The sequence below is a fragment of the Elioraea sp. genome (assembly GCF_022842375.1).
Lineage (GTDB): Bacteria > Pseudomonadota > Alphaproteobacteria > Acetobacterales > Acetobacteraceae > Elioraea_A.
The window spans coordinates 113,589-164,188 of record NZ_JALHPR010000008.1 but is presented as its reverse complement, the minus strand read 5'-3'; the positions used below and the strand labels follow the sequence as shown (position 1 = coordinate 164,188).

The 50,600-nt window shown below is 67.2% G+C and carries 49 protein-coding genes and 3 pseudogenes (1 of these 52 only partly in view); 14 read left to right on the top strand and 38 right to left on the bottom strand.

The features are described 5' to 3' along the window. Positions 1-465: 465 nt before the first annotated feature. From Q0C38_RS09830 to Q0C38_RS09775, 12 genes are all read right to left on the bottom strand, one after another. Positions 466-1,359 (bottom strand): F0F1 ATP synthase subunit gamma, encoded by an 894-nt coding sequence (locus Q0C38_RS09830; RefSeq protein ID WP_291296907.1) that lies wholly within the window; start codon positions 1,357-1,359, stop codon positions 466-468. Then, a complete protein-coding gene (locus Q0C38_RS09825; RefSeq protein WP_291296906.1) occupies positions 1,359-2,858 on the bottom strand; it encodes a F0F1 ATP synthase subunit alpha in 1,500 nt (499 codons plus the stop codon). Before Q0C38_RS09825 ends, Q0C38_RS09830 begins: the two co-directional genes overlap by 1 nt. Continuing rightward, the gene (locus tag Q0C38_RS09820) at positions 2,858-3,634 is read right to left on the bottom strand and encodes a F0F1 ATP synthase subunit delta (protein ID WP_291296905.1); all 777 of its coding nucleotides are present in this window, start codon (positions 3,632-3,634) and stop codon (positions 2,858-2,860) included. Before Q0C38_RS09820 ends, Q0C38_RS09825 begins: the two co-directional genes overlap by 1 nt. Before the next feature lie 3 nt (positions 3,635-3,637). After that, positions 3,638-3,928, bottom strand: coding sequence for a F0F1 ATP synthase subunit C (locus Q0C38_RS09815; RefSeq protein ID WP_291296904.1), 291 nt, complete (start codon positions 3,926-3,928; stop codon positions 3,638-3,640). Beyond that, a complete protein-coding gene (locus Q0C38_RS09810; protein ID WP_291296903.1) occupies positions 3,929-4,687 on the bottom strand; it encodes a F0F1 ATP synthase subunit A in 759 nt (252 codons plus the stop codon). 4 nt (positions 4,688-4,691) lie between these two features. Further along, positions 4,692-4,976 carry an ATP synthase subunit I gene (locus Q0C38_RS09805; RefSeq protein ID WP_291296902.1) on the bottom strand — a complete coding sequence of 95 codons (285 nt, stop codon included), beginning with the start codon at positions 4,974-4,976 and terminating at the stop codon, positions 4,692-4,694. Continuing rightward, positions 4,973-5,281 (bottom strand): AtpZ/AtpI family protein, encoded by a 309-nt coding sequence (locus Q0C38_RS09800; protein WP_291296901.1) that lies wholly within the window; start codon positions 5,279-5,281, stop codon positions 4,973-4,975. The genes Q0C38_RS09805 and Q0C38_RS09800 overlap by 4 nt, the downstream gene beginning before the upstream one ends. Beyond that, positions 5,278-5,661 (bottom strand): F0F1 ATP synthase subunit epsilon, encoded by a 384-nt coding sequence (locus Q0C38_RS09795; RefSeq protein ID WP_291296900.1) that lies wholly within the window; start codon positions 5,659-5,661, stop codon positions 5,278-5,280. The genes Q0C38_RS09800 and Q0C38_RS09795 overlap by 4 nt, the downstream gene beginning before the upstream one ends. Before the next feature lie 17 nt (positions 5,662-5,678). Continuing rightward, complete coding sequence (gene atpD, locus Q0C38_RS09790; protein ID WP_291296899.1) at positions 5,679-7,088, bottom strand: F0F1 ATP synthase subunit beta; 1,410 nt, start codon at positions 7,086-7,088, stop codon at positions 5,679-5,681. 38 nt (positions 7,089-7,126) lie between these two features. After that, positions 7,127-7,477 carry an HPF/RaiA family ribosome-associated protein gene (locus Q0C38_RS09785; protein WP_291296898.1) on the bottom strand — a complete coding sequence of 117 codons (351 nt, stop codon included), beginning with the start codon at positions 7,475-7,477 and terminating at the stop codon, positions 7,127-7,129. A gap of 252 nt (positions 7,478-7,729) precedes the next feature. Then, the gene (locus Q0C38_RS09780) at positions 7,730-8,002 is read right to left on the bottom strand and encodes a chaperone modulator CbpM (RefSeq protein ID WP_291296897.1); all 273 of its coding nucleotides are present in this window, start codon (positions 8,000-8,002) and stop codon (positions 7,730-7,732) included. Further along, positions 7,999-8,910, bottom strand: a complete 912-nt coding sequence (locus Q0C38_RS09775) for a J domain-containing protein (RefSeq protein ID WP_291296896.1) — start codon at positions 8,908-8,910, stop codon at positions 7,999-8,001. The genes Q0C38_RS09780 and Q0C38_RS09775 overlap by 4 nt, the downstream gene beginning before the upstream one ends. 685 nt (positions 8,911-9,595) lie before the next feature. On the opposite strand from Q0C38_RS09775, the gene Q0C38_RS09770 reads away from it, so the two are divergent. Continuing rightward, positions 9,596-9,979: a hypothetical protein gene (locus tag Q0C38_RS09770; protein ID WP_291296895.1), complete on the top strand. Its 384-nt coding sequence runs from the start codon at positions 9,596-9,598 to the stop codon at positions 9,977-9,979. Between the two features lie 373 nt (positions 9,980-10,352). Here the strand turns inward: Q0C38_RS09770 and Q0C38_RS09765 are convergent, their stop codons facing one another. The 6 genes from Q0C38_RS09765 to Q0C38_RS09740 all read right to left on the bottom strand — a co-directional run bounded on the left by Q0C38_RS09765 (position 10,353) and on the right by Q0C38_RS09740 (position 18,347). Further along, a complete protein-coding gene (locus tag Q0C38_RS09765; RefSeq protein ID WP_291296894.1) occupies positions 10,353-12,368 on the bottom strand; it encodes a hydantoinase B/oxoprolinase family protein in 2,016 nt (671 codons plus the stop codon). Continuing rightward, on the bottom strand, positions 12,365-14,425 hold the full coding sequence (locus tag Q0C38_RS09760) for a hydantoinase/oxoprolinase family protein (protein WP_291296893.1): 2,061 nt from the start codon (positions 14,423-14,425) through the stop codon (positions 12,365-12,367). The genes Q0C38_RS09765 and Q0C38_RS09760 overlap by 4 nt, the downstream gene beginning before the upstream one ends. An 8-nt stretch (positions 14,426-14,433) precedes the next feature. After that, a complete protein-coding gene (locus tag Q0C38_RS09755) occupies positions 14,434-15,219 on the bottom strand; it encodes an ABC transporter permease (RefSeq protein WP_291296892.1) in 786 nt (261 codons plus the stop codon). 2 nt (positions 15,220-15,221) lie between these two features. Continuing rightward, positions 15,222-16,082 carry an ABC transporter permease gene (locus tag Q0C38_RS09750; protein ID WP_291296891.1) on the bottom strand — a complete coding sequence of 287 codons (861 nt, stop codon included), beginning with the start codon at positions 16,080-16,082 and terminating at the stop codon, positions 15,222-15,224. Positions 16,083-16,143: 61 nt separating this feature from the next. Then, positions 16,144-17,280 (bottom strand): ABC transporter ATP-binding protein, encoded by a 1,137-nt coding sequence (locus Q0C38_RS09745; RefSeq protein ID WP_291296890.1) that lies wholly within the window; start codon positions 17,278-17,280, stop codon positions 16,144-16,146. Between the two features lie 17 nt (positions 17,281-17,297). Continuing rightward, on the bottom strand, positions 17,298-18,347 hold the full coding sequence (locus Q0C38_RS09740) for an extracellular solute-binding protein (RefSeq protein WP_291296889.1): 1,050 nt from the start codon (positions 18,345-18,347) through the stop codon (positions 17,298-17,300). 225 nt (positions 18,348-18,572) lie between these two features. On the opposite strand from Q0C38_RS09740, the gene Q0C38_RS09735 reads away from it, so the two are divergent. Next, on the top strand, positions 18,573-19,187 hold the full coding sequence (locus tag Q0C38_RS09735) for a helix-turn-helix transcriptional regulator (protein WP_291296888.1): 615 nt from the start codon (positions 18,573-18,575) through the stop codon (positions 19,185-19,187). Between the two features lie 409 nt (positions 19,188-19,596). On the opposite strand, the pseudogene Q0C38_RS09730 reads toward Q0C38_RS09735, so the two are convergent. Beyond that, positions 19,597-19,869, bottom strand: a pseudogene (locus Q0C38_RS09730) (transposase); the annotation flags it as partial. On the opposite strand from Q0C38_RS09730, the pseudogene tnpC reads away from it, so the two are divergent. Continuing rightward, positions 19,862-20,509: pseudogene (tnpC, locus tag Q0C38_RS09725) on the top strand (IS66 family transposase); the annotation flags it as partial. The pseudogenes Q0C38_RS09730 and tnpC sit on opposite strands and share 8 nt — an antisense overlap. Here the strand turns inward: tnpC and Q0C38_RS09720 are convergent. From Q0C38_RS09720 to Q0C38_RS09710, 3 genes are all read right to left on the bottom strand, one after another. Further along, positions 20,410-20,787 (bottom strand): hypothetical protein, encoded by a 378-nt coding sequence (locus Q0C38_RS09720; RefSeq protein WP_291296887.1) that lies wholly within the window; start codon positions 20,785-20,787, stop codon positions 20,410-20,412. The pseudogene tnpC and the gene Q0C38_RS09720 sit on opposite strands and share 100 nt — an antisense overlap. Beyond that, the gene (locus Q0C38_RS09715) at positions 20,784-21,215 is read right to left on the bottom strand and encodes a hypothetical protein (protein WP_291296886.1); all 432 of its coding nucleotides are present in this window, start codon (positions 21,213-21,215) and stop codon (positions 20,784-20,786) included. Before Q0C38_RS09715 ends, Q0C38_RS09720 begins: the two co-directional genes overlap by 4 nt. 149 nt (positions 21,216-21,364) lie before the next feature. Continuing rightward, positions 21,365-22,987, bottom strand: a complete 1,623-nt coding sequence (locus Q0C38_RS09710) for an ABC-F family ATP-binding cassette domain-containing protein (RefSeq protein WP_291296885.1) — start codon at positions 22,985-22,987, stop codon at positions 21,365-21,367. A gap of 236 nt (positions 22,988-23,223) precedes the next feature. Between Q0C38_RS09710 and Q0C38_RS09705 the strand changes: the two are divergent. Beyond that, a pseudogene (locus Q0C38_RS09705) lies at positions 23,224-23,406 on the top strand (IS3 family transposase); the annotation flags it as partial. 116 nt (positions 23,407-23,522) lie between these two features. Here Q0C38_RS09705 and Q0C38_RS09700 read toward each other — a convergent pair. The 3 genes from Q0C38_RS09700 to Q0C38_RS09690 all read right to left on the bottom strand — a co-directional run bounded on the left by Q0C38_RS09700 (position 23,523) and on the right by Q0C38_RS09690 (position 27,837). Next, on the bottom strand, positions 23,523-24,758 hold the full coding sequence (locus Q0C38_RS09700) for a sorbosone dehydrogenase family protein (RefSeq protein WP_291296884.1): 1,236 nt from the start codon (positions 24,756-24,758) through the stop codon (positions 23,523-23,525). Between the two features lie 265 nt (positions 24,759-25,023). Next, complete coding sequence (locus Q0C38_RS09695; RefSeq protein WP_291296883.1) at positions 25,024-25,350, bottom strand: hypothetical protein; 327 nt, start codon at positions 25,348-25,350, stop codon at positions 25,024-25,026. A gap of 711 nt (positions 25,351-26,061) precedes the next feature. Beyond that, positions 26,062-27,837 (bottom strand): ABC transporter transmembrane domain-containing protein, encoded by a 1,776-nt coding sequence (locus tag Q0C38_RS09690; RefSeq protein ID WP_291296882.1) that lies wholly within the window; start codon positions 27,835-27,837, stop codon positions 26,062-26,064. Positions 27,838-27,934: 97 nt separating this feature from the next. On the opposite strand from Q0C38_RS09690, the gene Q0C38_RS09685 reads away from it, so the two are divergent. Continuing rightward, positions 27,935-29,413 (top strand): dienelactone hydrolase family protein, encoded by a 1,479-nt coding sequence (locus tag Q0C38_RS09685; protein ID WP_291296881.1) that lies wholly within the window; start codon positions 27,935-27,937, stop codon positions 29,411-29,413. Between the two features lie 17 nt (positions 29,414-29,430). Continuing rightward, positions 29,431-29,577 carry a hypothetical protein gene (locus Q0C38_RS09680; protein ID WP_291296880.1) on the top strand — a complete coding sequence of 49 codons (147 nt, stop codon included), beginning with the start codon at positions 29,431-29,433 and terminating at the stop codon, positions 29,575-29,577. 334 nt (positions 29,578-29,911) lie between these two features. On the opposite strand, the gene Q0C38_RS09675 is transcribed toward Q0C38_RS09680, so the two are convergent. Further along, positions 29,912-30,481, bottom strand: coding sequence for an RES family NAD+ phosphorylase (locus tag Q0C38_RS09675; RefSeq protein WP_291296879.1), 570 nt, complete (start codon positions 30,479-30,481; stop codon positions 29,912-29,914). Between the two features lie 113 nt (positions 30,482-30,594). Then, positions 30,595-31,173, bottom strand: a complete 579-nt coding sequence (locus Q0C38_RS09670; protein WP_291296878.1) for an MbcA/ParS/Xre antitoxin family protein — start codon at positions 31,171-31,173, stop codon at positions 30,595-30,597. Between the two features lie 628 nt (positions 31,174-31,801). Between Q0C38_RS09670 and Q0C38_RS09665 the strand changes: the two genes are divergently transcribed. From Q0C38_RS09665 to Q0C38_RS09630, 8 genes are all read left to right on the top strand, one after another. Continuing rightward, the gene (locus Q0C38_RS09665; RefSeq protein WP_291296877.1) at positions 31,802-32,536 is read left to right on the top strand and encodes an SDR family NAD(P)-dependent oxidoreductase; all 735 of its coding nucleotides are present in this window, start codon (positions 31,802-31,804) and stop codon (positions 32,534-32,536) included. Positions 32,537-32,602: 66 nt separating this feature from the next. Next, on the top strand, positions 32,603-33,442 hold the full coding sequence (locus Q0C38_RS09660) for an ABC transporter permease (RefSeq protein ID WP_291296876.1): 840 nt from the start codon (positions 32,603-32,605) through the stop codon (positions 33,440-33,442). Beyond that, the gene (locus Q0C38_RS09655) at positions 33,439-34,206 is read left to right on the top strand and encodes an ABC transporter permease (protein ID WP_291296875.1); all 768 of its coding nucleotides are present in this window, start codon (positions 33,439-33,441) and stop codon (positions 34,204-34,206) included. Before Q0C38_RS09660 ends, Q0C38_RS09655 begins: the two co-directional genes overlap by 4 nt. A 17-nt stretch (positions 34,207-34,223) precedes the next feature. Next, a complete protein-coding gene (locus tag Q0C38_RS09650) occupies positions 34,224-35,270 on the top strand; it encodes an ABC transporter ATP-binding protein (RefSeq protein WP_291296874.1) in 1,047 nt (348 codons plus the stop codon). 57 nt (positions 35,271-35,327) lie between these two features. Further along, the gene (locus tag Q0C38_RS09645; protein WP_291296873.1) at positions 35,328-36,380 is read left to right on the top strand and encodes an ABC transporter substrate-binding protein; all 1,053 of its coding nucleotides are present in this window, start codon (positions 35,328-35,330) and stop codon (positions 36,378-36,380) included. Between the two features lie 52 nt (positions 36,381-36,432). Continuing rightward, a complete protein-coding gene (locus Q0C38_RS09640) occupies positions 36,433-37,200 on the top strand; it encodes an SDR family NAD(P)-dependent oxidoreductase (protein ID WP_291296872.1) in 768 nt (255 codons plus the stop codon). 180 nt (positions 37,201-37,380) lie between these two features. Further along, entirely contained in the window at positions 37,381-39,156 is a 1,776-nt protein-coding gene (locus tag Q0C38_RS09635) for a M28 family peptidase (RefSeq protein WP_291296871.1), read from the top strand. Positions 39,157-39,454: 298 nt separating this feature from the next. Beyond that, on the top strand, positions 39,455-39,652 hold the full coding sequence (locus Q0C38_RS09630; protein WP_291296870.1) for a hypothetical protein: 198 nt from the start codon (positions 39,455-39,457) through the stop codon (positions 39,650-39,652). A 150-nt stretch (positions 39,653-39,802) separates the two neighbouring features. Here the strand turns inward: Q0C38_RS09630 and Q0C38_RS09625 are convergent, their stop codons facing one another. From Q0C38_RS09625 to Q0C38_RS09575, 11 genes are all read right to left on the bottom strand, one after another. Then, positions 39,803-41,209 (bottom strand): amidase, encoded by a 1,407-nt coding sequence (locus Q0C38_RS09625; protein WP_291296869.1) that lies wholly within the window; start codon positions 41,207-41,209, stop codon positions 39,803-39,805. Continuing rightward, a complete protein-coding gene (locus Q0C38_RS09620) occupies positions 41,197-41,946 on the bottom strand; it encodes an SDR family NAD(P)-dependent oxidoreductase (protein WP_291296868.1) in 750 nt (249 codons plus the stop codon). The genes Q0C38_RS09625 and Q0C38_RS09620 overlap by 13 nt, the downstream gene beginning before the upstream one ends. After that, the gene (locus tag Q0C38_RS09615) at positions 41,943-42,668 is read right to left on the bottom strand and encodes an SDR family NAD(P)-dependent oxidoreductase (RefSeq protein ID WP_291296867.1); all 726 of its coding nucleotides are present in this window, start codon (positions 42,666-42,668) and stop codon (positions 41,943-41,945) included. The genes Q0C38_RS09620 and Q0C38_RS09615 overlap by 4 nt, the downstream gene beginning before the upstream one ends. Continuing rightward, positions 42,665-43,489: a polysaccharide deacetylase gene (locus Q0C38_RS09610; protein WP_291296866.1), complete on the bottom strand. Its 825-nt coding sequence runs from the start codon at positions 43,487-43,489 to the stop codon at positions 42,665-42,667. Before Q0C38_RS09610 ends, Q0C38_RS09615 begins: the two co-directional genes overlap by 4 nt. Positions 43,490-43,516: 27 nt before the next feature. Further along, positions 43,517-44,299 carry an ABC transporter permease gene (locus tag Q0C38_RS09605; RefSeq protein ID WP_291296865.1) on the bottom strand — a complete coding sequence of 261 codons (783 nt, stop codon included), beginning with the start codon at positions 44,297-44,299 and terminating at the stop codon, positions 43,517-43,519. Continuing rightward, complete coding sequence (locus Q0C38_RS09600; RefSeq protein ID WP_291296864.1) at positions 44,296-45,153, bottom strand: ABC transporter permease; 858 nt, start codon at positions 45,151-45,153, stop codon at positions 44,296-44,298. Before Q0C38_RS09600 ends, Q0C38_RS09605 begins: the two co-directional genes overlap by 4 nt. Then, positions 45,146-46,189 carry an ABC transporter ATP-binding protein gene (locus Q0C38_RS09595; RefSeq protein ID WP_291296863.1) on the bottom strand — a complete coding sequence of 348 codons (1,044 nt, stop codon included), beginning with the start codon at positions 46,187-46,189 and terminating at the stop codon, positions 45,146-45,148. Before Q0C38_RS09595 ends, Q0C38_RS09600 begins: the two co-directional genes overlap by 8 nt. A gap of 6 nt (positions 46,190-46,195) precedes the next feature. Beyond that, positions 46,196-47,218: an ABC transporter substrate-binding protein gene (locus Q0C38_RS09590; RefSeq protein ID WP_291296862.1), complete on the bottom strand. Its 1,023-nt coding sequence runs from the start codon at positions 47,216-47,218 to the stop codon at positions 46,196-46,198. Positions 47,219-47,687: 469 nt separating this feature from the next. Beyond that, entirely contained in the window at positions 47,688-50,063 is a 2,376-nt protein-coding gene (locus tag Q0C38_RS09585; RefSeq protein WP_291296861.1) for a heavy metal translocating P-type ATPase, read from the bottom strand. Between the two features lie 270 nt (positions 50,064-50,333). Continuing rightward, complete coding sequence (locus Q0C38_RS09580; RefSeq protein WP_291296860.1) at positions 50,334-50,585, bottom strand: DUF2933 domain-containing protein; 252 nt, start codon at positions 50,583-50,585, stop codon at positions 50,334-50,336. 1 nt (position 50,586) lies between these two features. Continuing rightward, positions 50,587-50,600 carry the end of a Spy/CpxP family protein refolding chaperone gene (locus tag Q0C38_RS09575; RefSeq protein ID WP_291296859.1) on the bottom strand. The gene runs 616 nt beyond the window's last position, so the window shows 14 of its 630 coding nt (coding positions 617-630); its start codon lies beyond the right edge, outside the window; the stop codon is at positions 50,587-50,589.

Genomic DNA, 50,600 nt, shown 5'->3' with positions numbered 1-50,600 from the left:
GCGCCCACACACGAGCCTGAACGGGCTTACGCCCGCAGCCTTTGCAACCCGCCCCACGCAGGGGCATAGACAGAACAGACCCTGCTTATGAACGAGGGCAGCCTGGGGGCAGGGTCAATGTTGATGCGGACAGATACCGCCCGCCCTCCATGACCAGCGTCACCACGAATACACTGGCCAGCACGTAAAGGGAGGGCGTGAACCAGAGGCTCGAAATGATACGTCTGTAGAATCCGACGGCTGCGGCTGAGGGCTTCAGGGAAAATGTCACTGCGACGACCTCGCTAGAAGGATGGCATCCAGTTCCACCCCGTCATCTCATGCAGAAGACACTGGCGCCAATACTTTTGTATCGTAACGATAAGATATCGCTGTATTCTTGTTTCCTCGATCTTCGTGACGATCCAAGGCCAGACAGCCCACCAAGCCTGCTCTCCCAGCTCACCCGGATCGTGGCCTGGCCTCTCAACGGCCACCATTTCCGGTGATGGCTTCATAGCCCGACATGATATCGAGCAGTTCCGACGTGATCACGTCCTGCCGCCTCAGACGGTGCGCCACGCGCAAATCGTCGATTTTCTCGGCGATGCTGCGATCAGCCGCCTGCATGGCCGCGAGACGCTCGGCGTGCTCTGCGGTGCGGGACTGGATGATGCCGGTAAAGACGCGCGCAAAGAGAAGATGGCGGATCAGCCGGCCAAAGAGTGCATCCGCTGGCCCGATGGGAACCGGCAGGCGGCGTGAAGCCCAGGCGCGCATGCGCAAGGCGCTGAGCCAGGCGGGATCGATCGGCAGGAGGCGGGCACGTACGGGTGTCGTGTTGCCATGCGCGCCGGGGCGATGATGAAAAATCTCGAGCCGCCCGGCACCTTCACTCTCTCGCCAGTGGTCGAGCCGAGTGAGCACGGTGCTGACCGTGTACGCGAGCGTCTCAACCGTCGCAGGCGCCTCCTCGTGAGCGGCGGGCGGCTCGGCTTCGGCGCGCCAGCTCGCATCGGCACGGGCTCCGATCGTCAGCACGATCCGATTGGCGGGATCATCGCCGGTCTCGCCCAGGCTTTGCAGGGCGAAGGCCACCAGCCGTTCGTTGAATGCTCCGCAGAGGCCGATTTCCGAACCGACCAGAACGACCGCCGTGCGGCCACCGTCCGACGCAATCGGCGCGGCCCTCGCGCCATCGAAGGAACGGAGCGCGACCTGCAAGGCCAGTTCGACCGTTTCCCGGTAGCGTGACATCGCCTCTTCGGCCAACTCATGCTGGCGAATGGCGACGGCAGAGATCGTCTTCATCGTCTGGACGACCGATTGCAGATCCGCAGCGACGCCTATGTGGCGCGAGAGTTCCTCGAGGGTTGCCATCATTCCATCTCGCGGAGCGCAGCACTGGCAACGCGCAGCATCGCTTCGCGCCGCTCACCCTCGAGAGACGCGCCGTTCTCGATATCCCGTGCTTCAGGCGTGGCGTCTACCGCCTGCACGATCGCAGCCGCCGCGCCGGCCATCGCATCAAGAGGGACGGCGTCAAACAGTCCCTCCGTCGCTGCGAGCAGGAGCGCGATCTGACGTGCGACGGACATCGGCGTCGCTTCGTCCTGCTTCAGCGTCTCGCGAACGCGTCGGCCCCGTTCGAGCTGGGCGCGCGTGTCTGCGTCGAGCTTGGCGCCGAAGCGGGCAAAGGATTCGAGTTCCTCGAACTGGGCGTAGGCGAGCTTCAGTGGCCCCGCCACCGCGCGGAAGGCAGGAAGCTGCGCCTTGCCTCCAACACGCGACACCGAACGACCGATATCGACCGCAGGCAGTTGCCCAAGCCGGAACAGCGTCGGTGACAGATAGATCTGCCCGTCGGTGATCGAGATGAGGTTGGTCGGAATATAGGCCGAGAGGTTCTGCGCCTGCGTCTCGACGATGGGCAGCGCAGTCAGCGAACCGCCGTGCGCACTTTCCCGCAGCTGCGTTGCCCGCTCGAGCAGGCGCGCGTGGATATAGAAGATATCACCTGGATAAGCCTCGCGACCCGGAGGGCGGCGCAGGAGGAGCGACAGCTCCCGATAGGCCCTGGCATGGCGGGTGAGATCGTCATAGACGATCAACGCATCGCGGCCCGCACGCATGAAGCGCTCGGCGATCGTGGTCGCCGCGTAGGGGGCGATGTACTGCAGACCCGGCGGCTCCTCGGCCCCCGCAACCACCACGACGCAATTGTCCATGACGCCGCTGTCGCGCAGCCGCCCAATCACACGCGCTACCGCATCGCCGCGCTGCCCGATGGCGCAGTAGACGGATATCACGCCGGTTCCAGCCTGGTTCAGGATCGTATCGAGGGCGACCGCGGTCTTTCCCGTCTGCCGGTCGCCGACGATCAGTTCACGCTGGCCACGTCCGATGGGGACGAGCGCATCCACGGCCTTGATCCCGGTCTGCAGCGGGCGCGCAACCGCCGCGCGCTCCATGATCGCGGGGGCTGGCTGGTCGACAGGGTCCCACCGGTCGGCTGCCACGGGGCCGGCGTTGTCGAGCGGCTTGCCGAGAGGATTGATCACGCGGCCGAGCAGCGCGTCCCCGGTAGGCACCGATGCCACGCGCCGCGTCCGTCGCGCACGGTCACCTGGGCGCAGCCCTTTCGGATCATGGAGCATCACGATTCCGGCCCGCCCCGGCTCGAGGTCGAGTGCCAGGCCCATCGCGCCACCATCGAAGGCAACGACCTCGTCCGATGTCGCTTCGGTGAAACCTTCCACCTCCACCACGCCGCGCAGCACGCGGCTGACCGTACCCCGTTCCTCGAAGGACAGGCGCGGCGCGCGCGTGCCCTCTTTCTTGATCGCGTCAAAGAGTGTCTCGGCAAGCTCCTTCAGCATCAGGCATTGGCCCCCAGCTCCGCGCGAGCATCGAGCAGGCGCGCCATGTCCGCCTCAAGAGCGTCGAGATGTTCGCCAAGCGTCCAGCCGACGTGGCGCGAGCCAATCGCGAGGACTACGCCGCATTCCAGCTCGGGTTCCTCGCGGAAATCGATCTTCGCCTCCCGTTCGAGCACACGCGCGACTGCTTCGGAAACAACCGTCCGCGACGACGGGGAGAGCGGAAAGGAGGAGCTGATCGACACAGCCTGTTCGCGCGCGGCGGTGGACCTCAAATGCGTCCTCTCGTCGAGGTCGAGCGCGCCCAGTCGCCGGGCGAACACCTTGGCGATGCGATCTACCAGTTCTTCGTCAGCCATTTCCGCCAGCGTCCGGCGGGCGAGTGTCATGAACGCCTCGCCGGCACGGCGGCGCAGCCTATCGAGAAAGGCGGCCTTCTCGTCCTCCAGTTGCGCCTGCCAAACCGCCCGTCGCTCGGCAACGCTGTCGCGGGCTTTCTCGGTCATTTCGGCGCGCAGGGCATCGGCTTCCTGCTCCGCAGCCGCGAGGCGGGCCTGGCGCTCATCCTCCAGGTCGCGGCGTGCGCGGCGATGCGCCTCCGCTTCCGCCTCCGCGGTTTCGCGCGCCGCTTCAGCCTCGCGCAGGCTGCTCCGAACCTGCTCCTCCCGCGCCTTCAGGGCGCGGGCGAGAGGGCGGTAGAGCACCCGTTGGAGCAGCCAGACCAGAACCAGGAAGTTCACGATCTGGGCAGCGACTGTCACCCAGTCGATCTGCACCCCCTAGCTCCCCGGGGTTCGCGTCGCGGCCTCGATCGCCCAGTTCCAGAACGGATTGGCAAAGAGCAGGATCATGGCGACGACGAAACAGTAGATCGCGGTCGATTCGATCATCGCGAGGCTTACGAACAGCGTCCGGGTAATGGTGTTTGCCTCATCCGGCTGCTGGGCGATGGCCTGCAGTGCCTGTGCGGCTGCACGCGCTTCGCCCAAGGCGGGACCTATGGAGCCGATCGCGATCGTCAGCCCTGCGGTCACGATCGAAACGGCGGCGATGATGGTCAGCGCATCCATTCAGATGTTCCTTTTCTTGTTCTTGGGGTCGGCGTCAGCGCTCGCGACCTTTGCTTCGGCCCGGCTCTCGGCGGCACCGGCTTCCTGCCCGCTCGCCGAGACGATGTAGACCATGGCGAGAACGGCCAGGATGTATGCCTGGATCACGCCGGTCAGGAGGCCGAGCAACTGAAGCAGGATCGGGAAGAAGAACGGTGCGACCGAGAGCAGGATCGCCACGACCACCATACCGCTCATCACGTTGCCGTACAGACGCACCGCGAGGGCGATGGTGCGCGAGATTTCACCGATCACGTTGAACGGTGCCATCAGCGGCGTTGGCCGAATGTAGCGGCGCAGGTAGTCGACGAGGCCGTTCTCGGCGATTCCATACAACGGAACTGCCACCATCACGCAGAGAGCGAGCGCGGCAGCGGTGGAGAGCGAACCCGTCGGCGACATGAAGCCGGGAACGACGCCCAGCACGTTCGAGAGGAGCGTGAACAGGAACAGCGTGCCGACGAAGGGGAGATAACGCGCCGGATCACCGCCGCCGATGGCACGGATCTGGGTGCGGATCATCTCGATCAGCATTTCGACCGCGAGCCGCCAGCGCGATGTCGGCGTGGCGGGGCCGATCCCGAGTGTCGCGATGCGGCCGCCGATCACCAGGATTGCCATCACGATCCAAGTGTTGACGATGGTCGCCGACAGAGGGAGATCGCCGAGTGGGCCGCCTGGCAGCACAAACAGGATCCTGCTGTCGGGTGTGACCTCCATGCCCTCACTCCGCTTTGTGTCGTGGGCGGCGCAGCCCCAGTGTCCTGGCGAGCGCGAAACCGCCAAGCGCTGCGACGAGGGCGAGGCCAGGCTGCACCGCCACCGACGCAACGGCTGCAAAGCCGGCTAGGACGATGGCCAGCCGGAGAGCGGCCCCGGAGAGCAGGGCCTTTGTGCCGCCTGTGCCGAACCGTGCCGCGGCACGCCGGAGCAACAGCAGATGCAGAGTGCCGAGTGCGAGCCCCGCTGGAAGCCCCAGCAGGAGATCGCCGGCCGTTCCCGCGATCATCGGGCACCTCCGTTGCCATCGCCGCGGCCCCCGGCCCTCTGCACCCACCACCAGGCATTCATGCAGCCAAGGCCCACGCCAGCCACGAGCCCCGTGATCGTCCATGAGGGGCCACCGGGGTAGAGCGCATCCAGCCAATGCCCGAGCGCAACCCCCGCCAGGGTTGGGACCGCTATTGCCCATCCCACGAGCCCGAACATGCCGAACCCGAACCAGACCGTATGCCGCCCCTCACGTCGCGCGCGGTCACGCCGCTCGGCCTTACGGCCAACCTTGTCTGCCAGGTCGTCGTCAGCACCGCTCATCGCGCGACCTCCAGAACGTGCCGGATCGCGCCGGCCTCAAGCCGGGCGAGCGCCGTGCGGGCCGCGCGCTGATGTTCGTCGAGACGTTGGAATCGATCGGCGACCTCGGCCCGCAGCGATGTTAGATCGTCGCTCTCGAAGGCGTCGAGCACCGACACGCGAACATCCGCGCCGCGCTTGATCAGCACGCCCTCATCGATGCCCAGGTAGCGTTCCTTCCCGGCAGCTGTGACATAGACGAGCAAGCCGGGGGGCAGCGCCGCCGCGACGTCGATGTGACGCGGCAGGAGGGCGAAGAACCCCTCCGCCCCCTCGGCCACCACCTTTGCCGCAGCGATGTCCACGAGCAGAGCGGTCGGCGTGAAGACCTCGAGGTGCATGTGCTCCACCGGCGCACTCATTGTGCGGAGGTCCTGGCTTCGCCGATTGCACCGATCATGTAGAGATCACGCTCGGGCCGATCGTTGAACGCGCCCGACAGGATCAGCGCGCAGCCCTCGATTGTCTCCTCCAGGCTGACACGACGGCCCGGTGCGCTGGTGAACTGCTCGGTGGCGTGGAAAGGCTGCGTCAGGAACCGCTCCAGCCGCCGCGCCACCGCCACCGTGCGGCGATCGTCGATCGACAGCTGCTCGAGGCCGAGCATCGCGATCACGTCCTTCAGGCTCTCGTACTCCGCCAGCGTGCGGCGAACGTCACTCGCCACACGCTCATGCCTGGCGCTCGCAACGCCGGGGCTGAGCATCTTCGATGCGGATTCCAGCGGGTCGAGAGCCGGGTAGAGACCCTGCGCGGCCCGCTTGCGCGACAGCACGATCGACGCGGACAGGTGCCCGAAGACATGCGTCGCGGCGGGGTCGGTGAAGTCGTCCGCCGGCACGTACACGGCCTGGATCGACGTCATCGCACCCGACGAGGTGGAGCAGATCCGCTCCTCGAGCTCCGCAATCTCGGTGGCGAGCGAGGGCTGGTAGCCAACCCGCGACGGGATCTGCCCCAGGAGGCCCGAGACCTCCGCCCCCGCCTGGACGAAGCGATAGATGTTGTCGATCAGCACCAGGACGTCGGTATTGAGCTCGTCGCGAAAATATTCCGCGATCGTCATGGCGGCGTGACCGACGCGGAACCGCACCGCCGGGCGCTCGTTCATCTGACCAAACACCATAATGGTGTTCTCCAGAACCCCGGCCGCGTCCATGTCGCGGTGAAACTCCTCCGCTTCGCGTGACCGTTCGCCGATGCCGCAGAACAGGCTCACGCCCTGGTAGACGCCCGACATGTTGTAGATCATTTCGGCAATGAGCACGGTCTTCCCGACACCGGCGCCACCAAACAGCCCCGCCTTGCCTCCCCGCTCGATCGGACAGAGCAGGTCGATCGCCTTGATGCCCGTCTCGAAAATCTCCGACCTCGTCCGTCGTTCGCTCAGCGCCGGCGGAGCATGCTGGATCGAGCGGCGCGGCGCGTCCGTCAATGGCGGGCCGCCATCGATGGGTTCGCCGAAGAGGTTGAGCATCCTGCCGAGCGTTGCACGACCAACTGGCATGTCGATCCCGCCCCCCGTCGCGCGCAGCCGTGCTCCGAGCGCCACCGGCTGTCCTGTCGACAACAGGAGTCCACGCGCCAAATTGCCGCCCGGCAGGGTAGCGATCTCGATCCGCAACTCTGGATCGTCGGTTCCGACATAGAGGTCTCGCGCCTTGGGTGCCCGGCCTGCGACGCGCAACTCAACCATCTGGCCGGAAACGCGGACGATGCTTGCCGCGGGCGCTTCAGGCGCGTCGGCGATGGGTGCCTGCTGCAGCATGGCGTGCCTCCGGGATCGTAAGTCGGGCCCTCCCTCGCTCAGCGATGCTCATTGTCGCGGATGGAGGCCGCTCCCTTGACGTCGTGCAGCTTGCCAAAGTGGGTGTCCAACAGGCTACGCAGCTTCTTCGCCGCGCCAGCGCAGGCCTCGTCCACGGTCGCCGCTTCGTGCGTGACGGCCACCGGCTTTTGGTTCGAGGGCCGCGCTTCCATCATGCAACGCTTGTCGCGTTGGCCAGGCTTGCCAGCGTTTTCGTCGCTGATGTGGACCTCCACCCGGGTCAGTTGGTCGCCAAAATGCCCCAGCGTTGCCGTCACCACTGCCTCCACACCGGCCGTCATGGCGTCGCGACCATCGATGTTTTCGTCGGTGTTCACTTGGATATGCATGGGCGAGTTCCCTGGCTGATCCGTCCGGCTGGGTAAATGATCGGCTTGCGCCACCGGCCACCATGCTTGTCGAGTGTTCTGTATCGACATCGCGTGGTGTTTGCCCAGCGAACAGCCGCGCTAAACATAGCAACGTGCCGGCTCGCGTTTGGTTGCCTGAGTCTAGGCTGTGAATGGCGTTGAGCCGGGTGGGGTGTCATCTGAGCGGCAGTCCGAATCTCGGCTGAGTCCCGGTTCGGCGCTCATTCGCATTCAGGCGTCAGGCTCGACGCCCAGGGCGCGCATCTTGCGGCGCAACTCGTAAAGCTGATCGAGCAGCGAAAGCACGATCGGCAGCGCATCCTCGTTCACCTGCATCACATCGCGCAGCTCGAGGATCAGGCGCACGCGCTCGACGTCGATCTCGGTGAAGACGAGATCATCGGCCGCGCGATCGGTGCGGACATGACCTTCTGCAATCCAGCGCCGCAGGTCATCAGGGTCCAGGGCCGTGAAGCGTGCGCAGAGGATGTCCAAGGTGATCACGCCGCCCCCTCCAGGCCGGCCCGGGGATCGGAGGGGTGTTCCGGCATCCAGCCCCTCAGGAACTCATCAAGCGCTGCATCGCTTGGTCCGATGACGACGCGCAGCGTGAGGAAGAGATCGCCCGCAGCCCGCGCGCCATGCGCGGCCACCCCCTTGCCGCGCAGCCGGATCCGCCGCCCGGTGTCGCTGCCGGCGGGAAGCGTGACCCGCAGCCGACCCGACGGCGTCGGCACCAGCACGGCCCCGCCCAGTACGGCCTCCTGCAGGGAGACCGGCAGATCCATGTGCAAGTCCCATCCCTCACGGCGCCAGCGCTTGGGCTCGGCGACATCGACCTCGATCAGCGCATCGCCAGCCTGGCCGCCACGAATGCCGGGGCCGCCCTGGCCACGCAGGCGCAGCACCTGGCCGGTGACGATGCCAGGCGGTATATTCACCTTCAGCACGCGGCCATCGGGCAGGGTGAGCGGTTCGGTCGCGCCCTGCACGGCGTGCAGGAAGGGGACGCCGAGGCGGTAGAAGTCATCCGCACCGCGGCGCGGCGCGGTTTCGGCGCGGCGGCGCGCCTCGAAGATATCGGCGAAAAGGTCCTCGAAGGTCTCGGCGTCAGGCCGCTGACCATAGCGCGCGCCCGCTTGTTCGTCGGCATAGCGCCGATAGGATGCGCCTGACGGCGGGGTCTCCTGGCCGCCGGCGTCGATCTCGCCGCGGTCGAAACGGGCACGCCGCTCCGGGTCGGAGAGCAGCTCATTGGCGGCGGAGATCGCCTTGAACCGGTCCTCCGCCTCGGGCTTGCCGGGATTCAAATCAGGGTGGTGCTTGCGGGCGAGCTTGCGGTAGGCCGCCTTGATGGCCTCGGGCGTGGCATCCGGCGGGACGCCAAGCAGCTTGTAGGGATCTTCAGCCACGCGCGTCACCCTCGAAACCAGCTATTACTCTGCGGGTTCCAGCGCAGCGGGTCCAGTGACTGGCGCTTCAGGGCGGATATCGATCCGTGCTGGGGCGGCCTGAGCGTCCGGGCCTCGATGAGTTCGCCACCCGCGGTGACGCTCTCGAACTCCTGTCGAGCAGAGAATGTTCGGGGTCAGTTCCCTTACCTGCTCCAGTCACCTCACACAACTCAGTCTCTCCGACGCTGCCGAGCGTGAGGGACCGCAGGGTCTTTGGGCCTTTCGCGGGCGACCTTGATGGTGCGCTCGCGCAACGGCTTCCCGTTTCTCTCCGCAGAGGCGGAAAACTCTCCGAACCTTGAGGGTGTGGCGATTTGGCCAACAAGGTTTAGTGCATTGATATGAAGAGAGTTTTGTCCGGAGAATAGGCGCAGAAGTTGGCAATTGGACTGCCCCTCCGATCACCACCATCGCCGAAACTTGGTAACGGCAGCGCCAACCTATATTCTCTGTGCTCTGCATTGAGCCAGCGAATCGAACCGATGCATATCCGGGCAGACACGCTTGATGACGCCCTCCGGCGGGTAGCCCTCGGCTCTCGGGCGTGCTCGGCATGCCGGGGATCGTCGTGATGTGGAACATCGAGAAGCGCCCGCGGTAAAGGCACATGAGGGGCCACGCTCGTGCTCTCAGAGCTGCGGCCATGAGCATCGTCGCGCGCTGGGGCGATCCCGAGCGGCGCTCGGTGCTGGTGCTCAGCGGCATGGATGGCGCCCCACTCGCGGCGGAGGCGGTTGATGGTGATGCCGTCTGGGACGCGCTGGTCGCCGCGGGCGTGACACCGGAGCCCTACGCCGAGCCTGCGCCGCCACCGGATGCGCTCGTGCCGCTCTCGGTGGTGGCAGAGCGGATCAAGGCCGCGGGCGTCTGGGAGGCCATCGTTGCGCTCGTGTTCGATCCCGCCAACCGCTCCGCACTCGCAGATCTCATCATGGTGCAGCAAGGCATCGTGCCAGACGATCCGGTTGCGCACGCGCTCAGCAGTGCAGCAGGGGCAGATCCGGGGGTGGTGCTGGCAACTGCGTGACGGTGGTCGCTCCGTGATAAACCCCAGCAGACGCCTCTCGCGAGCCAAACGCGGAACGCCCTTCCCGGCAGGCAGGGCCTGCGCGCGTTGTCACGAATTCAAATCGTTCTGTGCAACGCTACGAATGCGAAGAAGAAACCGTTCCGAGCTGGCGCGCGCCAGCTGGGCACGGCGTCGCGTGCGGCCTAAACGATGACGCCACCAAGTCGCACGAGTCCCCGGTCGCAAGCCCCGAAGTCTCGCTCACTGTACCGAATCCACTGCCCCACCTGCGGCCATAGTCCCGCCATGAGCCCACTGCGCACGGACTGGGCCAGAGGGCAAACAGTGTCTGCCCGCGCGGCAGCATTGTGCACGGTATCTGAGCCAATAACTACACGAAGCGGTCGGGCGGGGCCCAGCGGACGACTGGTTTCGAGACCTCGTCCTGGGCCCCCGCAATTAGGTCCAGAACGCCCTTAAGGGTCATACCGCCGTGGCTCCCGCGGTCCACTAACTCGGTGTAAATCCGGTCGCGCAGGATCGTCCGACTAGAGGTCGGCTGACCGCCGAGTGCCTCGACCACCAAGTCCTGGAAGAATGGTGGATTCCGGGCCTCGTACGCTTCGCGCTCGGGACCGAACACGAAGAACGCCGCGGGCTCGTTATCGTTCTGCGGGCGGCCGGATCGGAGCGCGCGGGTCATTTCCGCGTTCACGCCGCCCTCCTCACGCAGCACGACTCCGTACGCGGTGCGAGCCTCCTCGGCCGACACAAAACCATCCTCAACGTCCTCAAGGACCGCTTCCGGGTCGCGCTGCCACGGATTCCCAAAGCCGCCGCCACCGGGAGATACGATGCGCACGGCTTGGCCAGGAGCGAGCCGCAGCACCTCGATCTTGGGGATGCGCCGCGTGCTACCATCGGGCTCGATGATCCAAGTACGGCCAAGCGGGCCAGCCTCGCCGCCATCGCGCCCCCAGGCGCGCAGATGGAAGCGGTCCCAGCCGCGCGAGGACACCTGCGCGTGCGGGGAGAGCAGCTGGAACTCGAAAAGGATGCCGCTGCCGCCGCGCCACCGGCCCGGCGCGACCGCATCGTTCAACCGGTATCCCGTGACGAAGATGGGGCTGTCGAGTTCCAGCGCCTCGACTGGTGCATTGCGTAGCGCGCCGCCGGAGAAGTTCACCCCGTCAATCCCGTCGCGACCAGGACGCCCGCCCGACCCGCCCTGGAGGGGCTGAAGGACGTGGACGACGTAGCCACCGGTGTGTGGGTCGAGGTCACTCAACGTCAGCAGCCCGAACTGGCCCGAGCCCGCCGCCGGGATCCTGTCCGGCGCAGCCTGGCTTAGCGCGCCCATGACCACGTCGGAGACGCGCAACGCAGTAGTATATCGTATGCCTGTCGCGGCATACTTAGTCGGGTTCAGGATGCTCCCCTCAGGCACCTTCACACGGACCGGACGAACCATTCCGCGGTTGAACGGCATTCCCGGGTCGGAGGTGCGGAGGAAGTTCACCACGCCCAGCACGAGGAACTGGTTCAGCATCCCGTGCGTGGGGAGGTTGAAGGCCGCGTTCACCTGAGGGTCTGTGCCAGTGAAGTCCAGTTCGATGTCGCTGCCGGCGATCGTCAGGGCGAGCTTGATGCGCACGTTGTGTGTCCGCAGCAGGTCGCCCTCCATGTAGTCGGAGAACTCGTACCGCCCGTCCGGCAGCGCGGCGATGACGGCGCGCGCCCGTGCCTCGCCGTAATCGAGCAGGCCGTTGATCATGCCCTCGACGGCCGGCACGCCGTACTGGCCGACGCAATCGCCGAGACGGCGCTGCGCGGTGGCGAGCGCTGCCGTCAGCGCGCAGATGTCGCCCCAGTTCTGCTCCGGGATGCGGCAGTTCGCGAGGATGAAGCGCTTCGCCTCCTCATCAAGGCGGCCGGCCTTGAAGAGCTTCACGGGCGGGATGACGACACCCTCCTGGAAGCGATCGGAGGCGTGGGGCGCGATGCTGCCCGGCACGATGCCGCCGACATCGGAGGAGTGCACGAAGCACCACGCGAAGCAGACCAGCTTCTCGCCGGCGAAGATCGGCCGGAACATCATGTAGTCGGGCAGGTGCGTGGACATCCCCTTCGCCGTCAGCGGGTCGTTGGTGAGCACCACGTCACCCGGCTCGTAGCCGTCAAAGGCCTCGATGGCGGCAGCCATGCTCATCGAGAGCATGTTCGTCACGCCGATGCTGCGCGGGTACGCGAAGACCTCGCCCTCCGTCGTCACCAGCGCGCTGTCGAAGTCCCACGTCTCCTTCACGAAGGTGGTGAAGGCGGCACGGTGGATCACGTAGCCCATCTCCTCGACGATGCCCGTGAAGCGGTTGGCGAGGACTTCCAGCAGAACCTTGTCCACGCTCATCGCAGTGCCTCCCCGATCAGGTTTCCGTGCACGTCCACCGCGACGACGTAGCCGGAGGGGACGAATGTCGTGGTATCGTATTGACGGATCACGGCGGGACCGCGCACCTCAACGCCCGACGGCAGGTCGTCGCGGTCCAGGAACGCTGCGTCCCGCCATGCCCCATCGTGGAAGATCTGCTTCGTTCTGACAGCGAGCGGCGCCATCTCCGGCGCGTTGTCGCGTCGCTCCAGGCGCGGCTTAGCGGTCTCGCCGACCGCCGCCATCCGGAGTTCGCGAACCTCGATCCGCCCGCCCACGCCGGCATAGCCGTAGAGCTTCTCGTACTCGCGCTCGAAGGCGCTGATGAGCGGTCCGTCGCCCGCGTCGAGCGGCACGTCGTCGAGGCTGACCTCGATCTCGAAGGACTGGCCCTCGTACCGGAGGTCAGCGGAAGGGCGGAAGCGCCGCGCGATATAGGCGAGGCCCTGGCTGTCCAGCCAGCCCGCGCCCTCCCGGCGGAGATCCGCCGCCGCCGCGTCCATCCGCGCGGCGAGGCCACCGCCGTGGCCCTTCTCGAAACTCTCGTGGAAGGTGCGGACGAAGTCGCGGCGCACATCCGCGACCAGCGCCCCCATGGCGCACAGGACGCCCGGCTGCGGGGGCACGATCACGCGGCGGATGCCGACCTCGCGCGCAACCAGCAGCCCATGCATCGGGCCAGCGCCGCCGAAGGGCAGCAGCGTATACTCCGAATAGTCGACGCCCTTGCGCGCAAGCAGCGGCACGAGGGTGGCGTAGATGTGCGAGGTAGCGATGCGGATCACGGCCTCCGCTGTTTCCTCGCGCCCCATGCCCGCCTTGGCAGCGAGCCCGTCGATGGCGCGGTCGGCCAGGGCCCGGTCGATCCGCACCCGGCCACCCGCGATCTCGCCCGCATCCACGATGCCGAGGCAGACGAAAGCATCGGTGAGCGTCGGCCTCTCGCCGCCGAGGCCGTAGCAGGCCGGGCCTGGCCGCGCGCCCGCGCTCTGCGGTCCCACCTTGATCACGCCGAAGGAGTCGGCCCACGCGATGGAGCCGCCGCCCGCGCCGATCGACGTCACGTCCACGGCCGGCATGATGACGGGGAAGTTTCCCACATGGTTGTCGGTCGAGTAGCGCGGCTCTCCGTCGATGACGGAGACGTCCGTGCTGGTCCCGCCGATGTCGAGCGTGATCAGCCGGTCGAACCCCGCCGCGCGGCCGAGGAAGGCCGCGCCCATCGCGCCCGCTGCGGGGCCCGACATCAGTGTCTCGGTCGGCCGCCGCGCAGCCTCCGCCGCCGTCATGACGCCGCCGTTCGACTTCGTGCTCAGGACCGGGGCGGCAAGGCGGAACTCGTCGCGCAGACCCGCCTCGAGGTCCCCGAAGTAGCGCTCCATCCGGCGGCCGACATAGGCGTTCATCACGCCCGCCAGCGTGCGTTCGAACTCCCGCATCTGTGGCCAGACCTCGCTCGACAGCGAGACGTAGAGGTCCGGCGCCAACTCCTCCAGCAGGCGCTTCGTGGCGCGCTCGTTCGCCGGGTTGCGGTAGCTGTGGAGGAACCCGACCGCCACTGCCTCGGCGCCGATCTCCCGGAGGCGCACGACCGCGTCCTCGATCATCGCGCGCGTGACCGTGGCGGCGACGGTGCCGTCGGCGAGGCAGCGTTCGGCGATCTCGACCACATGGGCGCGGCGCACCAGCGGCCGGGGCATGTCGGTGAAGAAGTTGAAGATGTCGGGCAGGCGGTGCCGGCCGATGTGGAGGATGTCGCGCAGGCCGTTCGTGACGAGCAGCGCGGTGCGCGCCCCGTTGTATTCGAGGATGGTGTTCACCGCGAGCGTCGTGCCGTGGCTGAAATAGGCGATGTCCTCGGCGCGTGCACCGGAGCCATCCAGGAACTCCCGCAGCCCCGCGAACACCGACGCGGCGGGGCGTGCCCGGTCGGACGGGATCTTGAGGGCCGTGACGCGGCCGGTCGTCTCGTCGAGGAGGGCGAAGTCGGTGAAGGTGCCGCCGATGTCGACGCCGACGCGAAGATGAGGTGGCATGAACCCTCCTAGAGGCTGAGACGGAGCTTGAGCAGGCGCTGCATCGTTAGGATGAGAACGCCCACGACGAGGATCTGCAGCGCCGAGGCCGCGGCGATGGTGGGGTCGCCCTCCCAGAAGATCTGGGAGAAGACGTGGATGGGCAGCGTGGTCGTGCCGGGACCGGCCACGAAGAGGGCGAGGTTCACGTCGCTGAACGAGACGATGAAGGCGAAGATCGCGCCGGAAAACATGGCTGGCTTCAGCAGCGGAAGCACGACCCGGAGGAAGGCCTGCCGCGACGTGCAGCCGAGGTTCACCGCCGCCTCCTCCAGCCGCGGATCGATCGCGACGAGCCCGGCGCCCACGACGCGGATGACGTAGGGAACGCCCAGCAGCGTGTGTCCGAGCACCAGCGTCCAGGCCTGCCCGGCCACGCCCATGCGGGCCGCGACGAGGTAGAGCGCCGCGCCGAGGAGGATCGATGGGATGAGAAGCGGCAGCATGAAGAAGCTCTCCATGGCCGCCCGGGACGCAAGGCCGCTGCGCACCAGGTAGACCGCAGCGAGGGTCCCGAGCAGCGTCGCGAGCGAGCCGGAGGCGAGTGCGACGGGCAGGCTGACCAGGAAGAGCCCATCCCGGAACTGGGCCATGCCGAAGAACTTCCGGTACCAGTCGAGGGAGAACTCGGTGGTCGGGATTCGAAAGGCCGGGGTCGGGCTGAACGAGACCAGCACCACCACCAGCAGCGGCGCGAGCAGGAACGCGAAGACCAGGGTGGCCAGCACGCGAAGCGCGGTGCTCGAACCATGCATGGTCAGGCCCCTCCCGCCGATGCTCGCCGCCGCGCGGCCTCTCGCCTGAAGCGCTCTGCCGCCGCCGCCGCCGCGCGGGACGCGATGACGGCGCCGAGGACGATCGCGATCAGCGCGATCGCCATGGCCGACGCGAAGGGCCAGTTCAGGGCGGTGATCAGCTGGTCGTAGATCTCGTTGCCGATCATCCGGCTGCCGCGCCCGCCCATCAGCGCCGGCGTCACCACCACCCCGATCGCGACCAGGAAGGCGAGCACGGCGCCGGAGGCGATCCCCGGGGCTGCGAGGGGAAGGATCACGCGCCGAAAGAGCTGGACCGGCGAGGCACCGAGATTCGCGGCAGCCTCCTCCAGCGAACGCGGTATTCTCTCGATGGAGGCGAGGGTGGGCAGGACCAGGAGCGGGAGGCAGATCTGCACCAGGGCGATGACCACCGCCGTCTCGGTGTTCATCACGAACAGCCAGCGCTCGAATCCGAGGCCGACGGAGATCTGGTTGATCACGCCATTGCGGCCCAGGATGATCATCCACCCGAAGGCGCGCACCACCGTGCTCACCATCATCGGCATGACGAGCAGGAACAGCCCGATGCCGAGGGCGGTGGGGCCGCAGCGTGCGAGCCAGTAGGCGAGCGGCACGCCGAGCACCATGCAGCAGAGCGTCGTCACCAGCCCGATCCTGAGGGTCCGGACCAGCACTTCCAGGTAGTAGGGCTGCAGCAGCCGGGCGTAGTTCTCGAGCGTCGGCTCGGCCACGAACATCAGCCGTGGGTGGTGCGTGAAGATGCTGATCGCGCCGAGATGCGCCAGCGGCACGACCAGCGCGACGAGGAGCAGCACCACGTAGGGGCCGCTCAGCCACACGCGCGCGGAGGGAGCGTCCCCCGCGGCTCCGCGGGGAGGCCGCGGGGCGGGCGCGCCGCCCTCAACCCGGGATGAGATGGATGTCGGCCGCATCGATCCGGACTCGCAACGTGCCGCTGCCCCGGGCCGCCAGGCGCGCCGAGGCAGTGCGGGTCGTCTTGAAGGAGGCGAGCAGCGGCGGCAGGCCGGGCGCCTCCAGCGTCACCTGCGTGTCCTCTCCCAGGTACTCGATGTCCCGCACCTGCGCCCGGAAGGTGTTCTCCGCATCGGGTCCGTCATCGCCCAGAACGACGTCCTCGGGCCGGATCACCGCAGCGGCGGCTGAGCCCGGCGGCGGGACGGCGCCGCTGCCCTCGCCTAGCCGTACCCGCAGCACCACCCCGTCGGGGCCGGCCACGCGCAGCCCTGCCACGCCGTCATCGCCGCGGACGGCGATCGTGGCGTCGAGGATGTTCGCCTGGCCGATGAAGCCCGCCACGAAGCGGGTCGTGGGGCGGCGGTAGATCTGCTCCGGCGTGCCGATCTGCTCGATGCGCCCGCCTGACAGGACCGCCAGCCGATCCGACATGGCGAGTGCCTCGGTCTGGTCGTGCGTGACGAAGACGGTGGTTTGCCCGAGCTGCTTCTGGAGGCGGCGGAGTTCCTCGCGCATCTGCTGCCGCAGCTTGAGATCGAGGCTCGACAGCGGTTCGTCCAGCAGCAGGAGCGGCGGGCGCAGCACGAGCGACCGGGCGAGCGCCACGCGCTGCTGCTGGCCGCCCGAAATCTGCTGTGGCCAGCGCGAGCCGAGATCCGCAAGGCCGACGAGCGCGAGGGCATCGGCGACGCGACGGCGGCGCTCCGCCGCCTCCACTTTCCGGACGCTGAGCCCGAAGCCGACATTCTCGGCGACCGTGAGATGCGGGAACAGGGCGTGGCTCTGGAACACCAGGCCGAGGTCTCGCCGGTGCGCGGGCACCGTGTCGAGGCGAGCACCGCCGAGCAGGATTTCACCGCCCGTCGGCCGCTCGAACCCGGCGATACAGCGGAGCGTGGTGGTCTTGCCGCAGCCGCTTGGGCCGAGCAATGAGAAGAACTCACCCTCCCGCACGTCGAAGGAGATGGGCCCGACCGACACTTCGCTCGAATAGGCCTTGGTGAGGCCCCGCACCTCCAGCGACGCGCGCACTGCCTGCCGCATCTGGTCGATCGCCGACATCCCCCGTCCCGGGAACGTCAGGCGTTCAGCACTTCACGGTTCCAACGCTCGAGGTAGCGGGACCGGTGGTCGTTCACCTTCTTCCAGTCGAGGCGTGCCGTCCTCTCCAGCGCCCCGGGCGGGATGCGGATCCCCTCCAGCTCCGGCGGCAGGATCACGCTGCGGTTCGACGGCGGATAGAGCGACCATCTGGTGAACTCGAGCTGCCGCGCTGGGTCGAGCGTGAGCTGGACGAGTTCCTGGGCCTGGCGGGCGTACGGAGAGCCGCGCGGGATGCTGAAGCCGCTGCCGACGGAAACGGTGTTGGGGACCAGCTCGAAGGCGGCCGGCACACGCGCTGCCTGGAGCCGGGCGGTGCGGCCGTTCCAGTAGGGCATGATCACCACCTCGCCGCTCTCCATCAGGCGCGAACCGTGGTCGGCGTTCTCCACGATGACGGCGCGGTTGCGCCGCACGATGTCAGCGACCGCCTGGATGCCCGGCGTGATGTTGTCCTCGTCGCCGCCGAGTTCTTTGTTGAAGGCGTGCAGCCAGGGCATTCCGTACCAGCCATAGGCCGGGATCGCCACCCTGCCGCGGTAGCGGGCGAGGGCGAGGTCGCGGAACGATGTCGGCTGCGCCGCCTCGCGCGTGTTCCACGCCATGCCAAACAGCAGGATGTTGAAGGCGGCGTAGAAATTGCCTTCGAGTGCTTGGGGGTAAACGTCCCCGAGGCTCCGCACGACCCCCGGGTCCAAGGCGTCGAGACAGCGCGCGTCGTTGAGGAGGTCGGCGTCGGACTGCGGCCCGTTCGTGACGTCGAATGGGGCGGAGCCACAGCTTGCGAGCAGCTTGGAGGTGGCGATGGACTCCAGCTGAGCGGCGTGCAGCACCTGCAGGCGATTGGCGCGGGCAAAGGGTTCGACAAAGACGCGATCGAGTGTCGCCCCCCACGTTCCTCCCGTGGCGGCCCAGGTGAAGGGGCGGCCTGCCTGCGCTTGTGCGTTTCCGATGCCTCCGGCGGTCAGGGCAGCGGCCCCTCCGGACGCAGCGAGGAGCATGGACCGTCGGGAGAGGGCGTTGATCATGTCGAGCCTCCTGGCAACGCGGCACGGTGCGGGGCCGCGTGATCCGGCACTGGTGGACAGGAGCGGAAAGGATTTACGCGCGACAACAGAAGATCAGGAAATAAGCACCCCTGCCTATTGTGTACGCAGCAACAGACTCTCTCCGCTTTATTGCTCATTTTCGTAGCTTTCGCGCGGGCGGGGTGGCAAGAACGCATTTATGCGTATGGGGCACGGGGGCTGGCCATGACGCACTGGAGCGATCTCATCCGGCGGTACCGCAGCGCGAACGGCCTGACGCAGGCCACCTTCGCGGAATGCGTCGGCGTGGAGCAGGCGACGGTGTCGCGCTGGGAACGCGGCTTCCATGCGCCCGACCTGATGATGCAAGGGCGGCTGCGCACGCTACTGTTCCGCCGGGCCGTGGTGTCGGACGCCATGGTGGTGCACCGGGTACAGGGCTCCCTTGGTGCGGCGAAGCTCGCTGACCGGAATGGATGGAACCGGGCCGCCTCCCCCCGCGCCGCCGCGCTGCACGGCGTGGAATTCTCGTACCTGCAGAACTTCGACTACACGCCACTACATACCGAGGAGCTGCGTGCCCAGTGGGATGCGGTGCGCGCACTTGGCTTCTTCGCCGGGAACGTCGCGAGCGTCAGGGTCTTCAACACTTGGCGTCCGGCCGCCCTGCCCGACGCCGGCGACGGCCTCCGCCACTGCGAGGGCTTCTGGACGCCCGTGGTCCTCTCCGACGGTGAGATCATGTTGATCAGCGAGTTCCACGAAATCGATGAGCAAGCCTATCGCGCCGTTTCTCCAGGGGACCGTTTGCGGGCTGTCATGGCGGAGGAGGTCGTCTGATACCAGGAGTTGGCCCACTTCCGTGGATGGTCCGCGGCAATGGCGAGCCCCGGCAAACGGCTTAGGGGCAGAGACTTTCCGTCCCCGGCTCCCCTTCCTACGGCATTGATTTCGTTGGATTTTTCCCAGCTTCAGCCCTTCGCGGGCGCACCTTCTCCCAAAAGCTCTCCCATATCGCTTGCGGCGCCGCTCGTCGTGGCGTTCGCCGTGGTGTTGGATCACCGCGCGGATTAGCTAAAGCCATGGCCAGCCGCGCCGGCCGTCCCCACCCCCCGGGGGTGCCCCGGAACGCATTGGCGCAAGCGCCGCAAGGGTCAGTCAGAAAATTGTACCGGTGTTACGGCAGTACGCGCGACGCATCCATGCTTGCTGTTTGCGGGTCATGACCTGCGCCCCTCGGGTCCCTCATTCATATCGAGAGTCCGGCCCTTTCATACTGCATGGTGGTTGGAGTGGCGAGCGCGCCGGGAGCGATGCCCCTCGCGAGCTCGAGCGACCGGCGCGCTGCGGGCGTCAGCCCGCCCAGTGACGAGTGAGGCCGGTGGTGGTTGTAGTCGTGCCGCCAGCGGGCGAGCACGCGCCGGGCGTGGGCCAGGCTGTCGAGGACTTCCTCGTTGAGGCATTCGTCCCGCAGCTTGCCGTTGAAGCTCTCCACGAAGCCGTTCTGCTGGGGCTTGGGCGGCTACCGCGGCATCCTGCAGTGCGATGGCTACGGCGCCTACAAGACGCTGGCCGCGGCGGGCGACGGCATGACGCTGGCGTTCTGCTGGTCGCACGCCCGCCGGCAGTTCATCGAGTTGGCGCAGGGCATGACGGCACCGATCGCGCAGGAGACGCTGCAGAGGATCGCAGCCCTCTATGCGATCGAAGCGGAGGTGCGCGGCAAGCCGGCCGACATGCGCCGCGCCGTCCGCCACGAGCGAAGCCGCCCCCTCGTCGAAGATCTGTTCACCTGGCTCTCGACACAGCGTGCGCGCCTGCCGGGCGGCAGCCCGACCGCCGAGGCCATACGATACGTGCTGAACCATCACGAGGGCCTGGCGCGGTTCCTCGAGGATGGCCGCATCGAGCTCGACACCAACACCGTCGAACGCGCCATCCGCCCGATCTGCCTCAGCCGAAAAAACGCCCTGTTCGCCTCCGGCGACGATGGCGGGGCACGATGGGCCGCCGTGGCCTCGCTGGTCGAGACGTGCAAGCTCAACGGCGTCGACCCGCAGCGCTACTTCACCGACGTGCTGACCCGCCTCGTCAACGGATGGCCCAACAGCCGCATCGACGAGCTCATGCCGTGGTGCTGGCCCGCAGCCGAAAAGCGCTGATCGTCAAGCGCCACCCAAAACGGTCCCGGCGCCACGCATACGGTTATTCGAGGTGTCCGGTTGATCTTCTCCGCCGCCGCCAGCTCGGTAAGGGTCGCGAAGCGTCCCTCCTCCAGCATCCGCCGCCAGCGGAATGCGCGGGCCACGGCCTTGATGAGCGTGATGTCCTGGCGGCGCTCGATCTCCAGCACCCCGGGCGTGATGATCGCCTTGCGGCCCCCGCGCTTCTTCACCGAGAGGGGTATGACGACGGTGAGCGTCTGCGGTGCGTCACTCATGCGGCCATCCTCCCCGCGTCGCCCGCCTTCGCCGCCAGGTCGCGCACCAGACTGCCGAGGCCATCGAGCCGCAGCCGCACCGCGGCGCCGCTGGCGCGGACGTCGATCCGCTCGACCAGCAGCCGGACGAACCGCGTCTGCTCGGCGTGGAACAGCTCGTCCCAGAGGGGCTCGATGCGTTCGAGGGCGACGCGCACCTCCGGCTCGCTCACACCCGTCGCGGTGTCGCGCGCGGCCTGCCAGGTGCCGACCACGATCTCGGGCTGGCGAAGCAGGGCCCGCACCTGGGCAAGCACGCCGCCCTCGATCTCCCCGGCCGGCACGCGCGCGACGGCCAATCTCCGGCCGGAATTCGTCGAGCCCTCGGCGTCCGCCTCGTTCCTCAAGAAGCCCGCCGACAAGGACCATTGCGCGGCGATGGTGGTCACGATGTGCCGCACCGAGACCATGACGGGACAGACCGCGGTGATCGATTCCGGCCGGGTGTTCCACTGGCTGGTGGAGGGATGCAGCGGGCCGGGAGCTCGTCGGCGCTGTCGGGTAACCATTCCGGCACGCCACGACCGACCACTGCGCGTCAGCTCCGTAGGCCAGGTGCCTCCTGGCCCGTTCGGCCGACATACTCCGTGTAGCCGCCGTCGTAGTGGTGCAGTCCCTCCGGCGTGAGTTCGAGAACACGGTTGGACAGGGCGGCCAGGAAGTGCCGGTCGTGCGAGACGAACAGCATCGTTCCCTCGTACTGCGCCAGGGCTTCGATCAGCATCTCCTTGGTCGCCATGTCGAGGTGGTTGGTGGGCTCGTCCAGCACCAGGAAGTTCGGCGGATCGAACAGCATCTTCGCCATCACGAGCCGCGCCTTCTCGCCGCCCGACAGCACGCGGCACCGCTTCTCCACGTCATCGCCCGAGAAGCCGAAGCACCCGGCGAGCGCGCGCAGCGGCCCCTGCCCGGCGTGGGGGAAGGCATCCTCCAGCGCTCCGAACACGGTGCGCTCGGCGTCGAGCAGTTCCATCGCGTGCTGCGCGAAGTAGCCGAGCTTCACGCCGCCGCCGAGCGCCACCGAGCCCGCGTCCGGCTCCGTCGAGCCGGTCACGAGCTTCAGCAGCGTGGACTTGCCGGCACCGTTGATGCCCATGACGCAGCACCGCTCCCGCCGCCGCACCAGCAGGTCGAGCCCATCGTAGATGACCTTGCTTCCGTAACGCTTGTGCACGCCGCGGAGCACGGCCACATCGTCTCCTGAGCGTGGTGCGGGCATGAATTCGAAGCGCACCGTCTGGCGCCGCCGCGGCGGCTCGACCCGATCGATCTTCTCCAGCTTCTTCACCCGGCTCTGCACCTGCGCGGCGTGCGAGGCGCGGGCCTTGAACCGCTCGATGAACGCCGTCTCCTTCGCGAGCATCGCCTGCTGGCGGGCGAACTGCGCTTCCTGCTGCTTCTCGCTCAGCGCGCGCTGCTGTTCATAGAACTCGTAGTCGCCCGAATAGGAGGTGAGGGAGCCGCCATCGATCTCGATCACCTTCCGCACGATGCGGTTCATGAAGGCGCGGTCATGCGAGGTCATCAGCAGCGCGCCGTCGTAGCCGGTGAGGAACCCCTCGAGCCAGATCAGGCTTTCCAGGTCGAGGTGGTTGGAGGGCTCGTCCAGCAGCATCACGTCGGGGCGCATCAGCAGGATGCGGGCGAGTGCCACGCGCATCTTCCACCCGCCCGAGAGGGCACCCACGTCGCCGTCCATCATCTCCTGCGTAAAGCCCAGGCCAGCGAGCACCTCGCGCGCCCTGCCTTCGAGCGCGTAGCCGCCGAGTGCCTCGAAGCGCGTCTGCACCTCGCCGAACCGCTCGATGATCGCGTCGAGGTCTCCGGCCTGGTCGGGATCGACCATGGCCGCCTCCAGCGCATGCAACTCCGCCGCCACGGTGCTCACGTCGCCCGCGCCGTCCATGACCTCCGCGACGGCGCTGCGCCCCGCCATCTCGCCGACGTCCTGGCTGAAGAAGCCGATGCTGACACCGCGATCGACCAGCACCTGGCCTTCGTCGGGCGGCTCCTGCCCCGAGATCATGCGGAACAGCGTGGTCTTGCCCGCGCCATTGGGGCCGACGAGGCCGATCTTCTCGCCTTTCTGAAGTGCTGCGGAAGCGTCGACGAAGAGGATCTGCCGGCCGTTCTGCTTGCCGATGCTGTCGAGGCGGATCATGCGCGTCTGAACCCTGGAACCGTTGCCGCGCGCTTATGACACATGGCGCGCCCGCGGCCGAGCGGTGCGAGCGCGGCGGCAGGCGCACCTAGCTGACCATGACTGCACGACCCAGGCTGCGCGGCCTCTCAGCGACGTCAGTCCAGGCTTTTCACGACCGATGGCTGGGTTGACCTGACCCCCTAGAAGCGGTCCGCCGGTAATGTAGTCCGGCGACAGCGATGGGAAGTTTGGGGATGGGGCGGAAGAAGGCGCATACGCCTGAGGAGATCGTCGCGAAGCTGCGGCAGGCGGAGGTGCTGGTCGGCCAGGGGAAGACGGTGGCCGATGCGGTGCGAGCGATCGGCGTGACGGAGCCGACGTACTATCGCTGTCGCGCTGAGTTCGGTGGTCTGAAGCTGGACCATTTGAAGTGGCTGGACATTCGCCTTAACCGGACATCCAGCAACCACTCTGCTCCCGGCAGCTGATCCGAAACCGCAGGAGCCGGTTCCCAGGTCCATCCGCTTGCATCGGCACTCGCGCTCCATCGCGATCAGGCGCCTGTAACCCGCCAGATCACATCGCCGACGTCATCTGCCATCAGCAGCGAACCGTCTGGCGCGAGCGTCACGCCCACGGGTCGCCCGTAGGAGACCTTTTCGTCTGGTGCCAGGAAGCCCGTCAGAATGTCGCGTGCCGGGCCAGACGGGAGGCCATTCTCGAAGGGGACAAACGCGAGCTTGTATCCGCTGAGCTTGCTGCGGTTCCAGGAGCCATGCTGGCCGATCGCCATGCCTTCGGGGAAGCCCGGCAGCGTCCCGGCGGGCACCCAGCAGAGCCCCAGCGACGCCGTGTGTCCGCCGAGCGCATAGTCCGGCGTGATTGCCTTGGCCACCATGTCGGGATCCTGGGGCACGCGGTCGTCCACCACCCTGTCCCAATAGCAGTAGGGCCAACCGTAGAAGCCGCCATCGCGGACGGAGGTGAGATAGTCAGGTGGCGTCTCGTCGCCGAGGCCGTCCCGCTCGTTCACCACGGTCCAGAGCACGCCGTTTTCCGGCTCCCAGGCCAGGCCGACAGCATTGCGCAGCCCGCCCGCGAAGATGCGGTTGCTGCCGGTCTCCAGGTCGAGTTCCCAGATGGCGGCGCGCCCTTCCTCCACCTCCATGCCCTCGTCGGCGATATTGGTGAGCGAGCCAACGCCGGCATAAAGCTTCTTGCCGTCTGGGCTTGGGAGCAGGCTGCGCGTCCAGTGTCCGCCAGGCTTGAAGTCGACGAGCTTGCGGCCCGGCGCGGTGATGCGATCGGTGCCCTGCTCGTAGGGAAAAACGACGACGCCGTCGGTGTTGCCGACATAGAGCTGGTCGCCGAGCGCAGCCATGCCGAAGGGCTGGTTCAGACCATCCATGAAGACCTGCTGGACCTCGGCGACCCCGTCCCCATCCCGGTCGCGCAGCAGGGTGATCCGGTTCGCGCTCTCGCCCACCGCTCCGGCCCGGCGAAGGGTGCTCACCATCGCGTAGTCGAAGACGTTGCGCATGGTCTTGCGCGCAACGCTGCTTGCCTCGGCCACCAGCACGTCGCCATTCGGGAGGACGGTGATCCAGCGCGGATGCTTCAGGCCGCGCGCGAAAGCGTTGACCTTGAGGCCAGGGGCGGCGACCGGCGTCTGCCCTTCGCTCCAGCCTTGCGCGGTGGGCATCTTGAGCGTCGGGATCGCGCCCTGTGGCTTGGCTGCAGGGATGACAGGTGCATCACCCCACGCCGGCGTCGGCGTGCCGTCGCGCATGCGCCGCAAGCGCAGCGCTGTGCCGCCAAGCAATGCAACACCATGCGCAAAGAGGCTTGAAAAGCTCAAGGCTTCTACTCCGTGAGAAGGGGGCGTCTCGAAGGGACCGAAGCGCGAGACGCTAATTCATGCTTAGCACTGCGGGAACGGGTGATGGTCCGATAGGGGCGACCGCGGCAAGCCGAGCTCCGGCATCAGGCCACCCTCCCCATGGATCCCGATCGGCCCGTCAAGAAAGACCAGTGATCGCCGCGGCAGCGCGCCGCTACGGCTTGGGTGTACCCATCATTCGCTCAAAGACCGTGCGGTCCTTATTCTCCTGCATCAGCATGCTGATGCTTGGGATGGTCTCGAGGCCGAGGCCGCGCGGAAGGCCCACTTCGGGATTGACCTCGACGGCGCCGTAAGGTGCCCCCGCGACCCTTTCCCACTTCCCCGCAGGCTTCTTGACCTCAACGTTCACGACCGTCGCCTTGAACACCATCCGGACGATCGCCTCCTTCGGCGACGAAGGCTTGGTAAGGCTCGGGTGCCCGGCGACCATCCGCCATCCGTTCGAGAGCGCCCATGCTGCCAGTGTATCTTTGTCCATGTCACAGGCCTGCATCGTTGGTCATGTGAGCTCCTCGCTCTTCTCCGCCACATATGGCTGCAGTCCGTACGGTCGTGGTCCCAGCCCATTCATTACGTTTACAAAACGTCGAGTTTCCGAAGCTTCGCAATGGTCGCGCCTGGTGGCGTCACGTCGCTGCTGCAGCGAGATCGGCGACTTATGCTCGGTCTCCGCGTTTGTGCGTCCCTCATTCTTGTATCTGCCACAGGCCTCAGCGCATGGCGCGTCCGAATATGTCGGGCGGCTGTGGGCATTCATCCATTCTGCCCTTGAGCGCCCATTGGCCGCCTCGGCGGGAGCGTAGCGGGTCGGCCTACATGGGCGCGAGAAGTTGTGGGTTCGGTTCAATCATCATACGTCCGTTGCACGGGGCCCTGGCTGACAATAGTGCACCACCACGCGCCAGCGAGTTTCCGCCCCCGGTTCCTTCTGCTGCTCCAGTAGCGTCACATAAACCAGTCTCTCCATCGTCGCCGCGCGCCCAGGAGCCGCAGATTCTTTGGGTGTTTCCTGCGCAACCTCGATGATGCGCCACCGCAACGGCCGACCGTTTCTCTCTGCCGATGCGGGAAACTCTCCGAACCTTGAGGGTTGGGGGATTCTGCCATCAAGGTCTGATGCCCCGACCGCGAGCGGCTTACGGCGCGGCAACCTGCAAGCGAGCGTCTTGCCTGATCAGCCCCACGCGCGTCAGGCCGCGTCGCTGAACTGCAGCGCGGCCAGGCGGGCGTACAGCCCGCCCTCGGCCACCAGCGCCCCGTGCGTGCCGCTGGCCACGATGCGCCCGCCATCCAGCACCACAATCCGGTCGGCCCGGCGCACGGTGGCGAGCCGGTGCGCCACCACCAGCGTGGTGCGGCCCTGGGCCAGCCTGGCCAGCGCCTGCTGCACCAGCGTCTCCGATTCCGCGTCGAGCGCACTCGTCGCCTCGTCCAGCAGCAGGATGGGCGCGTCGCGCAAGATGGCGCGGGCGATCGCGATGCGCTGGCGCTGCCCGCCCGACAGCGTGACGCCCTTCGCACCCAGATGCGTCTCGAACCCCTGCGGCAGGGCCTGGATGAAACGGTCAGCCGCGGCGGCTTCGGCGGCGGCCATGATCTCTTCCATGCCCGCGTCGGGCCGGCCGAAGCGGATATTCTCGGCCACGCTGGCGCTGAAGATCACCGGGTCCTGCGGCACCAGGCCAAGCCGCCGGCGGAGCGCGGTGGGGTCAAGGCTGCGCACGTCCAGGCCATCGACGCGCACGTGCCCCGCCTGCGGGTCATAGAAGCGCAGCAGCAATTGCAGCACCGTGGTTTTGCCCGCACCGGAGGGGCCAACCAGCGCGACCGTCTCCCCGGGTTCAACGGCCAGGGAGAACTCCTCAAGCGCGGCCTGGTCGGGCCGCGTGGGGTAGCGGAACGTCACGGCCTCGAACGCCACGCGGCCCTGCGGCGGCTCTGGCAGCAGAGCGGGCACGGCGGGCGCGGTGATGGACGGTGCGGTGCGCAGCAGGTCCAGCAGCCGGTCGGCCGCCGCTGCCGCGCGCTGGATCTCTCCCCAGAGCTCGCTGATCGAGGCACCTGCGCTGGCCAGCAGCACGGCATAGAACACGAAGGCCGAGAGCGCGCCGCCGGTCATGCGGCCCGCAATCACGTCATGCCCGCCGACCCAGAGGCTGAAGGTGATGGCACCAAACCCGAGCAGGATGACGATCAGGATCAGCGTCGCGCGCGACGCCACCCGCCGTAGCGCCGTGTCGACCGAGGCGCGCACGGTCTCGCCGAACCGCGCGCGGTCGCGGCCCTCGTGCGTGAAGGCCTGCACGGTGCGCAAGCCGGCCAGCGTTTCCTCCGCCTGTGCGGCGAGGTCGGCCACCCGCTCCTGCGCGAGCTTCGACAGGCGGCGTTCGCGCCGGCCGAACAGCACCAGCGGCAGCACCACAACGGGCACCACCACCAGCATCAGCCCGGCCAGCTTCGGGCTGGTCAGCACCAGCATGGTGGCAGCACCCACCAGCGTCAGTGTGTTGCGGATGCCCTGGGAAATCGCGGTGCCGATCAGCGCCTGCAGCAGCGCGATGTCGGCGGTGAGGCGTGAGAGGATGTCGCCGGTGCGCGCCGTCTCGAAGAAGCTGACGGAGAGCCCCACCACGTGGTCGAACACCGCGCGGCGCAGGTCGCCGGCCACACGCTCGCCCAGCCACGACACGAGGTAGAAGCGAACCGAGGTGGCCACGCCCAGGCCCGCCACCACCGCGAACATCACGAGGGCAGCGCGGTCGAGCCCGCCCGCGTCCGCGCTGCCGAAGCCTTCGTCGATCAGCAGGCGCAGGCCCTGGCCCAGCCCCAGCAGCAGGCCGGAGGCGGCCAGCAGTGCCAGCGCCGCGCCCAGTGCCTGGGGCAGGTAGGGGCGCAGGAAGGGCAGGATCAGGCGCAGCGCACCCACGGGCGCGCGCGGCCTGGCGGAAACGGGTTCAGCGGTCACGGGCGCAGGCTCGCACGACGTAGCGGGGGAAGACCAGACGAGGCGGAGGTTTGGCATGGCATCGACAACGCGCCACGGGCCGTTGCACGCTCACTGCGTGCTGCGAATCATCCCGCGGATCGTGGTCGGCGTGCTGGCGCTGGCGGCCATCCTTGTCTCGCTTGGCGCCATGCGCGCGAATGAGGCAGGGCTCACGATCACCCGCCACTTCCTGGGCCCCGTGCCAGTGACGCTGTACCAGCCCGCCGGGTCCGAGCGCGCGCCCGCGGTGGTGGTGGCGCACGGCTTCGCGGGTTCGCAGCAGATGATGCAGCAATTCGCCACCACGCTCGCCCAGGCCGGCTTCGTGGCGGTGACGTTCGACTTCCCCGGCCACGGCCGCAACACAGAGCCCATGACCGGCGGCATCACCAACGACCGCACCGCCGCGCGCGCGTTGCTGGGGGCGCTCGACCAGGTGGTGGGGTTTGCCCGCGCGCACCCAGCGGCGGATGGGCGGGTGGCGCTGATCGGGCACTCCATGGCGGCCGACATCGTGCTGCGCTACGCACTCGCCAACCCGGGCGTTGCGGCAACGGTCGCGATCTCCACCATGGCGCCGGGCGTTACGCCGATCGAACCCGCCAGGCTGCTGGCCATCGTCGGCGCCTGGGAGCCGGCGATCCTGCGGGACGAGGTGGCGCGCATCGTCGCCCTCGCGGCGCCCGGCACGGTGCGGGAGGGCGTGGTGGCGGCGGGCGTCGAGCATATCGGCGTGATCTATGCCACCGAAACGCTGGCAGCGACGCGGGCCTGGCTGGCCCGCACCTTCGACCGCAACGCCGAGGGCCCGATCGACGCCCGCGGCGGCTGGATCGGGCTGCTGTTCCTGGGCCTCGTGGCGCTGTGCTGGCCGCTGGCGGAACTGCTGCCGCGCGCGGCCCCCGATGCCCCAGCGACACTGCTGGGCTGGCGGCGCGTGTGGCCGGTGCTGGTGCTGCCGGCGCTCGCCACGCCGCTGCTGCTGCGCCTGGTGCCGACCAGCTTCCTGCCGCTGCTGCTGGGCGACTACCTGGCCGTTCACTTCGTGGTCTATGGCGGGCTTGCCATGCTGGCGCTGGCCTGGCGCCGCATTCCGGTGGCACGGCCCGAGGCGGCGCTGCGCCCCCTGCTGCTGGCGGCGCTGCTGGTGGCGGGGTGGCAGGTGCTGGCCTTTGGCCTGCCGCTGGATGCCTATGTGACCGCCTTCGTGCCGGTGGGGCCGCGCGTGTGGCTGGTGGGTGCGATGCTGTTGGCCACCCTGCCCTGGTTCGCCGCGGACGAGCTGTTCACCCGCGCGCCGGGCGCGCCGCGCTGGCTCTATGCGGCCACCAAGGCGGCCTTCCTGGTCTCGCTCGCGCTGGCAGTGGCGCTGGACCTGCGACGGCTGTTCTTCCTGATCATCATCATCCCGGTGATCCTGATCCTGTTCGTGGTCTATGGCCTGATCAGCCGCTGGGTGTTCCGCGCCACCGGTCACCCGCTGGTGGCGGCCTTTGGAAACGCGGTCGCGCTGGCCTGGGCGATCGCGGTGACGTTTCCGATGGTCGCGCGGTAGCACGCGGGCCAACCGTCGTGCGGCAGCCGATCGCCGCCGAGACCCGTGCCGCGACCGCCGCACCCGTGGCATTGCACGGCCGCCTCAACACGGAGACGGCGACGATGCTCAAGGAGGGAACGCAGGTTTCGATCAGTCGCATCTACGACGCGGCGCGCGGGTGAAGTGGATGATCCCATGTCCCCCTTTCCGGGCATCGCCACCGCCTCGCCCACCTTCACGGGCAGGAACGATAGCCCAGCATGGACCTCGGTCGTCGAACGTGATCCCAGCAGGCGAGAGGGGGGTGAGATCGGCTCCCGCTCCAGGCTGCGCCGGGGGCGCTACAGGAATCGGACATTCGCCCGGACCTCATCGGCACGCGCAGGGCTGCGGTAGCCGCGACGCGCCAGAGACCTTCGTCCCCCGGTTCCAGTTCGTCCCAGCGAGCGGCGCGCAAGGCGGGTGTGATGATGGTCCGAATGTCGCGTTCGCTGAGGGCCTTCTTGCCCATCGCCACTAGGATTCGGATGAGACGTTCAATCGACGCACAATGATCTTGCCCGCAATGGGAACGATCAGGTCGTAGTGATCAGTCTGTAGCACATCCGAGATCCGGCGCGGGCGATAGGCAACGACGTTCGTGCCGCCAGCATGCCGCAGGCTGTCGTAGACGATGCCGGACCTTCCGGTTCCGCGGACGCCTTCGCCAAACCGCTCAGAGGCAGTGTAGCTGGCTTCCGCATAAAGCTCAGGATGGGCGGACCGCGCCCCGCGGAGATCGACGAAGTCGTCGCCGGTCAGGCGCGAACGGTAACTGCGGTAGCTGCGGCGCGCCTCGGACTTCCCTCGCGCCACGGCTTCGCGACGAAGATGATGTGCGACCTCCGCGACCGCCGTCCGGATGTCTGCGCCAGCATACCAGGCGCCCAGGTCGGGGCTGCTGAAACGGTTGCCCTCGGGGGAAGCGTGGAGAAACGACGCCATGATCACGCTCGCATTCGGCACGCCGTACACCCATTCTGCCTTGGGCAGACGCGCTAGTCTTTCGGCGAGGAGCCGATCATTCGTCCAGCCTTCGAGTTCCATGACCGCCTCGAGATCCACAGCGCTCGCCACGGCATCGAAGGCGCCAATCGGCGGAAACTGCGATGGAATCAGGCGCCAGGTTGGATCAGGGGCTTTGCACGAAGGGAGGGTGCTCACACGAAAACGATGTCCTCGTCGCGCAGGGGAATGGACGCGCGGTCAGCGTCATTCGGCACCATGTACAAGCCGCCGCGGGCCGCATCGAGGAACCGGCGCACCAGCATCAACCCATCCTGCGTTCCCGAATTGACGAGCGAGATTGGCGGTTGCCCGCCGAAAGGCATCGCCTGATGGGGGTCGTACAGCCACTCGACGCCTTCGCGCTCGGTGGTGAACAGAATGCGCAAGGCCTTGTGGATGCCGAGGACAGCAGAGATGCGAAGCAGCGTGTCGACCGGAAGGGTGATGTCTGCCTGGTCGCGTGCGGCCTTCACCCACGCGTAGTAGGTGGAACGCGAAGGCAAGCCGAGCACACGCAGCCTGTCCTCCTCGGGCAGCCGCCAGAGATCCGCGATCGCGAGAAACGTCCGCATGCCTGGACCGCTGAGCCGACGACGGTTCGAGGGCGTGAAGCGGCTCGTGTCGAGGATCGGCGGCGAAGACGCCGCTGTCGGTGTGGGAGCGTGTCTGAGCCTCGCCATGAGGACCTCCAGTTCGAATGAGGATATCATGTCCAGATCCGGACTTGTCAACCTCCGCCTGCCTTCGGGCGGCACGATCTCGCCACCAGGACAGGGCGTTGATCAGCCCATGCGTCTGGAGATGGCGCCTGTAGATCGGCCAACTGAAGAGCGGAGGATGGCGCACCCGACAGACAATCCTCAACGATGTCCCGCGCAAGCAGCGTGAGCCGCAGCAGCGACCCGAGGTAGCCCCGCTCGATCTTCTCGGCCGCAGCCATCTCGCTGATGGAAGCGTATCGGCCCTCGTCGAGCATCCGCTTTTGCGGAAGGCGCGCGCGAGCGCCTTGAGCAGCGTCGGATCCCCGCGCGTCGCGGTCGGTGTTGGCAGGCCATCCATGACAGGCGTCATCATGGTCCTGCGCCCCGAACGCCGCTTGATGCGGAGCGGCACGCGGACTGTGACGTGCGTCGGCCCCGCGCCCGCGCCACGCGGACGGGCCTCAGCGACGACCGCTACGGTGGCGCCTACGCGCTCGCTGGGGAGCATCCTCTCTACACCGTAACGCTTGCAAGCCGTTACGGGATCGTGCCTTGCGAGTGATAGCGCGTCATGATTAGTTGTTATCGAACTGGGATGAATGTTCCATCGTCAAAAAAGTCAGGCGCGTAACGCTCAATGGCTGTCCACGGGGCCAAAATGGCGATTGTCACGGGAGGTGCGCGTGGCATCGGGCGTGCGATCTGCTTGGCACTTGCACGTCAGGGTTTCGCAGTCGCACCAGTTGATGTTCTGGAGGATGAACTCCAGCAGACGGCCAGCGAGATCCGTTCGCTCGGTGTCGATGCCATGCCACTCGACAGTGATGTTTCAGACTACGGAGACGTGCACGAGAAAGCCCGCGACATCATCCGGCGCCGGGGTCGGATCGATGTCCTGGTGAACAACGCGGCGATGCCGCAGACCAAGCGCATCCTGGAGATCACCGAAGCCGACTGGGACCGCGAGATGGCGGTCAACCTGAAGGGCTGCTTCAACTGGAGCCATGCGGTCGCTCCGCAGATGGTGGCGCAGGGCGCTGGGCGGATCATCAACATCTCGTCGGTCTCGGCGAACCATGGCCCGAGCCCTACGGGCGTGAGCCGCTTCGCCTACGCGGCCGCGAAGGCTGGCGTCCTCGGTCTGACGCGCGGCCTCGCGGTGGAACTCGCACCACACGTGCTGGTCAACGCCATTTGTCCCGGACCGATCGAGACGGAACGAACCCGCGCGACATTCGCGCCCAACCGAGATCAACTCACGCGCTCGATCCTGGTGGGCAGGATCGGAACGCCAGAGGACGTTGCCGTGGTTGCGTCCTTCCTTGCCTGCGCCGAGCCTCTCTTCATGACTGGCGAGGTGATCGATGTTGATGGCGGAGCCTTTATCAATTGACCCGGACAGAATGAGAACGCCGGCGATGGGTGCTCGGCCGGGCCAGGGACTGCGGATGCAAGACCGATGAGGCAGAAGGGCGCGGCACTTGTTCTGCCGAACTTCGCTTGGCTCGCACTCTTCATGCTCGGCCCGCTGATCACGCTGTTTGTCATCAGTTTCCGCACGTACGAGGCTGGACGCGGCATCCAGGATGCCTGGACCATCGCGCACTACGTCGCATTCGTCGCCGACCCCTACCATCTGGGCATCCTGCTCAGAACGCTGCGCCTTGGCATCGAAGTGACGGCATGGTGCCTCGTGCTCGGCTTTCCGATGGCCTACGGCCTTTCCAGGCTGCGGGGAACGCCGCGGGCGCTTCTCTATTTCGTGGTCCTGCTCCCGCTCCTGACCAGTGCTGTCGTGCGTACCTTCGGCTGGATGATCGTTCTTTCGAACAACGGCTTCATCAACCGCACGCTGATCGATCTCGGAGTGATCGATAGCCCGATCCGCTTCATGTACAGCATGTTGGGGATTGTGGTCGCGCTCGTGCAGGTGCTGTTGCCCTTCATGGTGCTAGCGCTTGATGCCGCTCTGCTGAACATCGATCCGCGCGTCTACGAGGCTGCTCGCAACCTCGGAGCGAGCCGGCTACGTGTGTTCCTGCAGATCACGTTGCCGCTCTCCCTACCGGGCATCCTTTCGGGGTCCGTCCTCGTCTTCACCCTGGCGATCAGTGCATTCGTCACACCCAGCCTCATCGGTGGGCCGCGTGTGCCGGTGATGGCGACGCTGATCTACCAGCAGGGAATGAGCCTTCTGAACTGGCCGTTCGGCGGCGCGATCGCGTTCGTTATGCTTGCCACAGTGGTGGTGCTGTTCCTCATTGCGATGAGGCTCGCCCGGCAGGAGCGCGGCACATGATTCTCTGGCTGATCGTCGCGCTGGTCGGGCTTTACCTCATGGCGCCAGTGCTCGTCGTGATCGCGACGTCGTTCACGGCCACCGCGTATCCTGTCTTTCCACCCCAGGGCTTCACGTGGCGCTGGTTTGGCGAAGTCCTGGCGAGCCCCGAGTACCTCGCAGCGATGCGATTCAGCACAGCACTTGCCGCCGCCTCGACCGCGATCGCCACCGTCCTTGGCACCCTGGCTGCACTCGGCCTGGTGCGGGGGCGCTTCCGCGGACAGACAGCGATCTCGGCCCTCTTCCTCTCGCCGATCTTCTTCCCCGCGATCGTGCTCGGTCTCGCACTGCTGATTTTCTTCAACTGGGTCGGGCTGGCGGGAACATTTCCTGGCATGGTGGCGGCGCACGCCGTGCTGACCACGCCGTTCGTCATCCGCATGGTCTCAGCAAGTCTCGCCGAGTTCGATCCAGCAGTGGAGGAAGCCGCGAAGAACCTCGGCGCCAGCGCGATGCGGACATTTTTCCTCGTCACGCTGCCGCTCATTCGGCCCGGTGTCGTGGCGGGTGCAGTGTTCGCATTCATCATCTCCTTCGACGAGCTCGTCGTCTCGCTGTTCCTCGCTGGCCCCGGCATGCAGACGCTGCCGATACGGATTTTCACATCCCTTGAGTACTCAAGCCGCCCCTCCGTCTCGGCAGTCTCGACGCTGTTGATCCTCGTATGGCTGGTGGTCGGCGTACCCCTCTACCGTCGCTTCCTGGATGTCCGTCACACATGACAACGTATGATCTTGAGATGCAGGGCCTGCGCAAAATCTATGGCGACAGCGTCGCCGTGGATGCGGTTACGTTGTCGCTCGGCAAGGGCGAGATGGTTGCGCTGCTCGGTCCGTCTGGCTGCGGCAAGACAACGACGCTGCGCATGGTCGCCGGCTTCGTCGAGCCGAGTGCCGGCCGCATTCTGCTGGACGGCCGCGACATCACACATGTGCCGGCGAATCAGCGTGACACCGGCATGGTTTTTCAGAGCTACGCCCTGTTCCCGCATATGACCGTGCGCCGCAATGTCGCGTTCGGGCTGCGCTGCCGGCATCTTCCAGAGGACGAGGTTCGCCGCCGAACCGCGGAGGCGATCGAACTCGTCGGGCTTGGAAGCTTCGAGGAACGTTATCCGCGCCAGCTTTCGGGCGGACAGCAGCAACGGGTCGCGCTTGCGCGCGTGCTCGTCCTGCGCCCGAAGCTTCTGCTGTTCGATGAGCCGCTCTCGAACCTCGATGCCAAGCTCCGTGTGCAGATGCGCCAGGAGATTCGCCGCCTGCAGAAGGATGTCGGCATCACCGCCCTGTTCGTGACGCATGACCAGGACGAAGCGTCGTCGATCGCGGACCGGATCGCGGTGATGAATGCCGGGCGGATCGAGCAGGCGGGTACGCCTGCCGAGATCTACAATGAACCGGCGACGCGGTTTGTCGCTGACTTCATCGGCACCTCGAACCTGATCGATGGCGTGGCCGAGACCAGCGGCGATGGCCGGATGACGTTCCGTGCCGACGCGGGCGGTGTGTTCGCCGCGCGCGGACGCGCAAGCACCGGCGCGCGTGGCGCGCTGTGCATCCGTCCAGAGAAGGTCGACATCTGCCCGCCAGGTGTGGCGGGGGCACGCGAGGGCATAGTGCGGCGAACGGCACGGACGGCGGGAATGATGGAGTACGTCGTCGTCTTGACCGACGGCCCGGAACTGACCGTTCAGGAACAACTTCGTCACGGCATTGCACCGCGTGAGGACGGTGCACTGGTCGGGGTGGTGCTGCGGGAGGAGGATACGCAATTCCTCGTCGGCTGAGTCCGCGAGGTCAATGAGCCCTGCCGATCCGGGCAGGGCCAGACGGAGGAAAAGAAGATGCGCAGGCTCTGGACGTTAGGCTTGGCAGCTTGTCTTGGCGTTGCGGGATCGTCGCTGCACAGCGGCGCGGCGCACGCACAGCAAGCGCAGGACTTGACTGTGATCGTCTATGGCGGATCGTTCGAGGAAGGCTGGCGCCGTGCCGTGATCGAGCCGTTCGAGCGTGCCAATCCCGGTATCCGGATCCGCATTGCCACCGGGCTGACGATGCAGACGGTAGCGATGATGCGCGCGCAACGTGCCGATCCGCGCATCGACGTCATCATGATGGATGAGGTCGGCGCCGCGCAGGCGAATGCAGAAGGGCTGTTCGAGCCGCTCACGCTCGCGACAGTGCCGAACATGGCGGACCTGCACCCGCGGTTCCGCATCGCTGGTGATCCCTACACGAAGTTCATGTACGTCGCGCAGGTGATCGCCTACGACAAAACGAGGATCACCACGCCGCCGTCCTCCTACCGCGACCTCTGGCGGCCCGAGTACCGCAATCGGCTCGCGATCCCCGACATCAACACCTCGCACGGCGTCATGCTGCTGCTCATGACCGCGCGCATGGGCGGCGGCGGCGAACGAAACATCGATCCAGGTTTCGTCGGCCTGCGCGAGCTCCGGCCATCGATCGTCACGTTCTGGAATCAGCACGCCCAGGTGGCGCAGATGTTCACGCAGGGCGACATCTGGATCACGACCTGGACGAGCGATCGTACCCAGGGGCTCATCGACTCCGGCGGCAATGTCGGTTGGGTGATTCCCCAGGAGGGCGCCTACATCATCGATTCCACGATTGGGATCGCCCGCGGTACAAAGCGGCTCGATGCGGCGCAGCGCTACATCAACTATGTGCTGAGCGTCGAGGCGCAGGCCGCCAATGCCCGGCACACCTACCTCACGCCCGTGAATCGCAAGGTTCAGCTACCTGAGGATGTCGCACGCAAGCTGCCTGCGGGCGAGGCAACGCTTGATCGTCTGCTCCCCGCAGACTGGAGTCACGTGACAACCCAGCTGCCGCAGTGGACGGACCGCTGGAACCGCGAGATCACGACGCGCTGATAACGGGCGGGGCGGCGCATGCCGCCCCGCCAGCCCAGACAGGACGGGACGCATGCACAACAAAATCGCCGTGGTCACGGGCGCTGCACGTGGGCTTGGGCGCGCAATTGCCGAAGCCTTCGCACGCGAAGGAGCTGCTGTGGCCGTGACGGATCTCAACCGAGAGGCTGCCGCCGCGGTCGCGGAAAGCCTGACGGGGATGGGGGCCGCCGGCGCGCGGGCTTGGTCCCTGGACGTACGGGACGCGGCGGGTGTTGAGGCAGTGTTCACCGAGATCGACACGGCGCTCGGCACGCCCGATCTCCTGGTCAACAATGCTGGCGTCTATCCGGACAATCCGCTGATCGATATGGCGGAAGCCGCGTGGGATGCGGTGATCGACACGAACCTCAAAGGACCGCTGCTGTGTGGGCAGTCCTTCGTGCGGAGGCGGATCGCCGCAGGCGGCGGTGGATCAATCGTCAACGTCGCCTCGACGGCAGCGTTCTCCGCACGCGCTGGTGCGGGGCATTACTGCGCATCGAAGGCCGGGTTGGTCATGCTGACCAAGTGCATGGCGATGGAGTTCGGACCTCATCGCATTCGTGTCAACGCGGTCGCCCCAGGACTCATCGAAGTCGAGGGCGAGCGTGTGAGTGCAGACTACAAGCGCAACTTCCTGCCGATGATCCCGTATGGCCGTATCGGCCAGCCAGAGGATGTTGCGCGTGCCGTCACGTTCCTTGCCTCCGATCAGGCAGAGTTCATCACAGGTGCAGTGCTGACGGTCGATGGCGGGTTCCTCACGGGGCGTCCACTGATGCGTTCCGCGAGTGTCTGAGGCTCCGTCAGCCAACGTCCATGGGCACTGGAGGGAGGGGTCTCTGGAGGTCGGCGCGCAGGGACGAACAAGGGTGCAACCTCATCTGGCCAGGCGTCGGCGCGGCTTGATTGTTGCGCCCGATCGTTCCTGCTACGGCTTGATCAAAGGAGTGACACAGGTGTCGGAGCACATCGGGCGATGACCGAAGCGGCAATTCTTGCGGATCTATCCGCGGACAACATTCGGCGCCATGTCGAACAAATCGCAATGGACATTCCGTATCGTGCTGCCGGATCGGCGAATGGTCAACGCATGGCGGAATATTCGCGCGACGCAATGCGCGCCGCCGGCCTCGTGGACGCAGCGCTGCACGAGTTCCCCGCTGTTGTCTCATTCCCAGAGCATGCTGAGTGCCGCGTCGTCGCGCCGGTCGAGATCAGCCTGCAGGCGAACACGCTCGGCCACAGCCTGCTCACGATCGAAGACGGCATCGAGGGCGAACTGCTCGATGTCGGTGGCGGCGGCTTCTCCGACTATGCCGGCAAGGATGCACGCGGAAAGATCATCCTGACCGAGCTTTCCTATTCGCCGGCGCGGCACGAGAAGCAGCGCATCGCCGCGATGAAGGGCGCGATCGGAGCGGTGATGATGAACTGGGGGCACCCGGAGAACACCGCCGTACCATTCGGTTCGGTCAAGCCGGTCTGGGGCAATCCGACGCCCGACAACGTCACGACAGAGATGCCGACGATCCCGTGCATCGGCATCGCCCGCACGGCGGGGCTGAGGCTGCGCGACTTGCTGGGCAAGGGCTCCGTCAAGCTCCGGTTCCGAACCCACGTCGAGAACGGCTGGCGGCCTGTGCAGATCACGACCGCGAACCTGCCAGCGCCGGAGGCGAGCCCCGAAGCAGCGGATTTTGTCCTGGTCGGTGGGCACCAGGATTCCTGGCCTGGCGAGGCGGCGACCGACAATGCGGCGGGCAATGCCTGCCTCATGGAGCTCGCGCGCGTGTTCAACCTGCATCGTGAGCAGTTGCGCCGCGGCATCACCTTTGGCTTCTGGACCGCGCACGAGACCGGCACCATGGCGGGCTCATCCTGGTTCTGCGACCGCAACTGGGATCGGCTGCGGGCCAACTGCGTGGCCTACCTCCAGGTCGACCAGCCCGCTTTCGTCGGCACCACGGAATGGTCGACCGCCTCGAATGCGGAGCTGAAGCCATTCCTCGACGCGGTCGAGAAACGCCTGCTGGGCACGAAGCGGACGAAGTGGAGGCGTTCTGTCAAGAATGGCGACGCGTCCTTCTTCGGCATCGGCATCCCGATGTTCCATGCCGAAGGTTCGTTCACAGAAGCAGAGCTGCGCGCGACAGCGATGGCCGACCTCGGTTGGTGGCACCACTCAGTCGAGAACCGCCTCGACAAGATGGACTGGACGCTGATGCAGGAGCATATCCGTGTCTACGGCGCCTATCTGTGGGAGCTGTGCACGGCGCCGGTGCTGCCATTCCGCTTCGCCCCGGTGGCCGAGCAGGTGGTGGCGCGTCTGCAGGAGCTCGCCCCGGCGGGCAGCACGGTCGGACTCGAGAGCACGTTGGCCGCTGCGAACCGCTTCGCGGCCGAGGCCGCGAGGCTCGACACGCGGGCGGCCACCGAGGCGTCAGCCTTCGCTGCTGGACGTGGTTCGGAGGACGCGGCACAGCTCCTCAATGCAACGATGAAGCGGCTCTCCCGTATCCTCGTTCCCCTGCAGAGCACCGCGATCGGTACCTACGGCCACGACCCCTACGGTTTCACGCCGCAGACCACTATGATCCCCTGCCTCTACAACGTCCCTGAACTCGCGACACTTCCCGCTGGCGAGGCACGCTGGATGCTCGAAACCAAGCTCGTGCGTGCGCGCAACCGCGTCGCGGATGCGATGGTGGACTCGTCCGCGGTGATCTCTGAAGCGCTGACTAGGCTAGGCTGAACGCTTGGCCCAGGAAGCTGTCGGCGGACTTGATGTCGCGTGCGACAATGCCGAGGCTGCTCTCCAAAGCGGTTGATGTGCTGCTCGCTACGCTCGCGCAACGTGTACTGTGACGGTGACCGACGCAGCTCACTTTCCTGCCCTATCAGGCAGCTGGCGTCGTCGCCTGGCGGAGCTCAAGGCGCAGATCCGCGCCATCGAGGCGGGGGCCTGATGGCTCTCGCCCAGTGCTCCTGGATCGTGCTCGGCCAGGACGGACGGCACGTCACCCTTTGCGGCGCGGTCGACGGACGAGGAGATGGCTGCTGCGAGTGAAGCGCTGGCTGCACCGGGCCTCGGCGGCTGGATCGTGACGATGTACGGCAGCGACTGGGGCCGCGGTGGCGTGACGCTGGCGCCGGTGCAAACGATCGGCGAGCTTCCCACCCCTGGGAAGATCGCCCCCCCGCCGGGATTCGAGACGGCACCGGCTGGGACGACCCCTCAGAGCCGCTAGCTTGCACCGCGCGGCGGCTGGCTGCACTGAGGACCCGAGATGATCGATCCCGTCATCCGGGCCGGCGACGCGGCGCCACGGCAACGGTGCCGGTTGTGCGGATCGAGGGCGATGCGCATGCCGGCACCCATGTCCGCAGCTATGCAGCGTTCATGCGGCATGCGGCGGCCACGCGGCTGCCCAGGGGCGTGCTGCTTCCAGGCGCTGCGCGAGATCGAGCAGCAGATGGTCCTCATGCCATCGCCCGGCCAGCTGCAGCCCGACGGGCAGCCCGGCCCGCGTGCGCCCGGCCGGAACCGTCAGCGCCGGATGCCCAGTGAGGTTGAACGGGTACGTGTAGGGGTACCACGTGGCGCGGATATGCCCGGGCGCGCCTGCCCCGTTGCCGATGGCGAAGGGGGCGAATGGATCTAGCTCCGTCGGCGGCGCCGGTGCGCTGATGGTTGGCGTGGCCAGCACGTCGATCCGATCGAACAGCGCAACCACTTTCCGATAGAGCGCCGTGCGCCGCTGCGCGGCGTCCAGCACCTCGGCTGCGCTACGCGCCAGCCCACGCTCGATCGTCTCCGTCAGCGAGGGTGACAAGGATGCGCGCTCCGCGGCAAGACGAGGGCCAAGCCGGGCCGCAAGGCTCGACTGCAGCATCACCAGGAAGGCGTCTTCCTCAGAGACAAAGTCGATCTCCACCAGCTCGATCGCGCAGCCCAATGCCTTCACAGCTTCGCCGGTGATCGTTTCGATCTCGCCATCAAGCAGGGCATTACCGACCCGTGGTGCCCAGCCGACGCGAAGGCGCCGGGGGGCCGGCGGCGGGATGGCGGCGACGGCGTAGGGGTCGCGCGCGTCCGGTCCCTCGATCACGCTCATCGCCAGCCGCGCGTCGGCCACTGTCCGGGTTATCGGCCCGATGTAGGAGTTGTTGGCAAACAGGTCCGGTGCGTGGATATGCGGGACACGGCCGAGGGTGGGCTTCAGCCCGACAACGCCGCAGCAGGCGGCCGGGATGCGGATCGAGCCGCCGCCATCGGTGCCAAGTGCCAGCGGCCCAAGCCCCGCCGCAACCGCCGCCGCCGCACCACCGGAGGAACCACCGGGCGTGCGCGACAGGTCCCACGGGTTTCGCGAGATGCCGCTTACGGGTGATTCGGTGAACGGCTTGTGCCCGAACTCCGGCGTTGTGGTCTTGCCAACCAGGATGGCGCCGGCGGCGCGAAGCCGTGCCACAGGGACGGCATCTTCCTGCGGAACGAACTGCTCGAAGAGTTTCGAGCCCATCGTGGTGCGAAGACCCTTGGTCCAAGTCAGGTCCTTGACCGAGAACGGCACGCCATGCAAGGGACCAAGCGTGTCCCCACGCATCACCGCCGCTTCGGCCGCGCGCGCGGCGATGCGCGCGCCATCGGCATCAACGGTCACGAAGGCGTTGAGCGTTCCCTGCGTGCGCGCGATCCCGTCGAGCACGGCCTCGACCAGGGTAACCGGGGAGACGCGTCGTTCGCGGACGGCGGCGGCGGCCTCGGTGACCGAGAGGCGCAGCAGCGTGCTCAAATCATCCACCGTCCGCCATCGATGAGCAGCGTCTGGCCGGTGATGTAGCAGGCATCGTCGGTGGCCAGGAATGCGACCACGCCCGCCACATCGGCCGGCTCCGCCACGAAACCCATGGGTACGGAACTCCGCACCTTGTCGATCACTTCCTTCGGCAACCGGTCATGCGCGCGGGTGCGGATGGCGCCTGGCGCCACGGCGTTGACGTTCACGCGGTGGGGGGCCAGTTCACGCGCCAGCGACCGCGTGAAGCCGATCACGCCCATCTTGGCGGACGCATAGTCCACCATGCCCACGTCGCCATAGAAGGCGCTTTCGGTCGACATGTTGATGATCTTTCCCGCACCCCGCTCCCGCATCCCGGGCACGACCTGGCGCGAGACGAGCATGGTGGTCAGCAGCGAGACGTTGATCACGAACTGCCAGGTGTCAGGGTCGCTCTCGTGGAAGGGCTTCGAGCGTTCGCGAGCGCTCTGCCCGACATTGTTGAACAGGATGTCGATCTGCCCGGCCGTCGCGAAGGCGTTCTCGACCACATTGCGGCGCGTCAGGTCGCCGGTAGCGATCGCGACCCGGGCACCATGGCCGCGGCAGTCCTCGGCGGTGGCGGTCAGAGGTCCCTCCTCGAGATCCAGCAGGAACAGACTCGCCCCTTCCTGGGCGAAGCGCAGCGCGGTGGCGCGGCCGATGCCGTTGGCGGCCCCGGTGATCGCCACGTGGCGTCCGGCGAAGCGTGGGGTGGTCAATGAAAGGTCCTCCCGCCATCCACGGCAATTGCCGTGCCGGTCATGTAGCTGCTTTCGTCGCTGGTCAGGAACAGCGCGGCATCGGCGATCTCACGCGGCTGCCCGACGCGCTTGATCACGTAGCGGTCAAGGATCATTGCCAGTTCTGCCTCGGGGTCGGGTGCACCTTCCCAGCTCGAGCGCCACATCGGCGTGTCGATGATGCCGGGGCAGACCGCGTTGACGCGAATGTTGCTGGCGGAGAGCTCGATCGACAGCGACTTGCAGAACATCACCACTCCAGCCTTGGCCGCGCAGTAGGCCGTGCGGTTCGGCAACGGCCGCAGCGCGGCACCCGAGGCGACGGCGATGATCGTGCCGCGCCCGGCTGCCTTCATCGCTGGCAGCGCGGCACGACAGACGAGCATGGGCGCGGTGAGGTTCACATCGATGATCCTCTGCCACGCAGCCGGGGACATGTCCTCCAGCGACTGCATCAGGTCGGCGCCGGCGCAGTTCACCACGCCATCAAGGCCGCCCATGCGCGCAGCGGCATCGGTAACGGCGGGCGCTATTGCGGCCTGGTCAAGCAGGTCGCATTGAATGGCGATCGCTGTGTCGATGATCGGAACGCGGTCGAGCAGCGCGACTTGCGCTCCTTCCTGGACGAAGCGGTGGGCAATGGCACGGCCGATGCCGCTTGCAGCCCCCGTGACAAGGATGCGCCGCCCCCCGAGCCTCATCGCGTCACCCCTGCCTTCAGCATTGGGCGAAGCACGTCGGCCGCCTGGTCGCAGCGTGTGAACCACACGTTCGGATGGCCCTGGATATGCCGGATCAGGCGCTCCAGCATAGCGATGCGCGAGGGGCGACCGATGATCTCCGGGTGCATCGCGAGCATGAAGTAGCGCTGCTCGGCGTAGAGCATGTCGAATTCGTCGATCCACCCTTCGAGCACCGAGGAGGGCGGCTGCATGGTCCGCCCAGGCAGCGTGATCGAGTAGTTGAAGAACGGCGCGTCATCGAGAACCCAGGCGAAGGGGAACTCCACCACGTCGCTCTGCCTGCCCTCGATCTCAAGCAGGTAGGGGCTGTCCTCGTCGAAGAAGTTCGAGGAGTAGGAGAAGCCATAGTCGCGGATCAGCGGCAGGGTGATGGCGCTGAATTCGGCCGCGGGCGAGCGGTAGCCGCGCGGCTTGCGGCCCGTCGCGCGCTCGATCGCGGCAATGCCCTTCTCCATCTCCTCGCGCTCTTCCTCCGGCGAGAGGGTGACGATCCAGCGGTGCGAGTAGGAATGGTGCGCGATCTCGTGCCCGGCATTCAGGATGCGTTCCATCAGGGCGGGGCGCTGCTCGATCACGAGACCGGGAATGAAGAAGGTGCAGGAGAGGCCGTAGCGCGCGAGCAGCTCCAGCACCCGATCGCACCCGACCTTCCAGCCATAGGCGCCCTGCGACATGATGATGGGCCGCTCGGCATTCTTCGGATCGCGCGAGGTCCAGAGCGTCTCGCAGTCCAGGTCGAAACTCAGCATCACCGGGAAGCCATTCTTGGTGATCGGCATTGATGCCCCCGTTGTCAGGTCAGGTGTTCAGGTGAACCGGTGCAGCCCGACCTGCCGCTCGGCCAGTACGAGGACGACGGCAGTGGACAGGATCAGCAGAGAGGAGACGGCGGCCACTGTCGGGTCGACGCCAAACTCGATCGCGGTGAAGATCTTCACCGGCAGGGTGGTGCTGCCAACGCCGGTGAGGAAGATCGATACCGGAACGTTGTCGAACGAGGTGATGAAGGCGAACAACCCGCCGGCGGCAAGCCCGGGGCGCAGCAGCGGCAGCGTGACAAACCGGAATGCCTCCAGCCGCGTGGCGCCAAGCGTACAGGCTGCGTCTTCCAGTTCCCTGTCCAGGCCTTGCAGGCTCGCCAGCGTGGTGCGTACCACGTAGGGAACGGTAATCACCATGTGGGCCAGCAGCAGCCCGATGAAGCTGCCGCCCATGCCAAGTGCTGCGTAGAGCTGCAGCAGCGCCACGCCGATCACCAGCCCTGGAAAGACCAGAGGCGACATCACGAAGGCGGAGATGAGCGTGCGCCCCGGCACGATGCGCCGCACCAGCGCATAGGAAGTGGCGGTGCCCACCGCAAGTGCCCCCAGCGTGGCGCAGGTGGCGAGCGCGACGCTGATCCAGATCGCGTCCAAGTATTCGGGGCTGCTCAGTACGCGCCCATACCAGCGCAAAGTCACACCCTGCGGCGGGATGGTCAGGAACGAGGTCGTGCTGAAGGACGCCAGCACCACCACCGCCACCGGCAGCATCAGGAAGGACAGCACGAGCGCAACATAAAGGCTGGAAAGGGTTTTCCGCACCGTCATTCCCGGGCTTCCCAGCGCCGCGCGACGCGTGCTCCAACCCACAGCAGGAGCAGCACGATAGCCGTCATCAGCAGCGCCAGCGCCGAGCCGGCGGGCCAGTTCAGCAGCTGCAGGAACTGTTCGTAGACCAGCGTCGAGACCACCTTGTAGGTGGGACCGCCAAGCAGGCGCGGCGTGACCAGGGCACTGACCGTCAGCACGAACACGAGGATCGAGCCGGCAAGGATCCCCGGCGCGCTGAGCGGCAGCACCACCTTCGCGAACACCGCCGCGCGGGAGGCACCGAGCACGCCGGCCGCTTCCTCAAGATCGCGGGGAATGTTCTGGATGACCGCGATCAGCACCAGCACCATCACCGGCAGGAAGATGTGTGTCAGGCCTATCATCAGCCCGGTGAAGTTGAACATCAGCCGAAGCGGCTCATCCGTGATGCCGAGCCCCATCAGCCACTGGTTCACCAGGCCGCGGCGCGCCAGCAATGCGATCCAGCCGAAGGTGCGCACCACCAGGTTCAAGAGCATTGGGAAGATCACCAGCAAGGTCAGCCAGTGCCGCCAGCGTGATTCCGACCGGGCCAGGATGTAGGCCAGCGGATAGCCAATGACCAATGTTGCGAGCGTGACCACGAAGCCGAGCCCGATCGTGCGCGCAAGGATCTCCAGGTAGAACGAGTCGGTCAGGACATTGGTATAGTGCTCCAGCGTCCAGCCTTCGCCGATGCCACGGCCGGCGACATAGGGGCGCAGGCTGGTCGGCACCAGCGACAGGACAGGGACCAGAAACGCGACGGTGAGCACGCCCAGCAACGGGGCCAACAGCAGAAGGCCGGTGGTGTCGCGCCTGGGCTCAGCCATCGAGGGGAAGCAGGATCAGATCGTCGGGTGTGAACCATGCGGTCACCCGCGTTCCTTCCGCCAGCGGCGGATTGGAAGGCGCCTCGGCCTGCCATTCCGGGCCGGAGTTAAGCCGCACGACGTACAGCGCTTGCGCACCGGCAAACGAGCGCAGCATGATTTCGGCTTCGAACGTATTGGCACCCGGCGGGGGTGTTCCATGCAGCCGCAGCTTCTCGTGCCGCAGGGCTGCGCGCATCCGTCCGCGTACCGTTCCAATGGCCCGCAACGTGATCCCATCCGGGCCGCGCAGCCCATCGGCCGTCGCGTCGACCTCGAACAGGTTGGACCGCCCGACGAAACCGGCGACGAAGGCACTGGCGGGGCGCTCGTACACCTCCTGCGGTGTCCCGAGCTGCTCTATCCGGCCCGCGCGCATCACGGCCATGCGGTCAGCCAGCGTGAGCGCTTCCTGCTGGTCATGGGTGACGAACACGGTGGTGATGCCCAGGCGCTGCTGCAGCCTTCGCAGGTCCACGCGCATCTCGTCGCGCAGCGCGGCGTCAAGGTTGGAGAGCGGCTCATCAAGCAGCAGCACGCGGGGTTCGGTAACGACCGACCGCGCCAGCGCCACGCGCTGCTGCTGCCCCCCCGACAATTGCCTCGGATAGCGGCCCGAGAACGCGTCAAGGCGCACGAGGCTGAGCGCCTCGCCCACGCGCCGCCCCAGATCGGGTTCGCGCACGCTTCGTCTGCGCAGCCCGAATGCCACGTTCTCGAACACCGTCATGTGCGGGAACAGCGCGTAGCTCTGGAACACCAGTCCCAGGTTGCGGGTATGCACCGGGGCCCGCGTTAGGTCATTCCCGCCAATCAGCACCTGGCCACCATCCGGCTCGATCAGGCCGGAGATCATGCGCAGCACCGTCGTCTTGCCACAGCCGGAGGGCCCCACCATGGCGATCATCTCGCCCTCCGCGATGGAAAGATCGATGCGATCGACCGCGACTGCGGCGCCGTAACGCTTGCAGAGGCGCCGGAGTTCAACAGTTGCCATAGATGCCTAGCGTGCGATCTCGCGGTTCCAGCGGTCGGTCCAGGCCGGCAGGTTCCGCGCGACGAGCTCGGGAGGCGGGAAGTACAGGCGGTCGACCGCCTCGCGGTATGGCACCAACTTCGCCAAGTCGTCGGGCAGCTCCACCTTGCGGTTGGTGGGGCCGGCGTACTGACGCTCTGCAAAGCAGCGCTGCGCGTCTGGGGCCAGCGCACGGTCCATGTACTGTTCGGCCAGCGCCTTGTTCCGCGCTCCTTGCGGCACCGCAAAGGTCGGCAGGATCCCGATCGCGCCTTCGCGCGGGAACACCACCGCCACCGGCACGCCGTTGCGCGCGGCCGCGCCCACCCGATCGGCGAACCAGACCGCGGCGGCGATGTCACCGCGCTCGATCAATTGCACGACCTGGTCGGCCTGTGTGTAAAGTGTCACCACGCCAGGACGAAGCTCGCGGATTGCGCGGAAGCCCGGCTCGACATTCTCAACCGACCCGCCGTTCAGGCGCGCCGCAGCGATCAAGAAATGCTGGCCGGAGGTCGCGCTGATGTCGCCGATTGCGAGCTTGCCGCGCAAGGCTGGCGACCACAGGTCCGCCCAGGCCTGCGGCGGGTTGCGCAGTTCGCGCGGGTTGTACGCGATCGCGGTCGCCGAGTACATGAAACCGATCCACTGCCGGTCAGGATCGACGGCCGAAGGATAGATGTCCGGCAGGTTCGTGATCTTCGTCGCGTCGATCTGGTCCAGCAGCCCCTCGGCCTTGGCCTGCACCACGACCTGCAGGTCCATGTAGGCCACGTCGACGTCGGGCCGGCCGCGCGTGGCGCGCAGGCGGGCAGCGTTCTGCACGGAATTGCCCAACACGAAGTTCACGCGCGTGTTGGTGGCGCGCTGGAACGGCTCGGCAACGCAGGTGCGGACATTGTCAGCGAACGAGCCGCCAAAGATCGCGACGTTCAACTCCTGCGCGCCTGCATCCGAAGCGGCCAAAGCGCACCCCAGGGCAGTCGCCAGTAGCGCTGTACGGATACCCATGCTTCATCCTCCCCAACTCGCTTTTGCGCGCGTCTCGTTACGTGCGCAGCTTTGCTGAACTTCCCCGAAGCGTCAACGGACGCGACGGCAAGGATCGTACCACGGCTGACGTTTTGTGCACGTCACGGAATGAATATGGACTGCGTCGATGCAATTTCGCAACGTTTATCGTCGCCAGGGCAACGCACCGAGCACCCGGTTTCGGCATCACCCGGCAAGCGTTCGCCATCGCCAGGCGTGATGAATGCCGGATGTGCTGATCGAACGGGCCAGTCCGGCTCGTGGTACTGGCTGCGCGCTGACCGAGGCGGCCGGGACCGAGGGCACGTCACGCTGAACTGGGCGGACTGGACTGGGCCCGGCCGCGGCGTGCCGCTGTCGGGCGACGGGATCCTGCTGGTCGACAAACGTCTCACACGTCGATTGCGGGGGCGCGTGATCATTCCGGAGCGGTCTCGACATTCCGCTCTCAAGTCCTCGTCTCCAGCCCCGTCGACCGCAGCCTCAGCGCATTGCCGACGACGCTCACCGAGGACAGCGCCATCGCCGCCGCAGCGATCAGCGGCGAGAGGAGTATCCCGAAGAACGGGTACAGCACGCCCGCTGCGATCGGTACGCCCGCCGCGTTGTAGGCGAATGCAAAGAACAGGTTCTGCCGGATGTTGCCCATCACGGCGCGCGATAGCCGCCGCGCCCGCACGATGCCGGTCAGATCGCCACCGAGCAGCGTCACGCCGGCGCTCTCGATCGCCACGTCGGTGCCGGTACCCATCGCGATCCCCACCTCCGCCGCCGCCAAGGCGGGGGCGTCGTTCACGCCGTCACCGGCCATCGCCACGTGACGGCCCTCGGCCTTCAGGCGTTCGACGATCCGCTGCTTGTCCTCTGGCAGCACCTCGGCCTCGACCTCGGTGATGCCGAGGCGGCGGGCCACTGCCTCAGCCGTCGTGCGGTTGTCCCCGGTGAGCATCACGACGCGGATGCCCTCCGCCTGCAGCCCGGCGAGCGCGGCCGGTGTCGTCTCCTTCACCGGATCCGCCACCGCGACGAGGCCGGCCGGGCGGCCATCCGCCGCCACGAAGAACACCGTGGCGCCGTCGCTGCGGAGCCGCTCAGCCTCGGCGGCGAGCGGCCCGGGATCCACGCCGAGCTCGGCCATCAGCCGCGCATTGCCGACCGCGGCTCTGCGACCCTCGACGATACCCGTCACGCCTCGTCCGATCGGCGCGTCGAACTCCTCCACCGCAGGTATCGCCAGGCCGCGGGCCTCGGCCGCGCGCACCACGGCCTCAGCCAAGGGATGCTGGCTCGGCCGCTCCAGCCCGGCCGCCAGGCGCAGCAGATCATCCTCCGCCAGCCCCTCCGCAGGGACGAGAGCGACGACCTCGGGCCGCCCGCGCGTGAGCGTGCCGGTCTTGTCGACGACCAGCGTGTCGATGCGCTCCAACCGCTCCAGCGCCTCGGCGTTCTTGATCAGCACCCCGGCCTGCGCGCCGCGCCCGACGCCCACCATGATGCTCATCGGTGTCGCGAGCCCGAGCGCGCATGGGCAGGCGATGATCAGCACTGTGACGGCCGCGACCAGCGCGAAGGCGAGGCGCGGCTCGGGCCCCCACGTCGACCAGACGATGAAGGCGAGGACGGCGATCACCACGACGGCCGGCACGAACCAGCCGCTCACCTGGTCGGCAAGGCGCTGGATCGGCGCGCGGGAACGTTGCGCTCCAGCAACCATGCGGACGATCTGCGCCAGCACGGTATCCTGGCCGATGCGGTCGGCGCGCATGACGAAGCTGCCCTGGCCGTTCAACGTGCCGCCGACGACCAGATCGCCGGCGGCCTTGGTCACGGGAACCGATTCCCCCGTCACCATGCTCTCATCGACGTTGGATCGGCCTTCCAGGACCGCGCCGTCCAACGGCACCTTGTCGCCGGGTCGCACGCGCAGGCGGTCGCCGACATGGATGGCGGCGAGCGGTACCTCTTCCTCCTCCGATCCGTCGTCGCGCACCCGGCGCGCCATCGCCGGCGCGAGGTCGAGCAGCGCGCGGATTGCGCCGCCGGTCTGCTCGCGCGCCCGCAACTCCAGCACTTGGCCGAGCAGCACCAGCACGACGATGACAGCGGCCGCCTCGAAATAAACCGCCACCGAACCATCCGACGCGCGGAACGCCTCGGGGAACACCCCGGGCGCGACCGTCGCCACCACGCTGAACAGCCAGGCAACGCCCGTGCCGAGCGCGATCAGCGTGAACATGTTGAGGCTGCGGTTCACGAGGCTTTGCCAGCCGCGGACGAAGAAGGGCCAGCCCGCCCACAGCACCACCGGCGTCCCAAGCGCGAGCTGGAGCCAGTTGCCCATCTGCGGCCCGCCGACCAGGTGCATCATGCCGGTGAGATGTCCGCCCATCTCCAGGGCCACGACCGGCAGGGCGAGGACAAGCCCGATCCAGAAGCGGCGCGTGAAGTCCACCAGCTCTGGATTGGGGCCGACCTCGGCAGTCGCCATCTCCGGTTCGAGGGCCATGCCGCAGATCGGGCAGCTGCCAGGACCGTTCTGGCGGATCTGCGGGTGCATCGGGCAGGTGTAGATCGTGCCCGGAGCCGCCGGCTCGGCGCGCAGCGCGCGCTTCGGCGCGATGTATTTCGCCGGGTCAGCCGTGAACTTCGTCCGGCAGCCGGCCGAGCAGAAATGGTAGGCCGCACCGAGGTGATCGGCATGGTGCACCGTCGTCGCCGGATCCACCGTCATTCCGCAGACCGGGTCCTTCACCGTCGTACCGGTGTCGTCTTGGCCGGCGTGGCCGTGATTCCTGTGCTGGTGGCGATCGTGCTGTTCGTTCATGGCCAGGCTCCGAAGGGTCTGTCAGCGCGCCGGCGCCAGGCGGGCTCGCGGCAAGGAGACAAAGGGTCGGCTGCAGAAGCCACTGGAGCACTGGCGTGTGCCCGGTCCCGAGCGGCGGCGGCGCGGCATGGCGGTGGCGTATGGCCAATTCCGCCGGAGAGCGGCAGCTGCGCGACCTCCCAGATGACGTTCGCGACCAGCAGCAGCGCGAGCTAGTGCCGCGCCATGGCCAGCGCGGAGCAGCCAGGAGGCGCCGCAACAGCCACGACCTCAGCCCCCGGGTCGAGAGCCGGGCGCCGTACCCACGCCGCTGCCGTGCTGGCGATGTCCGCGATGCATGAGCAGGTGCATCAGCGGGCAGGCGAGGATCAGCAGATAGGGCAGGGCGCCGAACGCGTGGCCCCAGTGCTCCCGCAGCACATAGAAACTGCCGACCAGTGCGAAGCCGATCGCGGCAACGCCGGTGCGCGTGCGCCACCAGGATGGCGCGGCCTCGGTCCCGACAGGCTGCGTCCACGCCATGTCACGGCATCCTCA

Bases quoted from the DNA above. Each gene is read 5' to 3' on its own strand.
- Q0C38_RS09830 (WP_291296907.1), bottom strand. From the start codon at position 1,359: ATGGCAACCCTCGAGGAACTCTCGCGCCACATAGGCGTCGCTGCGGAT.
- Q0C38_RS09825 (WP_291296906.1), bottom strand. From the start codon at position 2,858: ATGCTGAAGGAGCTTGCCGAGACACTCTTTGACGCGATCAAGAAAGAG.
- Q0C38_RS09815 (WP_291296904.1), bottom strand. From the start codon at position 3,928: ATGGATGCGCTGACCATCATCGCCGCCGTTTCGATCGTGACCGCAGGG.
- Q0C38_RS09810 (WP_291296903.1), bottom strand. From the start codon at position 4,687: ATGGAGGTCACACCCGACAGCAGGATCCTGTTTGTGCTGCCAGGCGGC.
- Q0C38_RS09805 (WP_291296902.1), bottom strand. From the start codon at position 4,976: ATGATCGCGGGAACGGCCGGCGATCTCCTGCTGGGGCTTCCAGCGGGG.
- Q0C38_RS09800 (WP_291296901.1), bottom strand. From the start codon at position 5,281: ATGAGCGGTGCTGACGACGACCTGGCAGACAAGGTTGGCCGTAAGGCC.
- Q0C38_RS09795 (WP_291296900.1), bottom strand. From the start codon at position 5,661: ATGCACCTCGAGGTCTTCACGCCGACCGCTCTGCTCGTGGACATCGCT.
- atpD (WP_291296899.1), bottom strand. From the start codon at position 7,088: ATGCTGCAGCAGGCACCCATCGCCGACGCGCCTGAAGCGCCCGCGGCA.
- Q0C38_RS09785 (WP_291296898.1), bottom strand. From the start codon at position 7,477: ATGCATATCCAAGTGAACACCGACGAAAACATCGATGGTCGCGACGCC.
- Q0C38_RS09770 (WP_291296895.1), top strand. From the start codon at position 9,596: ATGAGCATCGTCGCGCGCTGGGGCGATCCCGAGCGGCGCTCGGTGCTG.
- Q0C38_RS09765 (WP_291296894.1), bottom strand. From the start codon at position 12,368: ATGAGCGTGGACAAGGTTCTGCTGGAAGTCCTCGCCAACCGCTTCACG.
- Q0C38_RS09760 (WP_291296893.1), bottom strand. From the start codon at position 14,425: ATGCCACCTCATCTTCGCGTCGGCGTCGACATCGGCGGCACCTTCACC.
- Q0C38_RS09755 (WP_291296892.1), bottom strand. From the start codon at position 15,219: ATGCATGGTTCGAGCACCGCGCTTCGCGTGCTGGCCACCCTGGTCTTC.
- Q0C38_RS09745 (WP_291296890.1), bottom strand. From the start codon at position 17,280: ATGTCGGCGATCGACCAGATGCGGCAGGCAGTGCGCGCGTCGCTGGAG.
- Q0C38_RS09740 (WP_291296889.1), bottom strand. From the start codon at position 18,347: ATGATCAACGCCCTCTCCCGACGGTCCATGCTCCTCGCTGCGTCCGGA.
- Q0C38_RS09735 (WP_291296888.1), top strand. From the start codon at position 18,573: ATGACGCACTGGAGCGATCTCATCCGGCGGTACCGCAGCGCGAACGGC.
- Q0C38_RS09720 (WP_291296887.1), bottom strand. From the start codon at position 20,787: ATGAGTGACGCACCGCAGACGCTCACCGTCGTCATACCCCTCTCGGTG.
- Q0C38_RS09710 (WP_291296885.1), bottom strand. From the start codon at position 22,987: ATGATCCGCCTCGACAGCATCGGCAAGCAGAACGGCCGGCAGATCCTC.
- Q0C38_RS09700 (WP_291296884.1), bottom strand. From the start codon at position 24,758: ATGCGCGACGGCACGCCGACGCCGGCGTGGGGTGATGCACCTGTCATC.
- Q0C38_RS09695 (WP_291296883.1), bottom strand. From the start codon at position 25,350: ATGGACAAAGATACACTGGCAGCATGGGCGCTCTCGAACGGATGGCGG.
- Q0C38_RS09675 (WP_291296879.1), bottom strand. From the start codon at position 30,481: ATGGAACTCGAAGGCTGGACGAATGATCGGCTCCTCGCCGAAAGACTA.
- Q0C38_RS09665 (WP_291296877.1), top strand. From the start codon at position 31,802: ATGGCGATTGTCACGGGAGGTGCGCGTGGCATCGGGCGTGCGATCTGC.
- Q0C38_RS09660 (WP_291296876.1), top strand. From the start codon at position 32,603: ATGAGGCAGAAGGGCGCGGCACTTGTTCTGCCGAACTTCGCTTGGCTC.
- Q0C38_RS09655 (WP_291296875.1), top strand. From the start codon at position 33,439: ATGATTCTCTGGCTGATCGTCGCGCTGGTCGGGCTTTACCTCATGGCG.
- Q0C38_RS09650 (WP_291296874.1), top strand. From the start codon at position 34,224: ATGCAGGGCCTGCGCAAAATCTATGGCGACAGCGTCGCCGTGGATGCG.
- Q0C38_RS09645 (WP_291296873.1), top strand. From the start codon at position 35,328: ATGCGCAGGCTCTGGACGTTAGGCTTGGCAGCTTGTCTTGGCGTTGCG.
- Q0C38_RS09640 (WP_291296872.1), top strand. From the start codon at position 36,433: ATGCACAACAAAATCGCCGTGGTCACGGGCGCTGCACGTGGGCTTGGG.
- Q0C38_RS09635 (WP_291296871.1), top strand. From the start codon at position 37,381: ATGACCGAAGCGGCAATTCTTGCGGATCTATCCGCGGACAACATTCGG.
- Q0C38_RS09630 (WP_291296870.1), top strand. From the start codon at position 39,455: ATGGCTGCTGCGAGTGAAGCGCTGGCTGCACCGGGCCTCGGCGGCTGG.
- Q0C38_RS09615 (WP_291296867.1), bottom strand. From the start codon at position 42,668: ATGAGGCTCGGGGGGCGGCGCATCCTTGTCACGGGGGCTGCAAGCGGC.
- Q0C38_RS09610 (WP_291296866.1), bottom strand. From the start codon at position 43,489: ATGCCGATCACCAAGAATGGCTTCCCGGTGATGCTGAGTTTCGACCTG.
- Q0C38_RS09605 (WP_291296865.1), bottom strand. From the start codon at position 44,299: ATGACGGTGCGGAAAACCCTTTCCAGCCTTTATGTTGCGCTCGTGCTG.
- Q0C38_RS09600 (WP_291296864.1), bottom strand. From the start codon at position 45,153: ATGGCTGAGCCCAGGCGCGACACCACCGGCCTTCTGCTGTTGGCCCCG.
- Q0C38_RS09595 (WP_291296863.1), bottom strand. From the start codon at position 46,189: ATGGCAACTGTTGAACTCCGGCGCCTCTGCAAGCGTTACGGCGCCGCA.
- Q0C38_RS09590 (WP_291296862.1), bottom strand. From the start codon at position 47,218: ATGGGTATCCGTACAGCGCTACTGGCGACTGCCCTGGGGTGCGCTTTG.
- Q0C38_RS09585 (WP_291296861.1), bottom strand. From the start codon at position 50,063: ATGAACGAACAGCACGATCGCCACCAGCACAGGAATCACGGCCACGCC.
- Q0C38_RS09580 (WP_291296860.1), bottom strand. From the start codon at position 50,585: ATGGCGTGGACGCAGCCTGTCGGGACCGAGGCCGCGCCATCCTGGTGG.